The organism is Weizmannia sp. WK01 (assembly GCF_025905465.1).
In the GTDB taxonomy this organism is placed as follows: domain Bacteria; phylum Bacillota; class Bacilli; order Bacillales; family Bacillaceae_C; genus Weizmannia; species Weizmannia faecalis.
In genome coordinates, this window is record NZ_CP109616.1 from 2,646,808 (window position 1) to 2,704,478 (window position 57,671).

A 57,671-nucleotide genomic window follows, 5' to 3' on the forward strand; every position below is an offset into this window, starting at 1 on the left:
ATCATCCTTCCGGGCCGCGTGTAGAAGGACCGAATCCCAGAAAAAAACGGTTTTTTCGCGACTAAGCCGAACAAAACAGTGCACACAATCAACAGTAGGCTTGCGGAAAGCCGGAAAAACCAGAGGGCAAGAAGCATGACAGCGGCAAAAATCATACTGTCAAGCGTTTTATTGTTCATATTTATAGATAGGACATGTTCCGTTACACGGGCACCCGGCTGCTGTTTGATATTTCCACCGAGCACAAATACAGAGCCGCGGATATCCGCTGACTTACGAATATTCAAATTCCCATTGATCACAATGACGGCTGTTTTGACATATCCGCTGACGGTCGCGTTATTCCCGATCACAACGACATTTTCGACTTTTTCATTTTTCGGGATGACCGTATGCCGGTCGTGGATGATAATTCTCATTCTTTTTTCCTTTGCAAACGCAGGGTGGAAACCCGCCCCTGCGCTCAGAAAAAGCAGGAGCAAGGACAATAGGCAAATCAATATTTTTGCGGCTTTCATCTTTTTCTCCATCCCCTACTCCTTCACCGGCTTCATGGTGAGAAGGCCAAACAAAATCCAGATACAAACGGCCAAAATCACCGCCATCACCACCATAATCCCCGCAGACAAAGCCGGGAGCGCGGAAAGAATGGAAAGCGCAATATGAAAGCCGCTTGAAAGAATATTGCAGAGGGCCTGAAAAATATTCATGCCGACATAAAACGGTTTTCTCATCACCGGGTAGGCGCAAAGCACAGAAGCGGCACAGCAAACCGCAAAGAACCAGACAAAAACGCGGTAATGCATCGCCATTTTTTCCTGCGGCATAATTTTAGCCAGAACCGCCTTTTCAAACTGGATCCCCGGTACATCAACCGAATGGTAAAAACGGCTGATTTCCGTCTTCACCGTCTCCAGTTCTTCCAGTTCGCGGCGGCAATCCGGGCAAAGGGCAAGATGGGCTTCAACCATTTTTCGGTCCGTTTCACTTAACGCATCATCCATGAAGGCCGGCAATAAATCCCGGACGTGTGTTTCCATGTGATCACCCTCTTGAAAGTTCTTTTTTCAAAATATTTCTCGCTGTGTTGATGCGCGACTTGACGGTACCAAGCGGGATGTTCAAGATGTCTGCGATCTCTTCATAGGAATAGCCCTGGATATCGCGCAATACGATCGCTGCCCGGTGTTCCGGCGACAATTTTTCCATCGCGCTGCGGATGTCAAATCTCAAATTGGCGTTGTCGATATTGGAAGTTGGCCTCCTAAGTGGCTCCTCTTCTATTTCCGCCTGAAGATCCACTTTTTTTCGCATTTTTTTCAGCCGGTCATAGCATAAATGAGAGACGATCTTCGACATCCAGGAGGCAAAAGCATAGGCATGTTCCAGTTTATCCAGGGCGTACCAGGCTTTCACAAATGCTTCCTGGGCGATATCTTCCGCTTCCATCCTGTCGCCTGTCATGGCATATGCATGCCGGAACACCTCCCCTTTAAACCGGGCCACCAGCACGGCAAACGCATCTGTATCTCCTGCTTTTGCCTGCCGGATCAACTGTGTTAAATCCTGCTCCACCATTTTCAACTCCCTGCTTAAGCAACGCGATCTTTTGTCGTTGCCCGGGCATGTGCAAAAGCGGCCGGGAAATTGCAGGTGCACTTGCCCATTTCATTCCATGTTCATTATGGCATATTTTCCTTTCCGCCATCAGGAAGTTTTTTTCATCCGCTTAGCGCCTCATTTGGATAGGAGTACCCCATACCGGCCGGAAAACGGGCGGCAAAAAGCCGATGCAAGCGTTGGGCCGGCCTGAAACATGCGCCCGAATTCCACGGCAGGAAGATGGTAAAAGTACCCGGAAACAAAAACGACAAGTCCTTTCCAGCAATACGGCCCCATAAACGCCCCGCAAAAAAATCAATAAGAGGTTGAAACATAGTACTGGTCCTTCAGCACTTTATCCGGCGTTTGGTTTGCTTTGCGGCCGAGCAGACCGCGGATCAATACATCAAATTCTTTCCCCCTGAGTTCGATTTCGCTCCCGTATTGGCGCATCCGCCGGTAAAACCGGGCCAGTTGCTTCCCGTCTTCCAAGATTTCCATCACCTGTTCCTCCACCGGTTTGGTGAAGTCCAATTCAAAGACAAGACCGTGTTGTTTCAAAAAAGCAAGATTGATTTCTTCCTGACCGGGGAGGACGGAGTGGATAAAAATCGGCAGCTTTTTTTGAATCACTTCGCTGATCGTGACACCGCCCGGCTTTGTAATGATCGCATCCGCTTCATCGTACAGCCGGCTCATTTCCTTTCTGGACTGGATATAGGGAACCGGGATGATATGTTTCATCCCCCATCCATTCAGCTTGTTATACAATTTTTCGTTTTTTCCGCATAACACATAATAATCGGCCCTGCCCGGCTGTTCCCGTTTCAATGCTTTCAGAAGGCGGTACAGATCGCCGAGGCCGCTGCTGCCACCGGATATTAAGATTTTTTTTCGTGACGTATGGCGCAAAACCGTTCTTTCTTTAAACGCTTCATGAATCGGAATGCCGGTGACAAAAATGTTTTGTTCGGGAACGCCGTTACAGATGAGCGTCGTTTTGATCGTTTGGTTCGGCACAAAATGGATGTCAATTTCTTTCTTTCCCCACAAGCCGTTGACGAAAAAATCAGTGTATGCATTGATAACCGGGACATCAATTTTTCCTTTTGACTTCAGCCGGCTGAGCAGCATCGACGGAAAACTATGCGTGCAAATGACAAGATCCGGATTTTCCTCGGCAATCAGTTTTTCCATTTGCTTAATAAAAGAGAGTTCATAGAATTTCATTAATGCGGTCTGGTCGGCATCCGCATAAATAAAATGTTTGTACACCCATTGGTATGTCCGCGGTGCTTTCTGGATCCATTTCAAATACATTTTCGTGACGATTTTCTCCAGCGTCCCGCTCGTATAGGAAATCAAATCAACTTTTTTCATTTCAATGGTACTGTCCATACATTTCAATTTATGCATTAACGCCTCTGCGACCTGATGATGGCCGGACGGCATTTTTAAAAGCGGTAAAATGAGCACTTTAGCCAAGCTGTCTTCCTCCTTTTCCGGAAGCCTGTTCTTTTTACAATAAATAGACTTCCGCAATTGCCGGGAAGTTCATTCTGTTTTTTACCAAAAAAGCAGATTTTAAACAATTGAATTGTATACCGGATGGATGTCTTACAACAAGTATTTTGCCAATATTGGCCGTATTTTGAGCAGCAGCCGCCTGCACGGCTTTTAAGGGCGTTTTGGACCAACATTTCACCTCCTTAAAACGACCATGCAAAAGGATGGAAATCAACCGACAATTTTTTCTAAATATATCGCAGTTCTGTTGCCTGCTGTAAAAAACAGTCGTCGTGCAATTTGGTGCTCAGGCTTGATGTAAAAACTTATATAGAACCGTGCTGCGCGGTATTTCGCTCGGAAAACCTTTCACGTAAATCACCGGCAGGCTTGTCGCCAGTTTCCCGCGTGCCGCATTGGTTGCTGAAAAACTGCGGGTTTTTTCATTGAATTCTCACGGTTTATTCAGAATAAGCCGCTATACTGGTCCCTTGAGAAACCTGGAAAATTATGCAAGAATACGAAGTGCAGGCGGCGGGGCATGATAAAAAAGACTGTTTTCATGCACCACTAACCTATTACACGCCAGAGAATGGATTCTATGCGTAAAGAACATTACATGAGGTGAGTCCTCCATGTTCGTGAAGAAGATAACCATTAGTCTTTTCAGTATCATATTTACGGTGTCATGCGCTCTTATCACAATCGGCAGTTTCTTTATCGCACCGCTGTGGGCCAAAAAAGATGACCCGCATTTCGTGCTGCTTGATGGAAAATGGAATATTTCAACGGGGCAGATGGCAGCGCTGTTCCTCTTTTCCGTAGTGGCCATCCTGTTTTATCTTGGCTGTTTCCGCATTTTTGCAAGGCTTTCAGACAAAGGGCTGAAAATAATGGCAGCCTTTTTGTTTGCCATTATTTTGTCTATTGAAACGGCGATTCTTATCCTGTTTCACGGGGTGCAGCCGCCCAAGGTGGATGGTGGCCATATTTATCTGGAAGCTTTGTATTTATTAAAGCACGGGACATTGCTCGGAAATGAGTACTATTTACAGCTGTACCCGAACAATGTACCGATTACCATTGCCCGTTACCTGCTTTACCGCTACCTAGCGTTTGGAAATCCAGACTGGTTTTTGATTGTAGATAAGCTGGCAGCGGCTTTATTCCTGAATATCGGGATCTTTTTTCTCTGGCTGCTGGCGGTGAAAACATCCGGCCGCAAAACGGGAAATTTGCTGCTTGTTTTCACCATCACATGGCTGCCGCTCTTTCTTTATATCCCGTATTTTTATACAGAAAGCCTTGCGATCGCCTTTCCGTCCATGGCGGTGTATTTTTGGTATGGCCACAGTCGGACGGGGCGCCCGGTATACCTTTTTCTGCTTGGTGCAGTGCTTGCAGTTGGATGCCAATTAAGGGAAAATATGGTATTACTTTTGCCTGCCCTTTTGATCTACATGCTCTACACGCTCCGGCTGAAACAAACCGTGCTGCGAATAGCGTTCATTATGCTTGTTTTTTTGCCTGTCACTTTTGGGGCAGAGGCGTATTACCACCATCTCGGCTACCGGGAAAACGCGACCATCAAGGCGCCGGTAACCCACTGGCTGGCGCTTGGCCTTTCAAATGAAGGCCGATACAATGTCGCGGATACGAGATTGTCAGAAAGTCTTCCCACCCAACAGGCAAAAAAACAGGCGGATTATGCACTGATCAAACAGCGGATCGAAACGAGGGGTACATCCGGTCTGCTCAAGCTTTGGGCGGTAAAAGCCTTCCGCACATTTTCACAAGGCGATCAGGCCTACGCCAAGTACAATCAGCGGATGGACCATTACAACGCCGCATACCGTTATGTTTACGGAGACCAGAATCAAGTGCTGTTGTTTATCATCCAGGTATTTCATATCGCAACGCTCTTTTTGCTGGCCGTTTCGGGCTTAACGTTCTTCCGTAAAATAAGATTTGATGTTCAATTACTCATGCAAATTTGCTTATTTGGCAGCTACTTGTTTTTCATTTTTATTTGGGAAGCAGAACCGCGCTACTCCCTCCTGTTCACGCCATTGATGATTTTTTGCGCTGCACGGGGTCTTGAAAAGATGCATCAGTTCTTGGAAGCAAAAAAATGGCTGCCGGCACAAAAAAGATGGAAACTGCAAACAGCAGGAAACTGGCTGCTCGTTTTAAGCCTTATTGTCCTGCTCGCCGTTTGCGCCAAATGGAATGAAAAAGCATTCACAGGAACAACCGAAAAATACGAGGATTATATCGTCAACCAGCAGGCGGCCAGAGGAAAACCTGTTGCGCTTGTTGACCGGCATCATACCGTTACCCAAACGTTTATCGCAGACAAAGCTTTCGACCGGGTCGCTTTTATGCCTGCCCGATTCCACGGTAAAGCCGCATACCGCGTTTCTTTATGGCATAAAAGCGGCGGGCGGCAAAAAATGGTGTTTGAACGAAAATTTACAAACCATAAGCGAAAAACAAACGGCTATAAGGCATTTCTTTTGAAAAAAGCCTTGCCCGGTGAAAACAGGCATTATGCACTCCGGGTCGAACAACTCTACGGACCGGCGCATGCCCGGATGTTCCTTCATGCGAACGGCCCAAGCGGACATTTTGAGCAGATGGATTTGTACGGAGGGGGCCAATTTTACCAAAACGGCAAACCGATGGCAAAAACAGACCTTACGTTTACCGTATCAAAACAGATTACCGGTCCCCATATAAACCGGCACCTGTACAGATGGCTGTTTGGATGTGCTTTCTTTATGCTTTTACTCTATGGGCTTACTGTCCTGCCGGGAGGGGCAAGCAGAAAAGCAGCTAAAAAAATCCGCGAATTTGCGGATGCCTGATCAAAATCTCCCCGCCTGAGCCGTTTGGCAGCCCGGCGCTTGACCAATAGAAAAGTTGGCAGATGCGAAAGACCTGAGCCGGCAACAAACGGGAAGCTTGTGGAGGCCTGAACCAGCGGGCGGGGAAAATTTCTGCGATCATACCGCGCGCTGGCCCGGATGTTCCAATGCTGATGGAAGCCAAATCAAAACGGCGAGAGCAGTTTCTCGCCGTTTTTTTTTGAGAACATCTTTTAAAAATCAGGATCATAGCTGATATCAAGGTCAAAATGGCCGGTGATGCCATCGATCGTTCCGGTTTCGGTGTACTGCCAAACGTCTGCATTCGTACCGAGCGTGATGTTATATCGTGCCAGCCAGATTTTGGTATTGCTAGGCCAAGAATCTGTATGGCCCTCAAGATAGCTTTTCCAATTAAAGTAGCCGGCATAAATGCCCACTTTCGCCTGCCCGAGCGTCTGCATTTCATTTAAGAAATAGCCAGCACAAGCCGGGGCCGCATTTGCCCACCAAGTTGTTGTAATGCTATTCGTCCCGGTAGGTTCTATATCTTCGAAAGCGTAGCCCGTAAACGCATAGCCGGTTTTCGCCTTTGCTTGGGCCAGCACTTGATAAAAACGCTTGGCTTCTGCAATATGCTGTGCGGAAGTGGTGGTGGAATTGCCGATCATATGATAAGCATGGACCGACAAGCCGGCGTTTCTGGCATACTTATAATAGGTATAAAACTTCGAATCCGTATATCCGCTTCCTTCTGTTGCTTTCAGAATGATAAAATTGTAGCCCTGGCTCTTCATAAGGTTAAAACTGTCTTGTGTCAGAGTTTGATAATGGCTGACATCCAGTCCCTTTGTCGTCGTGGCGGATGCAGTGGCTGATCCGGTACTGCCCGCTGTGGTCGTTCCGGACGTAGAACCCGATCCGGTGTTGCCCGTTGTGGTCGTTCCGGATGCAGAACCCGATCCAGTGTTGCCCGTTGCGGTCGTTCCGGATGCAGAACCTGATCCGGTATTGCCGGTTGTAGTCGTTCCGGATGCAGAACCTGACCCAGTGTTGCCCGTTGTAGTCGTTCCGGATGCAGAATCTGATCCGGTACTGCCCGCTGTGGTCGTTCCGGACGTAAAACCCGATCCGGTGTTGCCCGCTGTGGTTGTGCCGCTCGTTGCTGTGACAGACCCTATTGTGCCGGACGCAGATCCGGACGTGCTGCCGGTTGCCGTTCCCGTCGTTTTCCCACCCGCTGCCGGTGCAGGTTTTGTGAAGTGGCTCGTATAAATCCAGCCACTTTGGGTTGTCCCAACGACGCAGATATGGGACATATTTTGGGTGCTTTCTTTCACATACACCTGCTGATTCGGTCTAATAACAGCCGTATATTTTGTATGGGATGCAGATGTATACAGTTTGGAAGAAGCATAGACCGTTTTTTTCGCGAGCAAGCCGGTTAAGTTGTTCGCATAAATATATCCGGAGCTATTGCCTGCTTTCACTTGGTAACGACCGTGCGACCCATTAAAAACCGACACCTTTTGCCCATCTTTAATCGTCTTGTTATACGAATTTCCGGTTGCGGATGTGTATAATTTAGACGGCATCCACGTATATTTTACAACCGGTTTAATAAAATGGGTTTTGTCAACATAGCCGCTGTACCCGGTTCCGATCACGTGGGCCAGATACATGCCGTTTTTCGTTGCTTCCATTTTGATATACATCATCTTCCCCGCCGGTACGGAAGCAACATACGGGCCGCCTGCCGCCTGCTTATAAATTTTCGAACCAAAATAGTCCTCTTTTTTCACTTTGCTCCTTGTCAGGTTATCAGCATAAATGTAACCTGTTTTCCCACCTGCTTTCACCTTATAGCGCTTGCCTGACTTGCTGTAGACGGTTACCGCTGTCCCGCTGTTCACATTTCTGGAGTAAGCCGCGCCGGACGCCGTTTTATAAAGCTTCGACGGTGTCCACGTATACATGGTAGACGAGGCGGCTGAAGCAGGCTTCACAAAACTTAGCGCAAACAGCAATAAAAAACCCGCACCCCCGAAAAAAATCAATCTTCGCAATCTGTCTCCTCCTTTTGTTCTATGTATCAAACACCATTATAATCAATAAATCTCGTAAATTTTATCCCGAATTTGAAAAAAATAGTGAACAATCATTCTAAATGAGTCTATATACCTATACAGGGTTACATTTTGCCTATTTGAAAGGGGATCGATCAAAAAAATTGCAAAAACCACTCCAAAACGGAGAATTGCCTGGATTGAGAGAAGAAATTTATCCGCAGCAACTGAGATTTAAACCATTTAGACTGAAATATTTCCGCGAGATCACGAGAGAATGATAAAAAGAATGGTTTGGGGGGCGCCACAGTTTTTACCATTCCATAGCTAAAAAGCATTCCTTTCCTTTGGCAAGTGGATCAGTACCAAAAAAAGAATGCTTTTCATTTGCTATGAAAAAAGGTCGCCAAGCGTGAATTAGGGGTGTTTAAGAGTGAAGCGTATCTACGAATGATACAAAGTGAACTGCTGGCCTTCTGTTTCGAACGGATTTTCTTCTATTTCAAATCCGAGATCTTCAATTAACTGGTAATCTTCTTTTGCGTCCTGGCCCTCTGTCGTTAAATAATCACCAATAAAAATGGAGTTGGCAATAAATAGCCCTAAATTCTGCAAAGAGCGCAAATGATATTCCCGCCCGCCAGCAATCCGAATTTCCTTTGTGGGATTGATAAACCGGAACAAGGACAAATTCTTTAAACAACGAATCGGTGTCAATTCGTCCATATTTTCAAGTTTTGTTCCCTTAACAGGATGCAGAAAGTTGACCGGAATGGAATCAGCGTCCAAATCCTTGAGCGCGAATGCCATATCAATTATGTCCTGATCCGTTTCCCCCATGCCACAAATCACACCGGAACACGGGGAGATTCCTGCTTTTTTTACGTTTTCAATGGTGTTGACCCTATCTTCATAACAATGTGTGGTTGTAATATTCGGATGGTGATTTGCACTCGTATTAATATTGTGATTAAATCGGTCCACACCCGCTGCCTTCAGCTTAAACGCCTGCTCTTCAGTAACGAGTCCCAAACAGGCACAAATTTTTAATGGTTCCACATCACGTTTAATTTCCTCAACTGCCGCAATCACTGCATCCACTTCACGGTTGGTTGGTCTGCGCCCACTCATCACAATGCAATATGTACCAATTTTATTCTTTTTCGCTTCCTTTGCCCCTTCCACAATCGTTTGTTTGTTGACCAAAGGATACCGGTCGATTTTTGTTGCTGCCTTAATCGATTGTGCACAGTAGCCGCAATCCTCAGGGCAAAGTCCGCTTTTGGCGTTAATAATCAAATTCAACTTTACCTTTTTTCCATAAAAATGCCGGCGAATCTGATAGGCTCCATGGACAAGTGCCAATACTTCATGATCACGAACCATTAAAATTTCCTTGGCCTCTTCTTCCCTTATCACATACCCTTCAATCACCTTTTCTGCCAATTTCGACCAATCCACTACCGTCACCCCTTTTTATATGTCAACCTAAAATAATTTATGGTTTACATTAAAAATTATAAGACACTTTCATTTTTGGTCAAGTACTTTTTTTATTTTTCACACAAAAGGTTAAAAAAGTCCGGCACTCTAGGAAAAAACAAGAATGCCGGACGATTTCTATTCTATGAGGCTTCGGAAACAGGAATGCCAGGCTTTTACCTCGCCGCTATCAAGGCGGCCGATTTCATAAACGCATCCAATGCTGCCCGCGTCGGCAGGCCGTCATTGTCCCCGAGTCTTTGCATCTGGATGGAGCAAATCGCATTGCCCTGCATTAAAAGCGCCTGATCGTCAAGATGCTCCAGCATGCCGGCCAGAATGCCGGATACAAAACCATCACCTGCCCCAATGCGGTCAACCAAATGTTTCACTTCATATTTTGGCACTGCCGCTTCAGCAAATGAACCATCTTCCAATTTTTTCTTTGAATACGAACCTTTTTCCACTAAATTGATGATCACTTGCCGCACACCTCTGGATAAGTAAAAATCCGCCATCTTTTCTTTTTCATGCTCGCCGGTTAAAATCTGTGCTTCTTTTGCATTTGGCATGACGACATCACAAAGGCAAGCGATTTCATTTGTCCGTTCCATCATCTTTTCTTCCGATTCCCAAATTACCGGACGCAAATTCGGATCAAACGTAATCGTAAGGCCGTATTTCCGGGCTTTTTCAATCAGTGCCAAAGTTGTCTCGTAACCACTTTCGCTTAATCCCGCCAAAATGCCGCCAAGATGGAGGATCTTTGCTTCTGAAAAATCAACCTGGCGAACGGCTTCTTTTGTTAGTTTAGAAGCAGCACTGTTCTTCCTGAAATAAACGGTTTCCGGATCGCCAATCTCCGACAGCCCTTTTAACATGAAACCCGTTGGATATGTTGGTGTTGAAAAAACATAGGTGGTATCAATGTTCTCATTGTTTAAGAAATTTTTCACATATACGCCGAAAGGGTCTTCCCCAATCTGCGTCAAAAACGAAACCGTGTGCCCGAGCCTGGAAACCCCGACAGATACATTCACATCCGCACCGGCCATATAACGGGTATAATGTCGGACAGCATGGAGCGGCCCCTTTTCATCCGCAATAAACAACACAAGCGGCTCACCGGCAGTGATGATCTCGCTCATTTGATTCGCCTCCATATAATTTCTAAATAAGAAATTAAGTTTACTATTTGTATTACAATTTCATTATAGAGGATTATGGCGATTGGTCAAGAAATTCCGGTATTGTTTTTGTAAAAAAAGAAAGCTCCTCTTTGGAGAAGAGAAGCTTATTGCTATACATTCTATTTCAACTCTTCCATTGGGACAAAATCCATATCATCATAGGTGATATTTTCCCCGCACATTGCCCAGATGAACGTGTAATTGCTCGTCGCTACCCCGCAATGGATCGACCAACTCGGGGAAATCACCGCCTGTTCTGAAGATAGGATAAGGTGCTTGGTTTCATCCGGTTTGCCCATAAAATGGAATACCCGTGTATCCGGTTCCATGTCAAAGTACAAATACGTTTCCATACGCCGATCATGCGTATGGCTTGGCATGGTGTTCCAGGCATTGCCCGGTTCAAGCACAGTGTAACCCATTTGCAGCTGGCAGGACTCGCAAATATTCGGATGAATATATTGATAGATTTTCCGCTTGTTCATAGACAGATCTTCGCCTGTTTCACGCGGCGTAATCTGGTCAATGCTGATCTTCACATTTGGATATTTGTGATGCGCGGGCACTGAAACAACATAAAACTTCGCCGGGTTAGTGGGGTCGTCCGATTCAAACACGACGTCTTTTGTCCCTTTTCCTATGTAATAGCCGTCCTGTTTTTTCATCGGGTCTTTTTTGTCTTCTATCGTGATACTGCCGGGCCCTCCGATATTGATGACGCCCAGTTCCCTTCTTTCCAGAAAGTAGTCTACACCAAGTTCTTTTGAAAGCCGGATCTCTAGCGGCTCATTTGTCGGTGTAACCCCACCGAAAATCTGCCGATCATTATGGGTATAAGTCAGCATGATTTCGCCGGGAACAAAAATCTTTTCCACTAAAAACTCTTTCCGTAACTGTTCTGTAGTGTAGTGCCGGATGTCTTCCGGGCTGTGGGTATATCTTGTTTCCATGGTTTGGGACATTTCAATCACTCCTTGTGAATTTTTTATAAATCAAAGTTGATTTACCACACGAGCCAGCCACCGTCTACTGCAAGAATATGGCCGGTCACATAGTCAGATGCAGGGCTTGCTAAAAAAATGATGGCGCCCATTAAATCGAAAGGTTGTCCCCATCTGCCCGCCGGTATTCTGCTTAAAATTTCTTCATTCCGGTTTTCGTCCGCACGAATCGGGGCAGTATTAGCAGTCTCAATATATCCTGGGGCAATCGCATTGACCTGGATATTGAACGTGCTTAATTCATTGGCAAACGCTTTCGTAAGGCCTGCAACACCATGCTTGCTGGCCGTGTAGGACGGAACGAACTTCCCGCCCTGAAAAGAAAGCATAGAAGCAACATTGATGATTTTCCCGCTTTTTTGTTTCGCCATTTCTTTTGCGGCTGCCTGGCTTAAGTAGTAGACGCCATTTAAATTCACATCAAGAACGTTCTCCCAGTCTTCATCTTTATACTCCAACAGCGGCGCCCGTTTAATAATGCCAGCGTTGTTCACAAGAATATCAATCTTGCCGTACGTTTCAATGCAGCCATCAATCACTTTCTTTGCTGCTTCTTTCCCGCTCAAATCTGCCTTTACGAGCACGGCTTTCCTGCCCTGTTTTTCAATGAGAGACTTCGTCTCCTCGCCGCTCGACCGGTGCACCGGCAAATACAAATCGGCCCCCGCTTTCGCCAGCGCAACGGCATATGCCTGCCCAAGCCCTGTCGCCGACCCGGTTACCACCGCCACTTTGCCTTTTAAACTGAAAAAGTCAAGGGTGAAATCGTCTAGATCCATGTGAAAGCCTCCTAATAATTGAAATTATAAAAAAAACTGAATGCCGACAGTACAATCTGCCCCGCGAATTCACGATCATCTGTCATTTCCCGCGCTATGCTGGACGCAACAATAACTTAGAGCAATATAGAAAGATAAATCATGACAGCCGTTCCTTATCCCGATCTCCCGTTCCTAAAAGGAAGCCCTGTAAAACGACATGCGGCAGAGTATGACAGAATAGTACACTTGCATTCACAGCTTATTCGTCGAAACACAGCGAAAGATGATCTAAATGGAACCAATAAATACACCTATAAAACCTCATTACTAAATGAACAGAGCTGCCTTCTTGAATTTTAAGAAAGCAGCCGCTTATCAAAATTTTATGATTATACCAAGTAAACTGCTGTGTTTTCTATCCCCTGTTTCTTTTTATCCTTGAATAAATGTACCCTTTTCCCAACGACCGTTTTCCAAATCATTTGCAATTTGTTTAAATTTATCATCAGGCAAATTATATAAAAGGGTGATAATAATTGCAGCAAGTAGTAAAGCGACAGCCGGATAAATCGTCATTGCCCCTTTAATTCCAAGCAATGTTGTTGATGATTGATGGGCATTCGCAATATATCCCGTTGCAGCAAGAATACCTGCTGAAACCAATGCTGCAATAGATTGGGCAATTTTTCTCGAGAAGTTAAAGGCAGCATAGGTAATCCCTTCTTTACGTACACCTGTATGCCAGTGGCCGTAGTCAATCGTATCAGATACAAAAGCCCAGGTAACACCGTTCGGAATGGCTAAAGCCACATACCCGATCGTAACTAAAATAATGAATGTTACAATGTTTGTTGGAATGACAAAATTCAATGCGTCCGCAACGACTCCAATGATAAGCCCGCCAATTGCTGTTTTTTTCTTGCCAAACTTTTTTACCAAAAATGGGATGAGTGTAATCCCTGCAACAGAGCAGCCCATCATGATAAAATTAATAATTGGTTGCAAACCGATGTTATTCAGATTGTATTTACAGAAATAAATCATCATTTGGTTGTTTGTATTCATAGCAGAAATTGTAAATAATGTCATTAAAATCAGGCTCCACAGCGGCCTGTTCGTAAATACGACCCGAAGATAATCTTTCATCGTTTCGCGTTCTTTGCTTCGTGAATTTTCAGCATGAATATGTTCTTTTGTATTGATATAGCATATAAAGAAACCGCATATACCAATGAAAGCCATAATAGCTGCAGTAACGGCATAACCTACTTTTGTATTTGAGAACAACAGCATAATTGGAACAAAAGCAACACCAGTTACCAATTGGGCGCCAATTGAGCCGGCCTGCCGTGTAGAAGCCATGAAGGATCGGTCATCTACATTTCTTGTCATGACAGAAGCCAAAGACCCGTATGGCACATTTGTAAACGAATACAAAACACCCCAAGCCATATATGTTGCATATGCGTAAACGATCTTCATCGTTGGTGATAAACCGGACGGCATTATAAAGATAATGACTGTCATAATCGCTAGCAATACAGAAGAAACCATCATAACTGGACGAAACTTACCGCGCTTTCCGGGGGTTCTCGAATCAATGATGGATCCGGCTAATGGGTCCATAAATGCATCAAAGATTTTTGTAATCGAAAAAACACCGGCGGCTGCCGCAGCGCTAATGCCTGCGACATCCGTATAGAAATTGGTCAAATAAGATTGCCCCAAATCAAACATAAAACCATTCCCAAAATCACCAAAACCGTAACTCACTTTTTCTTTTAACGAAATACGCTTGGATGCATGCTGCGGATCAATTATCTTTTCCGCGGTCGTTTTTACAACGCTTTCAGCCATGTTTCTGCACCACCTATTTTTATTAAAAAGTGCGAAATTTTCCAACTCTGGAACAACATAAGCCTTTATTACTCAAAAAAACCAAAATATCGATAAGCATTATGGTAAGCAATATCTTCAATGATTTTCCCGATCTGTTCTTCATCCTCGGGGATTTGTCCCCGTTCTGCCCATTCGCCAAATAGCTCGCATAGTACCCTGCGGAAATATTCGTGGCGCGGGTATGACAGGAAACTGCGTGAATCGGTTAACATGCCGACAAAATTTGGCAGGAGGCTTTCTTCTGCAAACATTTCCAATTGCCTGCGCATCCCGCTTCTTGTATCGTTAAACCACCAGGCGCATCCCAGCTGCAATTTCTGAACCGTATCTTTTTGGAAACAGCCCATCATTGTGACAAGCGGGAGCCAGTCGTTCGGGTTTAAAGAATAAAGAATCGTTTTTGGAATGATATCTTCATTTTCTGCACGGGCAAATAATTTCCCGTAAGATTCTGCAATACATCGATCATTCAATGCATCATACCCCGTATCAGGCCCCAGTTTTTCAAACATGGGCCCATTTAAGTTCCTGTAAGCATGAATGTGATATTGCATGACCCAGCCTTTTTCGTGATAAATGTGCATAAGTTCTATTAACAGCGCTGTGTGATATTGATTGATTTCATTTAAACTCAACGCTTCTTGTGATAACGCTTTCTCAACGATCGCATCCAATTGTTGCGGCGCCGCCTCTGCATACGTAAAAGTATCCAGGGCATGGTCGGATAACCGTCCGCCTCTTTCATGGAAATATTCAATTCGGTTTCGAACAGCCGAAACGAGATCCGAGAAATTTTGGATTGAAACGCCTGAAACAGTTGCTAATTTGTGGACATAATCAGCGTATTCTTTATTCTGGATGTTCAGCACCTTATCGGGCCGGAAAGCCGGCAGCACCTTAAAACCATTTTCCGTCTCGGATTCCTGTAACAATTTATGGTATTGAAGGTCATCCACCGGGTCATCTGTTGTGCAAACCACTTTCACATTGCTGTTTTTAATTAAATTCCGTGGTTTAAAATCATCTGTCGCCAGCAATTGATTTGCCTGTTCCCAAATGGCCGGTGCCGTTTTGCGGTTTAAAATCGTATCAATTTCAAAGAAACGCCGCAACTCCAAATGCGTCCATTCATAAAGTGGATTGCCCACTGATTTTTCAATCGTTTCCGCCCATTTTAAAAACTTTTCGTAAGGGTCAGCATCACCCGTAATATATTTTTCCGGGACACCGTTTGCGCGCATTAAACGCCATTTATAATGGTCACCGTAATGCCCTTCATTGATCCACACTTGTGCCAAATCTCTGAAATTTTTATTTTCGTAGATTTCCTTCGGGTTCAGGTGGCAATGGTAATCAATAATCGGCATTTTTTCGGCATGGTTGTGAAATAATTTCTTGGCAAAATCTGTTGTTAAAAGAAAATCTTGATTTAAGAACATGTTCTATACCTTCTTTTTGGAATGGAATAATGGTTTATTCAGTAACGCCGTTCTTAAATATCGCAATCTCATGCAGATGGCGGATCTCATTTTTCGTCTTCTTCCCGCTCGCGACTTCAAGAATAAAAGAAATAAATTGTTCTACTACTTCGTCCATTTCTTCATCAAGCAGCCGTCCCGCGTTGAAATCAATCCACTGCTTTTTCTTTTCATAAAGTTCGGTGTTCGTCGATACTTTCACAGTTGGCACAAAGGTTCCAAACGGTGTGCCCCTGCCGGTTGTGAACAGGACCATCTGGCAATCCGCCGCTGCAAGCGCTGTTGAGGAAACAAGATCATTTCCGGGTGCCTGAAGTAGGGATAACCCTTTTTCCTTTAGTTTTTCTCCGTATTCCAGCACATCGACCACTGCCGATGTCCCCGCTTTTTGCGTGCAGCCGAGCGATTTGTCTTCCAAAGTGGTGATCCCGCCGGCCTTATTGCCCGGAGAAGGATTTTCATAGATTGGCTGCCCGTAAGAAGCAAAATAATCTTTAAATTGATTAATGAGCTTCACAATTTTATTGAATACGATTTCATCTTTTGCTCGTGCCATTAACATTTTTTCGGCACCGAACATTTCCGGGACTTCCGTTAAAACAGTGGAGCCGCCTTGAGAAATGACAAAATCTGAAAATCTTCCAAGCAGTGGATTGCCGGTAATGCCCGAAAATCCGTCTGAGCCGCCGCATTTTAATCCAATTTTCAATTCTGATAGAGGCAGATCGATCCGCTTGTCCTCTTTTGCAGCTTCATTCAATTCTTCCAGTAGTTGGAAGCCTGTTTCCACTTCATCTTCAACATCCTGGCAAATCATAAACTTTACGCGCTTTTCATCAAACTCTCCCATTTGTGCCTTCATTTCATCTAGCTGGTTGTTTTCACAGCCAAGCCCGAAGATGAGCACACCGCCGGCATTTGGATGGGCGGCCGCATCCATTAAAATCTTGCGGGTGTTCTGCAAATCATCCCCCAGCTGGGAACAGCCGTATGGATGTTTAAACAATATAATTTCATCAAATGCGCCGTTATCAGGGTGATTCGCCTTAAATTGGTCAACGAGGAGATCACCGATCATATTGATGCACCCAACAGTCGGAATGATGTATAAATCATTGCGTATCCCGGCTTTTCCGTTTTTCCGCAAATAACCTTTAAAAGTGCGGCTGTCTTTCGGAAAGATGCGGGGATGCAGTTCCGGCTTGTACTCGTATTCCACTTTTCCGGAAAGATTGGTGCTCACGTTATGGGTATGGACCCAGCTGCCTTGTTCAATCTTTTTTGTCGCATGTCCAATGGGTGACCCGTATTTTATAATGTCCGCGTTCTCCTCGATATCTTCTAAAGCAATTTTGTGTCCTCTTTTTATTGCCTCATTTACGGTGATCGCCCTAGCCCCTGATGTAAGGACATCACCCGGCTCTAAATCCTGAAGAGCAACGAGTACATTATCCCGGGGGTTTAGCTGAATGGTTTTATTTTTCAATCGGTAATGCCTCCTCGTTGGCCTGCTGCACTGCCCTGCGAACGCCCTCTTTTTCTATCAACTGTAAGCCTTTTTCAACTTGAGCGGGCAGGCCGTCAATTTTTGTCAAATCCATTCCCCATAAGGTTTCGTTGCTTAAAATGTCCCAAACATAGCGATCGGAGTGATACGCCATTGAAAACTCTTTCAAAACATCCGGCAAATCAATTGCTTTAGCAGAGGCAGGATCCTGCTCTCCATAAATTTTCAACAGCCCGGATAAAGCTAACGCAATTCTTGACGGGATTTTGTGGAACCTTTTTACATGCTCCGCCAATATGGGAAGGAGGCGTGCCTTAAATTTTGAAACGCTGTTTAAAGCAATCGCGTCCAGCTGGTGTTCCATATACGGGTTTCTGAAACGTTCCTGAATTTCCGCCGCGTAACTTGTCAACTCTTCTTTTGGCAAATCCAATGACGGGATGATTTCCGCAAACATTTCGCGGTCAATCAACCGGTAAAAATCGGGATCTTCCATTACCCCGCCGACAGTTTTAATGCCGGCAAGTCGCGCCAAGCAGGCCATTGTTGTATGGGGGGCGTTTAGTAAGTATACTTTCCGGTCGCGGTACGGTTTTAAATGCTCGGTAACCACGACATTCAGCCCCGCTTTTTTGAGCGGCAGTTCTTCTTCAATCTCCTTGGGCCCTTCAATCACCCAAATGAGAAATGGTTCTGCTTTTGCAATTAACGTATCTTCATAGCCCCATTCTTCCCAAAATTTTTCTGCGCGGTCTTTCGGGTAGCCCGGGACAATCCGGTCGACCAAGCTGGAACAGAAAGTATTTTCTGTTTCAAGCCAGCTGCTGAAATCTTCGCCAAGCTGCCACTTATCCGCATAGCGGTGCACAATTTCTTTCAGTGCCTTGCCGTTATTTTCAATGAGCTCGCAAGGAATGATGTAAAACCCCTTTTTTCCGGCCTTATATCTTTCATAGAGCAGTGCCGTCAGTTTTGCCGGGAAACTTACGGGGGGCCGGTCGGATAATGCATCTCCTTCATGATAGACGATGCCGGCTTCCGTCGTATTGGAAAAAATAAACCGGATGTTGTCATCATGAGCCAATTGTAAATAGGCGTCATAATCTTCATAAGGATTGATCCCGTTATTTACCGATGAAATAATCTCATGGGACTGGACTGCTTTTCCATTTTGCATTCCTTCCAGCATGACTGTAAATAAATAGTCCTGTCCAGCAAGTTGCCCTACTCTTCCGCGTGGCATTGATTGTACAATTGTCACCCCACCTTGAAAAAGTCCACGTTTGTTCATTTGCTGAATCTGCCAGTCGACAAAAGCCCGAAGAAAATTTCCTTCTCCAAACTGAATGGCTTTTGTTGGATAGCGTTGCAGGTCTTTCACGTATGAATAAGATAATTTTTTCAAATTCTTCCCTCCTTTATTTCCTATTTGGAAATAAAGTTTCTTATTTGTTCTTACATTCCTTATTATAATCCGCTTTCAAATTTATTCAATAGTTTTTTTGCTTTTTTTGAACATTTGTTTATCGAACGACTTCCCGGCCGGAAGCGCCTTCCCATGATCGGACTTCGTCTGCTGAAAGCGGCAGGGCATCCCCGTTCACGGAATGTTTCAAAACAGATGTAGCAGCCGCAAATTGTACGGTTTCTTCCGGATCCATCCCGGTTAAGAAGCCGTGAAGCATCCCGGCTGCATAGGCATCCCCGCCGCCGATCCGGTCTACGATCTGCTCCATACGGTAACGCTTGGATTGTATAAAAACGCCGCCAGTCCAGAGCATGCCCTGCAATTCATGGCAGGTCGGGGAGATGACGTTCCGGTCTGTCGCATAGAGTGCGCGGAGATTCGGGTACTTGCGGCTGATTTCCCGGTAACATGCTTCCATATTGCCGGGCACAGCCACCGATGCATCAATGCCAAAAAAGTTTCGGGCATCAAGATAGTTGGCACAGCAGTAAGTGAGCATCGGCAAGATCGGGATAATGGCTGCCCTCGCCTCTTCCATCGTCCACATTGCCGGCCGGTAATTGATGTCGTAGCTGACCGGAATGCCGCGATCAAAAGCCGCTTTAACGAGAATTTGCCCATAATATTTCCATGATTCGGACACAGCAAAGGTAATGCCAGTCAGGTGGAAAAGGGCCACATCCGCAAAAAGCCGGTCAAAATCCCACTCGCCAATATCCATCTGTGAAAAGCTGGAACTTTCCCTGTCATAGATCACTTTGGAATTGCGCAATGTGCCCCCCTGTTCCAAAAAATAGATGCCGAGCCGGTTGCCGCCCATTAGAAGACGGGAAGTATCAATACCGCTTGCCCGGAGGCTTCTCACTGCAGCCGCTCCCAAAGGGGAATCCGGCACTTTGCTCGCAAACGCAACGTCATGCCCGAAACTGGCAAGCGTTGTGGCAACATTCGCCTCCGCCCCGCCGTAGTTTACATTGAAAGAATGGCTGCAGGATAAAAGATCTCCCGGGGAGGTGGAAAGGCGCAGCAAAATCTCTCCAAGTGTTAAAATTTTAGGCATATTGACCCCTCGATTGCTGATGCACGGCTTCTGTTAGTTGCTGATATTTGTCCACAAACGCTCTTGCTGTCTCGGTCACTTTCGCAAAATCATTGGTTTCGGCAGGTTTCAATAAGCTTCCGCCTACGCCAAGGATTTTACAGCCTGCTTTGATCCAATTTCCCATATTGTCCAGACTGATTCCGCCTGAAGGCATGATTTCAAGTTGCGGCAGCGGAGCTTTTACGTCTTTTACAAATGCCGGCCCGACAATATTGCTCGGGAACAGTTTAATCACTTCTGCCCCTGCCTGCATGGCCGCTTTCATTTCATTTACCGTCATACAGCCCGGGATATAAGGGATTTGATAAAGGTTACAAAAAGCAGCCGTTTCCGGATCAAATGTCGGCGCGACGATGAATTTTGCCCCGGCCATTTGCGCGGTCTGGGCGGTCTGGGCATCCAGGACAGTGCCAGCTCCAACGAGGACATCATCACGGTCTTGGTACAGTTCCGTCAATTTTTTGATGGCAACATCCGCATTCGGAACGGTAAAAGTTAGTTCGATGCTTTTGATCCCGCCGGCAATCAGTGCATCCGTAATACGCAAAGCTTTTTCAACGGAGTCTGCACGCAGCACGGCCACAATTCCATTTTTTTCTAACGCCTGCAAAGTCTGCATTTTTTTCATGGTGCACGCTCCTTTTAATTTCTATATAATAAACTTTATTTATGAATAATAAATTCAATTTCATTTTACAACACACTCTCTCCTATGTAAACCATTTCATGAAAGAGAAAATAAAAAACTTGCCCCGTGTCGGAACAAGTTTTTTCCATTAGCCATTCAATTTGCTTTCAATTTTTTGTCGTGCCTCTAAGATGCTTGTAATCATTTTTTGCTTCTTTTCTTCTGTGATCCGGAACCGCGGGGCACTAACGCTCATCATCCCTTCGATCTTTCCGTTCCGCTTGATGACCACCGCAATACAGTAAATGTCTTTTTCATTCTCTTGGTTGTCAATTGCATACCCACGCTGTTTGACTTCCTGGAGATCTTGAATCAGTTTTTCCGGGTCCGTAATCGTGTTTTCAGTCCTTTTTTCAATCGTAATCCGGGACAAATAATCACGCACATCTTTCTCGCTCTGTTCAGCCAAGTACGCTTTTCCCATCGCAGAACAATACAGCGGCAGCGTATGCCCGACCTGCGAGCTTAAAATGATTTGCCCTTTTCCGTTCAGCTTTTTCACGTACACCACATGATCCTGTTCATAAATACCAAGGTGGACGGTTTCGCCAATGGTGTCATTCAGTTCTTCGAGCACCGCTTCCGCCACGTTTACAATATTAAAAGATTTGCGGGCGGTTTCCCCGTAACGGATAAGCGCGGTACCGAGCGTATATTTCTTTGTCTCTTCATCCCGTTTTACAAAATCAATCGAGCAAAGGGTATTTAAAATTTTTAAGACCGTGGATTTGCTCGTATTTAAAGCCGTGCAAATTTCCTGCAGACTCACCGGGTCCACCCGGTATTCCAGATAGTCCAGTATATCTTTCGCACGGATCAACACCGTGCCGTACGGTTTTTTTTCCGTTGTCGTCTCCATCTTTTTATGCTCCCGTCTTTTTGAAGTAGCCAAATAAGAAACTTTGAATACCCTCTTTATAACATAATTTAAAAAGGTTGTAAAACGGGACGTGATGGATTTCCAGAAGAGGAAATGATGGATAAGAATCGTGAAGTTGTCCGAAGTATTGGACAAACGTATGATGCGCATCATATCATTGAGAATAACTTTGATGGCCCTCATGCGTGGTGGAATATGGAATATTCATCTTGCAAAATATCCGAATGAAACCAAGCTGGCATACATGGAAAGGGAGTGCCGTCAGAAAAACTGTTTTCAAGGAGGTAAAAGGTCAAATTGGCTAATTTTGAATTTATGAATAGGTACAAGCATAAAATTTATAATGTAACGGAAAATGATATTTTAATCGCTGAGCAGAGAATGAACCTAAGTTTTCCAAGCGATTTAAAACAATTTTATTTAGGGTTTGCTGAACGAATGAGATTCTGTCAGATACAAGCCAAATTACGGTTAAAAAAATATAAAATAGTGTTGTGTAAAAATTTCAAAAAAAGAACCCTGAGCTTCCGCTCCAGATTCATTATAAGGAATTGAAGGGCTACTACTGTTTCACTGGTCTCCTGAAGGCGTGCTCGAATAAGGCCTAGCCCATACTTGCGCTTGCCTTCGCCAAATTTGCTTTCAACGGCATTACGTTCAGAGGCATCCTGCCTTGCCACGCGTTCTAAGGTTTTGTCTTCCGTTTTGGATGGGCGTCCCAACCTTGGCCCACTCAGACGAATGCCAAGAGATTTGCAGTATGCCAGGTTGTGACGGTTTCGGTAGATTTTATCTGCTAAAATCGCTTCTGGATAAAATCCGAACCGGTTGTAGTAGTTCTCAATAGATTCTCTAAGGGTGATCCCTTCATTGTAATTTTCCCAGTCGAGTTGCTCAATCAAGGCATAGCCATCTACAACGCTAATGGCGACTTTTGAGCCGAATTCCACGTTCGCTTTTGCCTTGCCACGCACAATTGGACGGACATGCGGCTGGGAAATACTCACAATCCGGTGGTCAATCCGATGTGTTTTCTTTTTGTACATTTCTGCCTGTTGGCGGTAAAGTTCATGAATCACGAGGAGTTGTCGGTATTCATCTTTGCTCAAAAGAGACAGGGAGCTTTGGGAAATGAGATTTCCAATGATCTCCAGATTCCGTTTCACATATCCAAGTTGTTTGCCGACAGCTTTCCGGATTTTCCGGGCTCCAGCTTTGCGTTGCTTAGCGACAGAAAGATAGTCCCTGCGGGCTCTTTTTCTGTAGGTCCTTGGCTTTCGTAATTTTCCTTTGTGCGGTTCATGCAGTACATCAATGATATGCTCCAGTTTCTCACGGGCTTCGTTCAAAAGCCCCAGGTCAGTAGGGTAAGCAATATCAGCCGGTGCACAGGTTGCGTCCAGAATGAGCTTTCCTTTGTTCTTCGTTTTAGGAGAAGCCGATCCAGTTGAATTCTCTTCCGAAGCAGGACCGGAAGGTTGATGATCACCACTACTATGATCGTCATCATCATGGTGATCATCATCGTTGTCATTTTCCTTAGATGCTTCTTCCGATTGGCGTTCTTGTTCTTCCAGAACAATCCATTCATTCAGTTCATTGATGATGTTTGCACCCAAACGTTTTCTAAAACGAGTCATCAGAGAATGATCGAATGGGGCTTTTTCCTGGAATTCAGGCAACCCAATAAAATACTGAAGATACGGGTTTTCCGTGATCTGTTCGACTGTTTCCCGGTCAGATAGCCCAAGCCGTTCTTTGATATAGAGAGCCCCAAGAGCAACTCTGACAGAATAAGCCTTTTCACCTTTGAATTTTTTCTTGAAGGACTTGGCATACTTTTCTTCAGCCTTCCACCAAGGGATTAATTCAGCAAGACGGACCCAGCGATTTTCTTTATTTAATTTTCCACCGAATGGTAGAAAAAAATCTTCTACAAAAGTTAATTGATGTTCGGTCTTTTTGTACATCGTAACGGCCTCCAAGTGCAAGGTTTTTTACGTGTTCCCTATGAAATCCTTGCACTTTATATTCGACAAAAGTGGCCAAAATCCTTGTCAAATCTGGAATTTTTGTTTATTCAGCAAACCCTATTTAGAGGTGGGTTATGGTTTTATTAAAGGTCAAAGTGCTAATGCGATAAATAGGATATTAGGGCCGGGGGCTGTAGCAGATTTCAGATTAAGAGAAGGGATTTTTGAATTCGCCGCGAATTTAGATGTACTTTATGATGAAAACCATCTGTGAAAATTTGCTCAGTTACTCCTGAATACCTGATTCTTGTCGGACAAAGTGAATTATGGGACCGCCTGCGCCTGGCCCGTATTTACCGATTGGCCCAAATTCCGGCATCCAATCCATCCGCCAATAATGGAGAAATGAGTTAAAACCTTTGGGCTGCCATTTCATCTGCTTTCTTGTGATCCATTCATGATAGACTCCTTTCCTATTTATCTACCATGAGTGTAAATCAACCCCCGCCGGACAAGAATGCAGAACGGGTATGTACCCATAAATAAAAATTTACAACGGGTCGGACAACACGCGCCAGCCATCCGGAGGCATTGCCCACCAATCGCCCTAATCTTTGGAGTGCGGTCCCCGAAGTTTCGGGCAAAACTTTCAGGTCGTCCCCATCTTGTTTGGTCTGATGTTTAATGGAAACAAGGCAATGGATCCAGTATTCTACATAAAAATAAAACCAGTCTATCCAACGATAAAGTGTTGATTCATCTGCCGGAATATCATGATTGGAACGATTAGTCAAAACCGTTTCAATACATTCCGATTTATATCTTTTATAAGGCACCAGAAATTCTGGAAGTTCGTGATGAATCTTTCCGCATTGTTCACATTGTAAACGTCTGATATTATAAATATGCTTCTTTCCAGATCTATCAATGGCTTTTCGATCTCTTGTCCCAATAACCTTCATATGTTTACCACAACAAGGGGAAGGTACTTTTTCCGCACCCCTAACCAAAAACACCAAGTTGAGTATTTTCAATTAGCTTATAATCTGATACAATAACCATAATCGTTATTTTTGGTGGGACATTCCCCGTATAGCTGATGGTACAGTTATACATCATGGGGGATGTCCTTTTCCTTTCTCAAGAATAAATACGAGGACATTATACTCGTCAAATTCCGGACAGGCAATACCGTCAACTTTCGGTTATTTTTGGATGTCAGAAACATCTTCTTCCGTTCTTGCCTATTACAACTGCAATTTCAACTTCATAATCGAGCTTATTAGACTCACATGGGATAGTCATTGGATGCAAATGGCCTGTTTGAGACTTTGCTAATCTATGAATGACAGCCGTGGTTTGCTAAAAAAGTAATCGAGTAGGTCGGCTAATCATTATTTGATTAGCCGGCCTCTCACACCACTTATCCAGACTTCTGGATAACCCCGCCGTGCGTACGGTTCGGTACACGGAGTCTAAAGTTTACGATGGTACAGACAGATAATAATCCAGAAATTCTCTGCTTTTTCATCAACGCAGTGTCCTTTAGATCTTTCTATAAGACACTTCTCTGTTTTTTTCTTCACCCATTTGTTCTTTAAGTAAGCATGGTGTTAACCATAATATATTGATAAAATACGCTTCAATTCCTTGCCGGCAGATTTTAAAAGTTCAATAGCTGTAAGCATTAGGATTCGGTATAGATTTTTACAGATTCGTTGAATGGGAAAAAAGCGCTATCATCAGGCTAATAGACTAGTTACATTTTACTATTTTTTATTTTTTATGTAAATTCACCATATTTCGTCAATAATTTTATATTTCGCATGCTAAGATTGATTTTACTATTGATGTTGAAACAAGAAAAAAACCGCCGCAACAGGATACGTGGTATTCCCCGCAATCTATGATTCTTCCATCCTTCAACAAAAATAGCAGGTTCAAGCAAGGAGGTGAGGATTTTTTTCTTTTTTGCTGCCATTCTTACAAAATCAGGAGGGATCAAGTTGAAAAAACTGGTAAAAAAACTGGAAATTTGCTTTATTGCCGCATCGATTACGCTATTTGCGGGAACAGCTGCCACAGCCACGACTGCCAGTGCAAAAACAATAGCAGCAGCCGATAGGGTAAAAGGCTGGGTTGCACATCATCCGCTTCATTACAAACACAACTCAAACGGGATTCATCCAAATGCTGTCTCAACTGTTTACTCACCAGCACAAATCAAAAAGGCTTACGGCATTGATCAATTAAGCAAGACAGGTGCCGGCCAGACCATCGCGCTGATCGAAGCGTATGGCAGCCCGACCATTACCAGCGACCTCAACACGTTCGACCAGCAGTTCGGACTTCCAAGCGCCAACATTGAAGTCGCTTATCCAGGCGGCAAACCTAAAAAAGACGAGGGTTGGGCGCTCGAAATAGCCCTTGATGTTGAATGGGCACACGCGCTTGCCCCGAGTGCAAAAATTATGGTAGTTGCTGCTAAATCCGCTTCAATCACTAATTTACTGGCAGCAGAAGATTACGCAACAAGTCATGGAGCAACCGTTGTCTCTAACAGCTGGGGAGGGTCAGAATTTTCAACCGAATCTTCCTATAACAGTCATTTTAATCATACCGGCATTACTTACCTCGCTTCTTCCGGAGATAACGGGAGTGGCAGTTCGTGGCCTGCATCCTCACCGAATGTTGTTGCGGTGGGCGGCACAACTTTAAATTTGACCAGCGCTGGCCAGTACGGTAGTGAATCTGCATGGTCAGGTTCTGGAGGGGCTACCAGCACTTACGAAAGCCGGCCTTCCTATCAATCCGGTTGGACAAGTATCGTCGGCGCAAAACGCGGTATCCCGGATGTATCTTTTGATGCGGATCCGAACACAGGTGTCTATGTCTACTCCAGCACAAAAGACAATGGCCAATCCGGCTGGTTCCAAGTTGGCGGAACAAGCTTTAGTGCACCTGCCTGGGGAGCGCTCATCGCACTGGCAAATGAAGGACGCACGCAATCCTTATCAAGTGCACAAGTCCTTAGCACTGTTTATAATACCGCCGGCACAACCGGAAGCAGCGGCTATACTGCGAATTACCATGATATTCAAACCGGAAGCAACGGTTATGCCGCAGCAGCCGGTTATGATCTCGTCACCGGCATCGGTAGCCCGATTGCAGATAAAATTGTGCCAGCACTTTCATTAACAAAATAAAAATCCTGAGGCTGTCCCGAAAGCAGGATCGGGACAGCCGTACTGAAAAGAAGCCGCCCAAATGACGTTTCAGACTTTTAAGAGCATCCTTTATAATTCCATCTGATTCAGTAAGTCCTTCAGCGCCTTCAGTTCATCCGTATTCAGCGTAATCCCTTTCCCCATTTTCTCATGTTCCGGCGCCCAGTCACGCAGATCAAATTTCGGCGCCTTTCCGTTCCAGCTGACTAAGTTTAGTTCTTTTGTCCATCCTTTTGGAGATTCAGAAATTGTTCCGATTGTTTCTTTGATTTCATATTTAAAATCTGCCATGTCAATGACCACCTTTTCCCATCATAAAAATTTGGAACCTTACTTTAATAGTGCAGGATTCCGGTCTGGAAATCAATACGGTTCTCATCACATTTTTATGTTCAAAAGTATTAATATTGACTTTCAATCCTGCTGACTTGGCTGCCTGGCTGTTTTAACTGCATTGCCGAGCGTTGGGTTCCACCGTATGATTTGCCTGCGTCATTTGCAGGAATTACTGCAATCTTAAGATTAACGTAATTGGCGCCGGAATTTTTTAATAGATTCATAAAACTGGAGAAAGTTTGCTTGTGCAAAACATTGTTGACAACATCTTGCACAAGCGTACCGCCCATTCCCGTACATAAAATGAATGCAAAAAGTTTTCCAAAACGCCTGTTTTCTTCCCTATTCTCCACAAAAAAAAGCCCGCAAACCCAGTCATATCAAGGGTTCACGGACTTTTTATCCCGTTCTTTATTTTTCTTAAAATGGAGACGGTGGGAGTCGAACCCACGTCCAGAAATATCGCCACTCAAGCGTCTACGAGCGTAGCCGATATATTCGCATTTCGCGCAGCCATCTGCCTATCGGCGGGCGTCCGGTGCGCTAGCCTGATTGGTCTCTTCCTTCGTCCCCAGGCGGAGGACAGCCGGCGTATCCCACTGAAGTTGAGACCCTTACCCTACCACGTGGGCGATGGAGGGAGGATCCGCTTAGCGCTTATTAGGCAGCTAAAGCGAGTTTAGTGTTAGATTTGCCAGTTATTTTTAGGCGTTGCGTTGTTACGGGGACGACCCCCCGGCTCGCAACTTGAGCTCGATCTATCCCTGTCGAATCCGTAACGTCCCCGATATAAAAGGGCGCTTCAGATTTTACTTATTACTGGTCTTGCATATCCTATTATAACATGAATTCCGCAAGATGCAATTGATCAATTTTCCCGTACGTGTAAAGTTTTTCTAGTTTTCAAATGAGCTGAATAAGAGATGAAGATTTGTTACGTCATGATCCATTGCAATCTTATATCCCACACCTTTTCTTTCGTTGTCGGTAATCCGCTAGTTAAAAATTCATTCTCGGAGGCTTTTTCAGAAGGTCTTTCTCAATCATTAAAAATCTCGATCGTACGGAAAGAATGGTAGCGGGTCAACAGGCGCACATAAAAACATCCGGCAAATGCGGAGTGCATGTCCTTTAATCTCTCAGCATATTCAAAATATGATTAATTTTAGTATCATGCCTGCCGGTTTTTCCACTTAGAAATTCGATATCGCCTTTTACGCCTTTCAGTTCATTTGAAACAACAGTAAAAACTTTTTTGTGCTCTTCCAGTTTATCATTTGTAAATTTAAAATTGCTTCGTAATTCTAACGTAAGATTGTCAACTTTGGTTTCGATGCGTTCCTGGCCTGCTTTTAAGCCGGAGACATCACTTTCCAATCGATCCTGGCCTGCTTTTAAGCTGGAGACGTCGTTCTTTAAACCGGAGACATCACTTTTTAAATCCTTTAGTTCACTAAGAATTTGCTTCAAAATTTCATCCATCGTCTTTCCCCCTTTGTTGCGGATAGGATAAGTATAACATAGAGGCTATTTTCTTTACTATACCCTATATTTACACTTCACTGATCTATCTTTCGTGTCTTTGGCAAGCGGGATGATTATTTTTTTAAAAAGGAAGAAGCCAAGTGGCAACCAACCTGGCCCTTATGGTCCTGTAGCTTAATTCCGCCGTTTGACGAGGATTAAACCGCTGATGCCACCAATGAAGGGAAATATCATTATAGGAAAAAACTGTGTTGGTAACCCCTTTATCTTTTTGATCGGTTTCATTTCCAATTCTGTTGCCCCTTCAGCATATCGTTCACAGCATTTTTACCGTCCTAGTAGTTGGTCCACTGTACCAATTAGAATACTATGAAAGCATTCTCATATAATGACAATTTAGAAAAAAGACTGTGCCGCGTTTTCCTGACAGTATGATACAGCAGAAAATACATACAATACCTATAGGTGAAAATAATGAATGAAAGAAAACTGTATAAGTCCCCCCTTTCTGCCCTGCTGTGGTCGGCTGCCTTTCCGGGCTTCGGGCAGCTTTACAACGGTGATTATTTTATCGGATTTCTGCTCATGCTTTGTACGGCAGCCATCAATTTCGGTTCGAACCTGAATATGTCGGTTTACGTTGCGTTTAAAGGAAATTTTGGCCTGGCCAGCGAACGATTCCATCCCGAGTGGGGGATTTTTTTCCCTGCCGTTTACTGCTTCTCCCTGTGGCAAGCCTTTAACCAGTCGGTATCCATTAACCGGAGATTGGCATCATTAGGGGTAAAAAAGCCAAAAAAAGCAACACATTTAACCGGTTTCTTTTTCGGCATGTTGGCGGGTTTCAACTTTGGCCTCTTCTGGCATTTCTCTTTTTTCAGGTTGCTCGGATGTTTGCGTGTTCTCGATTTGCCAGTGATTAACGGGCTAGTGATCGGTTCTATTTGTGCCGCCTTGGGCCACTGGATTGAGTCTCTTTGTGATAAACACGATAAAAAGTAGATCCTTTAGCGTTTCGTACATACTCAACAAGAAATAAAAAAGAAATTGAAATAAAGGAAGTATGCTTTTTGGAAAAGCCAACAAATTATAAGTCCCCGGTTGCGGCACTCTTGTGGTCTTTTGCATTGCCTGGATTTGGTCAATTTTATAACGGTGACTATTTGCTCGGTTTTCTTTTTATGGCTTTGGAATTGACCATTAACCATCAGTCCCGTTTGAATTTGGCCATTATTTATGCATTCCAAGAGAACTTTGAAAATGGGCATCATGTGATTAATTATGAATGGGGCATGTTTTATCCATCCGTACTCTGTTTTTGTCTTTGGCAAGCTTTTAACCGGGCAAAAGAAATCAATTGGCATTTGGAACAGAAAGGGATTTCACCTCCAAAGAAAAAGGCCAGCCTCACAGGGATTCTATTTGGACTGGTTGTAGGAATGAATTTCGGCTTTTATTGGCATCATTTTTTCTTTTACGAAAAATTCCGCATGCTGCGCTTTCTTGATATTCCGGTTATGAACGCATTCGTTTTTGGGCTTATTTTTGCTTTATGGGTTATGGAATCGAAAAAATTTTTCGTTCGTCGAAAAAAGTAAAGTTCAATTAAAAGACTTGCAAGCAGTGGTACTTTCTTGATTCTGGTAACGGTAAAAAAAGCTCATTCTGCAGGGTAGTCTGAAGTTTTGAAAGCAGGGAGGCAAACAATGTGAAAGTCGGTTTTGTTTATAACTCAACTTTCGCAGACTGAAACAGGTAGGTATACCTTGATATAATTCGGCAGACCCGCAATCCATTGTTGTAGTTGACTTTTGATCAGTTGTTGAATTTTCTTATTACTTTTATCCAGAGTATCTTCAAGAATCTCGACTAACTGCTGCAATGCAACAGCCCAATCAAGGTCATCTATTTCATCACATAATTCATAAAACATGCCACCTAATGTTCTGTCATCTACACTGCAACGGTTTTGCCATGACAAGACAATATACCTTGCAAACACAATGGTCGTGTGGCTGATAAGCGCGTCATATGAACGACTCTGGAATTCCTTTTGTAGTTTTAATAGGGACTTTGTTGTTTTGAAGAAAACCTCAATATCCCAACGCATCCCGTAAATACGGATGATTTCCTGGTCACTCAGTGTACAGTCTGTACTCAAAATCGCCAACCAGTCGCTTTTCTTGTTGCGGTTGCGAACAAAGACAACTTTAATTGGCACGCCATTGGCCTGCGTTGTATGGATGGAACGCAAGATTCCTTTCTTTCCACTAGTCGGTTTAGCTAGACGATACAATTCATCTAGGCTAACACGCTTACCATCGACAAAATAGCGTTGTTTTAATTTTTTGACCATACCAATTACGTCAAGACCTTGTTCTGTAATCTCCTTGATGAGAGGTTGTTGGGTGAACCACGAATCCATTAGAACATAGGAAGCATCGATACCAGAATTCATCGCCCGGGCAATCATGCCAGGAATCTGTTCTGGTGCCGTTTGTAATGCTTCTTTTCGGCGCTTATAACCGGAGCTGCGTTTATCGATATTTTCGGATATGCCGTTGATCTGGCTCTTTTTCGAACTCAATAATGAGAAGTCAACGGGTAGGAATGTTGCGCCATCAGACCATCCTAATGTCAACATGCGGAATCCTTTGTAAAAACGCATTTTTTGAGATGCATGATCAAAGCAGCGAGCCAGAAGCTCAACGTGTTTGCTTCGGTTCCGGTCATAAGATGAATCATCTAAAATCAATACTTTCGGACGGTCATGACGTGTCAATTTCGAAACTTTTCCAATCACTGAGGCAACCAGTGAAAGGAGGAAACGACGCCAGTTGAACGTTGATTGGTTGAGAAACCGATAAACGGTATCTTTGGCTGGAATGTCTGTAGCTTTCTTACTTTCCAACATCCTGAACCAGTTTTTGTTTTCAAAGATCATACAAAAAATCAATTGAAAAATGTAGGCACAAGAAAAACCAAAGGACTTCGTAATACCGGCGATTCGCAAGTGTTTCAACATATTCAACTCTTTAAATGTTGATTTTATTTCATTTGGTAGTTGATTATTCAGGCTGTTTTTCGCTATCATAGTAGGAGACACCTCTTCTATTTGGTAGTGATTTTCGATAAATCAACTATACCAAAAGTAGAGGTGTTTTTTCATATATTAATTTTACTGTCAAGTGCTGTATCTGAGACGTAATAGACATTAGCCAGCACTGAATTTATTATGATTTTCTAGGTGCGAAAGTTGAGTTTATAAAAAAAGATAAGCCGGTATTGAAAAACGAACGTTTGTCCTTTATAATAAAACTGAAAAATAAGAAAAGGAGTGCTGCCATTGGAACTGGTAATGGAAAAACATGCCGGTTATCACGTGCATGATCGTTTTTTTAAGGAGCTGATCCAAAACTTTTTTCAGGAGTTTATGGAGGCGTTTTTCCCGGATGTGTCAGCTGATCTCGACTACCGCCGGGTGCGGTTTTTGTCGCAGGAACAGTTTACGGACTTTCCGGGCGGTGAGCAAAAACGGGTTGATATTCTTGCCGAAACAAAGGTAAAAGGGAAAGACACGGTGATTCTCATCCATGTAGAGCCGCAGTCGTATTACGAGAAATCTTTTCCTGAACGCATGTTTCGTTATTACATGATGATCAATCTCCGGCACCGGAAACCGGTATTGCCGATTGCTGTTTTTAGTTATGAGGAGAAAACAGAAACCCCTGATACATACATCTTTGCGTTCCACAACATTGAAATTCTTCGTTTTCACTATTTATCCATTCATCTGATGAAACAAAATTGGAGAAATTATATCCGGAGCAACAACCCAGTTGCCGCAGCATTATTAAGCAAAATGGGGTATACAGAAAAAGAACGGGTGCAGGTCAAACTGGAGTTTCTGCGGATGCTGGCCCGGATGGAGCTTGACCCTGCAAAAATGAGGCTGCTATATGGTTTCTTTGATTATTATTTAAAATTGAACGAAAAAGAGGAGGCGGAAGTAATGGAAAACATTAAAATGCTGGATCCGAACGAAGCAGAGCAAGTATTAAAGCTGCCGAATTCTTACTTTGACCGCGGGTATAAGAAGGGGAAAGAGGAAGGAAGAGAAGAAGAGAGAAAAGAATTGCTGCAAACGATTCCAATTGCCATCAAAATGTTGCTTTCGGGTATGGATCTTCAATTAATTGTAGAAAAAACCGGTCTGAGCCAGACGGAAGTGGAAAAAATAAAACAGCAACTGGAGAATTTATAAGATGGAAGTCAGGCTCCCTGGTGAGGATGGAAAAGAAGTTGTCTTAGACTTGCCAAATGCAACAGTTGGAACAATGGCAAGGCAAAAGCCGTTAGACCCCTCTTTCCCTCAATTGAAAAAGCCATTTCTTAAGGGAAGCGCGCAATCTTCATTCCGGCGCTTTCCCTTTTTTTTCGCTCAAAGAGCCGTCATCCTGTGTTTCTAGTGCTGGCGTGCTTTAAAGGCACGTTCAATCTCGCGGGCGGCTTCTTTCTTCTTCATGGATTCACGCTTGTCATAATTCTTTTTCCCGCGGGCCAGGCCGACGAGCACTTTTGCATACCCATTTTTAATATAGATTTTGAGCGGGATTAAAGCATAACCTTTCTCTTTTGTCACACCGGCCAGCCGGTCAATTTCTTTCTTGTGCAGCAAAATTTTCCGCGGGCGGAGCGGGTCATGATTGTACCGGTTTCCCTGCTCGTACGGGCTGATGTGCATCCCGTAGACAAAGACTTCCCCATTTTCCACACGGGCAAACGAATCACGCAAATTTACGCGGCCAGCCCGGATCGATTTGATTTCTGTCCCCTGCAGGACAATGCCTGCTTCATATGTTTCTTCGATAAAATAATCGTGGCTTGCTTTCTTATTTTGCGCCAGCACTTTCCCTTCGCCTTTTGGCATTTCATTTCCCCTCCGGTGAAGGCAGCCGAAAAAATCCGGTTACCTTCGATTTGCTTTTTTCTTTTTCGGCGGCCTCGTCGCCCAGTCTTCGTCGGCATGGTGCGATTTTTGCGGCCTAGTAGAATGGGTGCCGCGCACTTTGACGATCTTTTTCGGGCGTTCTTCTGTTTTTTCTCGGCGGTTGTTTTGCATGCCGACAATTTCAAAATCAATATTGTGTTCGTCTTTGTTCACATTGAGCACGCGGACGCGGATCTCATCACCAATGCGGAATACATTTCCTGTCCGTTCGCCGATCATGGCATATTGCCGCTCATTGTAATGGTAATAGTCATCTGTCATATAGCTGACATGGACAAGCCCTTCAATCGTGTTCGGCAGTTCGACAAACATGCCGAAATTCGTAACTGAGCTGATAATCCCGTCGAATTCTTCCCCGATTTTGTCTTCCATAAATTCGGCTTTTTTCAGCTCATCCGTATCCCGTTCAGCTTCTACTGCTCGGCGTTCCATTTTCGAGGCATGGTCCGCAATTTCCGGCAGTAATGCTTTCCATTTTTCTTTCGTCTTTTCATCCAATTTTCCGCTGATCAAATACGTGCGGATCAGCCGGTGGACAATCAGGTCCGGATAACGGCGGATCGGTGAGGTGAAATGTGTGTAAAATTTCGTTGATAAGCCGAAGTGGCCAATGCATTCCGGATCGTACTTCGCCTGCTGCATCGACCGCAGCATGACCGTCGACACGACCATTTCCTCAGGCCGTCCGGAAACCGTATCAATGATTTCCTGCAACGCACGCGGATGCACTGAATTGGCTGTACCGCGTACGATCAGACCAAAATTGGTAATAAATTCAAAGAACCGCTGCAGTTTCTCCGCTTTCGGCTCTTCGTGGATCCGGTAAATAAACGGCACGTCCAGCCAGTAAAAATGTTCGGCAACCGTTTCGTTGGCAGCAAGCATAAATTCCTCGATCAGCTTTTCTGCAACCGACCGCTCACGCAACACAACATCCGTTGGTTTGCCCTTTTCATCGACAATGACTTTTGCTTCTTTAAAATCAAAATCAATAGCGCCGCGCTCCATCCTTTTTTTGCGCAAAATCTCCGCGAGTTCGGCCATTTGTTCAAACATTGGAACGAGCGGCTCATAGTGTTTTCTAAGCGCTTCGTCGCGGTCGACAAGGATTTTATTAACGTCCGCATACGTCATACGAGCGGTCGTTTTGATGATGCTTTCAAAAATTTCATGATTAACAACGCGGCCTGTTTCATCAATTTCCATTTCGCACGACAGCGTAAACCGGTTGACTTGTGGATTCAGGGAACAGATGCCGTTTGACAAACGGTGCGGGATCATCGGAATGACGCGGTCAACAAGGTACACGCTCGTCCCGCGTTCAAATGCTTCACGGTCAATCGGCGATCCTTCCGTTACATAATGGCTGACATCTGCAATATGGACGCCGAGCTTATAATGACCGTTTGCCAGTTTTTTCACGGTAACAGCATCGTCGAGATCTTTTGCATCAGCCCCATCAATCGTTACAATCATTTCCCCGCGCAAATCGCGACGGCTGCCAATTTCACTCTCATCAATTTCTTCCGGCACCCGGTTTGCCTGTTCGAGCACTTCTTCCGGAAAGGCTTGGGGCAGCCCATACTGATGGATAATCGACAAAATATCAACACCGGGATCATTTTTATGGCCAAGAATTTTGATGATTTCGCCTTCCGCATTTTTCGTGCCTTCCGGGTAGGCGGTAATATGGACAATCACTTTATGGCCTTCGACAGCACCGCCGTTTGCTGTTTTCGGTATAAAAATATCGCTGCCGAACCGTTTGTCATCGGGTACGACAAATCCGAAATGTTTGCTTTCGACGTATGTGCCGACAAGTTCTGTCTGGCCCCGCTCAAGAATACGCACAACGGTTCCTTCCTGGCGCTGGCCTGAGCTTTTGGTGGACACACGGACAATAACGGTGTCTCCATTTAACGCATGGTTAGTTTCATGCGGCGGGATAAAAATATCGTCCATCCCAGGCTCATCGGGGGCGACAAAAGCAAAACCTTTTGGATGGCCAATCAGTTTTCCCCGTACGAGATTCATTTTTTCCGGCAGGCCGTAACGGTTGCTTCGCGTGCGGACAATGAGGCCTTTTTCCTCCATATAAACGAGCACTTTCACAAATGCTTTAAACTCGGAAGAATCGTCAATACCGAACGCTTTTTCCAGTTCCTGAACCGTCAGCGGCTTGTACGTCTCTTCTTTCATATAAGATAAAATTTTTTCAACATCTTGCCGTAGTTGGTCTTGTTCCATTTATTTCCCTCCTTTTTCGGGAAAATTTTAAACCGACCAGTCAAGTGACTCCAGAAACGTGTACACATCTTCGTGAAGTTGATCTTTTTCGTCGTCGAGTGTAATAACATGGCCGGAGTTCTCATACCATTTGAGTTGCTTATGGTCTGTTTCCACTTCTGAATAAATAATATTGGCGCTTTCCGGGCGGATCATTTCGTCATGGCGCGCTTGTACGACAAAAACGGGCGCATAAATGTGATCGACATGGTTGCGCACATCCTGAATAAGCTCTTGCAGCGATTGCAGCGTATGCATCGGCGTCTTTTTGAATTCCCGCATTTCCTGTTCGATTTGCGCTTCGCTTTTCCCTTCGAACTGTTTGTATTTGCGGGCATACGCAACCACGCCTTCATACATCGTTTGCTCGCTTTTTATGTTCATGGGCGCGCACATGGTGATAATTCCCTTTACAGGTACAGTGTAACCCAATTTTAAGGAAAATACCCCGCCCAATGACAATCCGGCTACTGCAATTTCATGATACCCTTTTTCTTTTAATAACTGGTAGCCATTCATAACATCTTGCCACCAGTCGCTTGGACCCGTATGCAAAAGGTTTTCAGGCGGTACCCCGTGCCCTTTGTATTGCGGCGCATGGCAAGTGTATCCTTTTTTTTCAAGGAAGCGCCCGAGCATCCTGACGTCGGCGCTGCTTCCGGTAAATCCGTGCAAAAGCAGTACAGCCCTTTTGCCGGCTTCAAATAAAAACGGTTTTGGTGGTACAATTCTCATCATCCGTAAAAAACGCCTCTTTCCTGCTGTTTTTCTTTGGGGCCTTTGTTCATTTTATTTGTAACAAAGTCGTTTCGGAAATGCCAGCAATCCGCATAAAAATACCCGGCCTGGATTTTGGGACCGGGATGGAAGTCATAAAGTTTACAGGCATGTGCGGATAAGGCTTCTTTATAAGTTGCCTGATTTGCATACCCTTATAGGTTTATATATGCAAGTCCGATGGCCAGCAGGAAAAATAAAACAGCGAGCACAATCGTAATCCTGTGTAAAATTAGGTCAATTCCGCGCACTTTTTGTTTCCCGAAAAGCTGTTCAGCGCCGCCGGAAATAGCGCCGGACAATCCCGTGCTTTTCCCGGGCTGGAGCAGTATGACTGCAATCAACAGAATTGAATCGATGATTAGTAATGTTAATAACAATGTATGCACAACTGCACACCTCCTGAGACGGGCAATACCTAATCTTGAGTGTACCATATTGGGGGGCAGGGTTCAACTACATTGGAATAATTGTATGTGTCAAGTTTTTCTCGACAAGGTTTAAATATCGGGTATTCCAAGACACTCTTTTTGTACACTTTCGGCTACCGTGCTTTACTTGCTCGGTGTAATTTTCGGAAAAGATGTAATATTTCCGTATAAAGATGGATAACGGGGATGTTGAGGCGCGCGAAATTCACTCGCTTTCCGCGGGCGGCCGGCGAGCCTCCTCGCTCGTACCTCGCTGCGGGGTCTCTCCTGGCTCGCTTTTCCCGCAGGAGTCTCGTAAATTTCGCGCGCCTCAACGATCAGTCCCCACTGAGCCAGGCTTAAAACGAAAGCTCTAATATTTTGCTTAAATGTCCCATTGCCGATGAACTGCTTGAATGCAGGGCAACTGATCCGTGCTTTACGCCCACTGACGGGCGTACAGGCTGCTTGAGTAGTTGAGACATCCTGATGGATTGTTTCAAGTTCCGTTGCTTTCTCTCGCTTCTTGAACGGTGTTTCAGATAGGCTTCTCTCAATGTCCCATTGAGCATGCCTTGTTTGATTTTCACCATGGCTTCTGCGCCAAGTTCACTCCAATGCATGCCCCTTTTTTTCATCCTGAAGGAGATATGCCTTTGGTTCGATTCCATCGCTCCTAGGCCTCTCGCACCTTCCGGCACGTTTTTCACCCTGTCCCTCCAGTCAAAAATGCGGTCCCAGTTTTTCAAGATATACGAACGGAATTCCTTGATTTTCTTGAGAGCCTTTTTATCCGTCAAGGTGCTTTCGTGCGTATCCAAATATAACGTGAATTGGTCCAGGTTATGCGTTCTAATCGCTTTTCTAATTTGCTCCTTGATCTCGCTCTTTCCGCCCCCAAATGTCCTTATGATGGCTTGTGCAACGTGGTAGGTATCCAGCTGGTTGAGCACCGGAAATTCCGACTGTGAGAATGCTGTTTGAAACCGTTCAGCTGTGTACCCAGCACCTCCATCACTGTTTGTAATGACTTGCGCTTTTTCGAGGGAATAGGTGTTGGCAGCTGTGGCTTGGACTTCATCCCAAAATGTCTGAATGTCTTCCGTCGTCATGATGACTGTGGGCTGACGCAGGGAGACCCTTTTTCCATTGGTTTCCCAACCTTCATAGAGAATGGCATGGCGGACTTCCATACCCTGTTTCTTTTCCAGTCCCCGGATGAATACGCCATCTGCTTCGGAAAACAGGTAGTCTACCTTCTTCCCATCAGGCAGTGAAGCAGCTATTTCCATCTCTTCTACAAGGGCCTTGTCGGCTTCCACCTGCGTTTTTCCTACGCGTTTCACCATTTCCCCTACAGTTGTATGACTAAGACTCACGGCTGTCCATTCTTTTAAAATATTCGCCACCTCCCGATAGGTGTTCTCACTTGCCAACTCTGCCACCTTTCATTCCACTAACGGGCTATATCTCCGGTGGGGTACCAGCCCCAAGCATTCATCCAAGGGATAATGTGAGTTCCCTCTCTTATCACGCATTAATGAACGTTTAAAAGTCACACTTCCAAATAGAAACTGAACGCTTCTGTTATCACTACGGCAGTACTCCCAGCCTTCCTCCAACTTCTTTTGTTTAATTGTTTTATCTAACTCCTCAAATACATCCCCAACCCATTGTGTAAAAGCCTTCTGCATCAGAAGTTTAAGCTGTTCTTCAAATTCGATAAGACTCTTTGTATCCTTTAATAATCCAGCAATTATTGATATAATATCCATGGGAAGACCTCTCTCTCTAGATGTTCATCTTGAAGTGTACAATTAGATGATAGAGTGTCTTCCCATTTTTTTCCACTCATTTGCCCCTTCGAGTAAAATTTTACACATACGGAATAATTGTCCGAAAATGAACAGCATCTTATTGGTCCGGCCCCCGTTTTGTCTTTTATGGGCTCGATGAGGAAGGATGTTTTTTGGTTTCCGGGTACCTGTTTTGTCTTACACGGGGCTAATGAAGAATATCTCTTTCATCCCGGCGCCTCGTTTTGTCTTTCATAAGCTTGATGAAGGACACTTCTCTGGTTATCGGTCCCTGTTTTGTCTTTCATAACCTTATTGAAGGACATTTCCTTGTTTCTCAGCCCGTGTTTTGTCTTTCATGAACCCTATGAAGGACATTTCTTTCAACCCGGCGCCTCTTTTTGTCTTTCATGAACCTTATGAAGGACATTTCCTTCGTCCCGGCGCCTCGTTTTGTCTTTCATGGAACCGATGAAGGACATTTCTTTCGCCCTGGTGCCTCATTTTGTCTTTCATAAGCTCGATGAAGGACACTTCTCTGGTTATCGATCCCTGTTTTGTCCTTCATGACCTTGTTGAAGGACATTTCCTTGTTTCTCAGCCCGCATTTTGCCTTTCATGGAACCGATGAAGGACATTTCCTTGTTTCTCAGCCCGTGTTTTGTCTTTCATGAACCCTATGAAGGACATTTCTTTCAACCCGGCGCCTCTTTTTGTCTTTCATGAACCTTATGAAGGACATTTCCTTCGTCCCGGCGCCTCTTTTTGTCTTTCATAAGCTCGATGAAGGACATTTCTTTCGTCCCAACTCCCCGTTTTGTCTTTCATGAACCCTATGAAGGACATTTCTTTCACCTCGGCTCCTCGTTTTGTCTTTCATAAGCCCGTGAAGAACATTTCTCTGGTTACCGATCCCTGTTTTGTCCTTCATGTCCCTCACCCCGTTCCGCGTTTTTGTCAGCCAGACGCAAAACGGATAGCCTCATTTTTCCCGTACAACCAAAAAACTGCCCGGTGAAAACCGGGCAGTCTGCAGCAGAATGGCATTATTTTTTCAAGTTGTAGAAAGTTTTCTTGCCAAGGAACTCGGCTGTTTCAGCCAATTCGTCTTCGATGCGGAGCAATTGGTTGTATTTTGCTACGCGGTCGGTACGGGATGGCGCACCTGTTTTGATTTGGCCGGCGTTTGTTGCAACGGCAATATCTGCAATGGTGCTGTCTTCTGTTTCGCCAGAACGGTGGGAAACAATTGCAGTATAGCCTGCACGTTTTGCCATTTCAATTGCATTGAAAGTTTCCGTCAAAGTACCGATTTGGTTTACTTTGATCAGAATGGAGTTGCTGATGCCTTCTTCAATACCGCGGGCAAGTTTTTCAGTATTGGTTACGAACAGGTCGTCGCCCACCAATTGGACTTTCTTGCCAAGGCGTTCTGTTAACATTTTGAAGCCTTCCCAGTCATTTTCATCCAAACCGTCTTCAATCGAAATGATTGGGTACTTCGAAATTAATTCTTCATACCAATTCACCATTTCTTCCGCACTCAGGACTTTGCCTTCGCCGGCTAAATGGTATTTATGGTCTTCGTCACTGTAAAGTTCGGAAGATGCAACGTCCATTGCAAGCAAAACTTGTTCGCCTGGTTTGTAGCCGGCTTTTTCGATGGCTTCAATAATGGTAGAAAGGGCTTCTTCATTCGATTTCAAGTTTGGTGCAAAACCGCCTTCGTCACCGACAGCAGTATTATAACCTTTCGCTTTTAAAACAGAACGCAGGTTGTGGAAAATTTCAGCACCCATGCGCAACGCTTCTTTGAAAGTCGGAGCGCCGGCAGGCATGATCATGAATTCCTGAATGTCCACGTTGTTGTCAGCATGCGCACCGCCGTTTAAGATGTTCATCATCGGAACCGGCAGTTGTTTTGCGTTGAATCCGCCAAGGTATTTGTACAAAGGCAAATCCAATTCGTTTGCTGCAGCACGGGCAACAGCAAGGGAAACGCCAAGGATGGCATTTGCGCCAAGTTTGCCTTTGTTCGGTGTGCCGTCAAGTTCGATCATTGCTTTATCAACGCCGACTTGGTCAAATACATCGTAACGGCCGATAATCGCTTCAGCGATCGTGTCGTTCACATTTTTAACAGCTGTTTCGACACCTTTACCGAGGAAACGGCTTTTGTCGTTGTCACGGAGTTCAACGGCTTCGTATTCACCTGTAGAGGCACCGCTTGGCACCAATGCGCGGCCAAAACCGCCGTCTTCTGTGTAAACTTCTACTTCAACAGTTGGGTTGCCGCGCGAGTCCAATACTTCGCGTGCATAAACATCAGATATTAAAGACATCTTCTTATCTCTCCTTTTTCAATGCATAAATGGGGTTTTCATCACTTTGCCCGGCACTTTCCAGGCATGGCGCTAAGGGCACGTCTGCGGGAAATTTTCCCGGCATGCCCCCGGGTGTCATCCCTTTCCATGCCGCAGCACCTTCCAGGCATGGCGCTCCCGTTTTTAGGGCGTCACTTTCAACGCATTTGGCCCGATTTTCCTTTTATCAGGCTTCCCCACACAGGGTCATTTTTTAATCAGGCTTGTGCCTGTCATTTCTTTCGGTTTTTCAATGTTCAGCAGATCAAGCATGGTCGGTGCCAAGTCGGCAAGAATACCGCCGTCACGCACTTCAACGCCTTTTTTCGTGATGATGACCGGAACCGGGTTTGTCGTATGGGCTGTCATCGGTTTGCCTTCCGGTGTCAGCACTTCATCCGAGTTACCGTGGTCCGCCGTGATAATGGCATAGCCGCCTTTTTCAAGGATCAGGTCCACGACTTTGCCGAGGCATTCATCGACTGCTTCGATCGCTTTAATGGTTGGTTCCAGCATGCCGGAGTGGCCGACCATATCCGGGTTTGCAAAGTTCAAAATGATGGCATCTTGTTTGTCATTCCGAATTTGCTCCAGCAAAGCATCCGTTACTTCATAGGCGCTCATTTCCGGTTGCAAGTCATATGTTGCTACTTTAGGGGAGTGAATTAAAATTCTTTCTTCCCCTGGAAAAGGTTCTTCACGCCCGCCGTTCATAAAGAACGTTACATGCGGATATTTTTCAGTTTCTGCAATCCGCAGCTGTTTTAACCCGTGCTGTGACAATACTTCGCCGATTGTATTGTCAAGGCCGACCGGTTTGAAGGCAACATAGCCTTTGACCGTTTCCGAAAAATGTGTCATGCAGACGAAGTACAAATCTTTCGGGTGATTCGGGCCGCGGTCAAATGCGCGGTAATCTTCGTTCGTAAAAGCATTTGAAATTTGGATGGCACGGTCAGGACGGAAGTTATAGAAAATGACCGAGTCATGATCCTGAACCGTTGCAACCGGTGATCCGTCTTCTTTTGTAATCACAGAAGGAATAACGAATTCATCAAAGATGCCATTTTTATAGGAATCTTCAATGACCGCCATTGGGTCCGGATATTTCGGACCTTCGCCGTATGCCATGGCGCGGTACGCTTTTTCCACACGGTCCCAGCGTTTGTCACGGTCCATGGAATAGTAACGGCCGGTAATCGTTGCAAATTCGCCGACACCGTATTCTTTAAATTTTTCTTCTGTTGCTTTGATGTATTTTTCCGCTGTTTTCGGGCCTACATCACGTCCGTCAAGGAAAGCATGGACGTACACTTTTTTCACACCTTGATCGGCTGCGAATTTCAGCAGCGCGAACATATGGCGGATATGGCTGTGCACGCCGCCGTCCGACAACAAGCCGAATAAGTGGAGGCTTGTCCCGTGTTTTTTCACGTTTTCAACCGCGCCGAGGAAGGTTTCGTTCTTTTCAAACTCGCCTTCGCGGATCGACATGTCTACGCGCGTCAAATTTTGGTAAACGATACGCCCTGCACCGATGTTTGTATGGCCGACTTCCGAGTTCCCCATCTGGCCGTCAGGAAGGCCGACGGATTCGCCGCTTGCGCCGAGTTGATTGTGCGGGAATTCCTTCCAGTAGCGGTCAAAATTTGGTTTTTTTGCTTGGGCTACAGCATTGCCGTATGTTTCTTTCCGGCAGCCGAAGCCGTCTAAAATGATTAATGCCACAGGTGCTTTACTCATGGCTTACCGCCTCCAATAATTGCAAATAAGATTGTGGGTCAAGGCTTGCACCGCCCACTAATGCGCCGTCAATATCCGGTTGTTCCATAAATTCTTTAATGTTGCCGGGTTTTACACTGCCGCCGTATTGAATTCGAACGCTGTCAGCAACATTCCGGCTGAATTGGTCCGCGATCACACTGCGGATATAGGCACAAACTTCGTTGGCATCTTCGGCAGTCGAAGATTTGCCTGTTCCGATTGCCCAGATGGGTTCATAGGCAACGACAACCTGTTTTGCCTCGTCGTCAGAAAGCCCGGCAAAAGCAGCTTTTACTTGCGATCCGACGATTTGTTTTGTTTCATTGTTTTCCCGTTGTGCCAGTGTTTCTCCCACGCAAACGATTGGTGTTAAATGATGGGCAAAAGCAGCTTTTACTTTCTTATTGACTGCTTCATCCGTTTCATTAAACATTTCACGGCGTTCAGAGTGTCCCAGGATGACATATTCAACATGCAAATCAGCGAGTGCAACCGGGCTGATCTCGCCTGTAAAAGCACCACTTTCTTCATAGTGCATGTTTTGGGCGCCAATTTTTACGCGGGTGCCTTTCGTTGCTTCCACCAGGCGTTCCAAAAAGAGCGCAGGCGCACATATGACGCTGTCGACAACAGATTCGCCAGGTACCGAATGTTTTACCTCTTCGGTAAAAGCCAGCGCTTCCGGCAAGGTTTTATTCATTTTCCAGTTCCCCGCAATGATCGGTTTACGCAATAAGGACACTCCCTTTCCTGATAAAATTATTTGTCATTTAAAGCTGCGACGCCAGGAAGTGTTTTTCCTTCCATGAATTCAAGCGATGCGCCGCCGCCTGTTGAAATATGGTCCATTTTCTCTGCCAGATGGAATTTTTCAACAGCTGCCGCAGAGTCGCCGCCGCCGATGATGCTGTAAGTGCCGGTTGCATCCGCGAGCGCTTCTGCAACGCCTTTTGTCCCGTTTGCATAGGCGTCCATTTCGAATACGCCCATCGGTCCGTTCCAAATGACAAGTTTCGATTCTTTGATGACTTTGGCATACAGTTCAACCGTTTTCGGGCCAATATCAAGTGCCTGCCAGTCAGCCGGGATTTCTTCAATCGCTACCTCTTTTTTGTTGGCAGTTTCGGAGAATTCGTCTGCTACGATCGCATCAACCGGCATATAGAAGTTGACGCCTTTTTCTTTCGCCTTTGCCATAAAAGATTTTGCAAGGTCAATTTTGTCTTCTTCAAGCAGCGATTTGCCGATTTCATGGCCTTGTGCTTTGACGAACGTATAAGCAAGGCCGCCGCCGATGATCAGGTTGTCGACTTTATCCAGCAAATTGTCGATGACGCCGATTTTGTCTTTTACTTTTGCGCCGCCGATAATGGCAGTAAAAGGGCGTTCCGGATTGGACAATGCTTTGCCGAGCACATCCAGTTCTTTTTGCATTAAAAAGCCGGATACTGCAGGCAGGTGATGGGCAATCCCTTCTGTTGATGCATGGGCACGGTGGGCAGCGCCGAATGCGTCGTTTACATACAGTTCAGCTAAAGATGCAAATTCCTTTGCCAATTCCGGGTCATTTTTTTCTTCACCCGGATAGAAACGGACGTTTTCAAGTAACAATACGTCACCATTATTCATTTTGCTGATTTCCGCCTTAACCGATTCGCCATAAGCTTCATTTGCTTTTTTGACGTCTTTTCCAAGCAGTTCGCTCAGGCGTTTTGCAACCGGTGTGAGGCGCAACTCTTCCACAACCTGGCCCTTAGGACGGCCGAGGTGGCTGGCAAGAATGACTTTCGCACCGTTTTCCACCAAATATTTGATCGTTGGAAGGGCAGCACGGATTCTTGTATCATCCGTTACATTGCCGTCTTTTAACGGAACATTGAAGTCGACACGGCAGAAAACGCGTTTGCCTTGCAATTCAACATCTTTAATCGATTTTTTGTTCATGGCAAAACGAACCTCCTTTTGTTTTACAGGCATTGAAAAAAGGGAGAGGGGATTCTTCCCCACCCCCCTGCAACGTTTTATCGTTCAAATTAAAGGCCTTTAGAAGCGATGTATTCAACAAGGTCAACAACGCGGTTGGAATAACCGAATTCGTTGTCATACCAAGAAATGACTTTTACCATGTTGCCTTCGATAACCATTGTGGATAATGCATCAATGGTCGAAGAAACAGTTGTATGGTTGTAGTCACGGGATACAAGCGGTTCTTCGCTGTATGCGAGAATGCCTTTCAATTCGCCTTCAGCCGCTTCTTTAAATGCTGCGTTTACTTCTTCAACCGTTACGTTTTTGCCAAGTTCAGCAACAAGGTCAACAACAGAAACGTTTGGAGTCGGAACGCGCATGGCCATACCGTTCAATTTGCCTTTCAGTTCAGGCAATACAAGTGCAACTGCTTTAGCAGCACCGGTTGTAGTCGGGATGATGCTTTGTGCAGCTGCACGTGCACGGCGGTAGTCTTTGTGCGGCAAGTCAAGAATTTGCTGGTCGTTTGTGTAAGAGTGAACAGTTGTCATCATACCACGTTTGATTTCGAATTTTTCTTGCAGCACTTTTGCAAACGGCGCCAGGCAGTTTGTTGTGCAGGATGCGTTCGAAATGACGTTATGGTTTTTAGGATCGTATTTGTCTTCGTTAACACCCATTACGATCGTAATATCTTCGTTTTTCGCAGGAGCGGAAATGACGACTTTCTTTGCGCCTGCTTCAAGGTGTTTTGCAGCCCCTTCACGGTTTGTAAAACGACCTGTTGATTCAACAACAACGTCAACACCGAGGTCGCCCCATCCGAGATTTGCAGGTTCGCGTTCAGCCAAAACTTTTACTTTATGGCCGTCTACAACGATGGAATCACCGTCTACAGTGACTTCTTCTTCCAGGTTGCCATGAACAGAGTCATATTTTAACAAGTGTGCAAGCATTTTTGCGTCTGTCAGGTCATTGATTGCAACGATTTCAACATTAGGATTGCCTAAAGCAGCACGGAATACGTTACGTCCGATACGTCCAAATCCGTTAATACCAACTTTAACTGCCATTTGTGTTTCCTCCTTGAGTCGTAAAGATTTTATATTTCAAAAGGGTTATCCCTTTTAAAAACAGGTTAGCGCCAAGCGAGAATTTGTTTTGCTGCCCCTTCGTCCGTAATCAGAACAGTGGATTCCGGTTTCGTGTTCATGTAGGCTTTAATGGCCTTTGCCTTGGATGCCCCGCCGGCAACCGCAAAAACATGGCGGATCCGGTGCAAATCCTCGAGTTGCAGGCCGATCGTCCGGACCTTGTGAACAATTTCACCCTGTTCGTTAAAATAGTACCCGAACGCTTCGCCGACTGCATGCCCACGGATGATTTTCTCCATCTCTTCTTTTCCGGTCTTGCGGCGTTCTGCCATTGTCATGGCTTCGCCAATGCCGTGCAGCACAATATCCGCTTGTTTAATAAGGGTAAGGACTTCTTTAATGGACGGCTCGTTTACGACCGATTTGTACACTTCCGGGCTGACCTGGTCAGGCACGTATAATACCCTGTGTTTTCCGCCGGTCCTTTCCGCCATTTTTGCGCAGATCGTGTTGGCCTGATTTGCGACATCTTCACCAATTCCGCCTCTGGCCGGCACGAACAGCAGCTGCCTCTTGGCACTGATGTCGGGAGTTAACACATCTGCGACTGCGGCCATCGTCGATCCTCCGGTTACAGCGATTATATTGTTTCCCGTTAAGGCGGCTTTCATTCTTACAGCACAAGCCCTTCCAAGCTCGTTTTTCACCCACGGTTCTTTGTCGCTGTCCCCTTGAACCACGACCACGTCTTCGAGGCCCAAAGCTTGTTTCAGCTTTTCTTCCGTTTCATTTATACCCGATATTTCTCTCATCATGCTTTCCATATTTTGTAACAAGGCAGCACCATCATTTGTCACCGACATGCCCGAGGGTTTTACGTCAATGAGCTTTTGGTTTTTCAAAAAATCCGTTTCGCTCCGAAGAATGCGTTCTGACATGCCAAGCATTTGTGCCAATGTTCTTCTTCCCACCGGTTCCGCAAAAGAAATGGAACGGAGAATCCGGTATCGTTTTTGCATGACAGCGAGGATATCGGGGTATAATTTTTTTTGAACCTCTATCAACGATCGCATAGATAATGTACTCCCTTAAATAATTATGTAGGTCGTGTTGAGTCCCACAGAGACATTTTTTGTCCCACCTGCTTCAAAAAAAATTACCCTCGCTACATGTTTCATTCTAGCAGGATAAATTTTGCATTTCAACTATTATTGCTCATGAATTTCATGTAAGCGCTCCTTTATGGCAAAAAGGTGAATCCGCCCATATCCGAGCAGTTCCCCTTTGTACTCGATAACCGGGATCATAAGGCCGTATTTTTCCGTCCATGCATCGCACGCTTCGATGTCTTTTTCAATCAGCCGGAACGGGATTTCCTTTTGCAGGAGTTGCAGCTGTTCTTTTGCTTCCGCACAAAGCGGGCATTGTTTTCTTGTATATAGCACCAGTTCCATTTTAAAATCCTCCCCCTTTCCGGCCATTCGTGGCAGGCACATGGGCTGTGCTCCCGACCCGATATACCCAAATGCCTGATCCGTTATTTATTTATTTCAAAGTGTGTGCGAAATTTGCCCGTTCCCGTCCGATTCGTCCTTTTTTGCCGGCGGATGAAACGCGAAACTTCCGTTTTGAAAAAATATTCCCGGCTTATTCGTACCTTTTTCTTTTGGAAGATGACGGAATGCCGAGCTGTTCGCGGTATTTCGCCACTGTCCGGCGCGAGATTTCAAACCCTTTTTCATTTAATACGGTCACAATCGCCTGGTCGGAAAGCGGCTTCCGCTTGTCTTCCCCGCTTATAAGTGCTGAAATTTCATTTTTGACCTCGGCGCTTGATGCTGCTTCTTCCCCGCCGGCAGAACGAACCGGCAAGGCGGTCGTGAAAAATGTTTTTAATGGGAAAGTCCCGAATGGCGTTTCCATATACTTTTCTCTCACTGCACGGCTCACCGTCGACTCGTGCATCCCGATGTCATCCGAAATTTCTTTCATCGTAAGCGGCTTCAAATGCCCTTTTCCATATAAAAAGAAATCCCGCTGTTTTTCAAGCAGTGCTGCGCCGACTTTTAGCAGCGTTTCTTTCCGGCTTTCGATGCTTTTTCGGATCCAGTAATATTCCTGCGTTTTTTCTTTTAAATAACGGGTGACGCCGGCATCTCCGGCCGGGTTCATGCTTGCATAACTTTCATTCAAACGGAGTTTTGGAACCTGGTTTTCTACAAGATACAATTCGAGCTTTCCCGCATGATTTTTGACCAAAAGATCGGGAACGATGTATTGCGGCCGATCTGCCATAAAACCGGATCCAGGACGCGGGTTTAACGTCTGCACATAATCAGATACCCGCTGGATTTCCTGCAGGGATATATCAAGTTTTTTCGCAATGCCTCTCCATTTTTTTTCGGCAAAATCGAGAAAATGGCGGCTGATCAATTCTTCCGCATGCCCGGGCGCATCCGGATCCCTTTTTATCTGGATCAGTAGACATTCCTGAAGCGATCTTGCGCCGATTCCGGCCGGATCCAGCGACTGGAGAATGCCAAGTGCTTTTTCGGCGTCTTCTTCGGAAATGGCAGCCATTTTTGCCGCTTCCTGAACCGAGATGGCAAGGTAGCCGTTTGCATCCAGATGGCGCGCATAAAGTTGGACCGCTTTCAAAATCTTGTTTGATAACGCTTTCATATCCAATTGGCTGATCAAAAAGTCTGGAAGTGTTTCCGTCTGTGCAGGAATTTGTTCAATCCAGTTTTTGTCCTGGCTTTTTTTCTGCCCCTTTACACGGCTCAGCCCGGAAAAACGGGAATCGACCAGTTTAATATTGGCGCTGGACAGTTCGATGAGAGGATTTTCCGCAGCTTTTTCTTCCAAAAAAGATGCGAGCTCCTGGGATGAGAACTGAAGAACCTCGATTGCTTGTTTTAATTCCTGGGTCATTGCCAGTTTCATTGACTGCTTTTGCCACAATCCGACTTGAAGATCCATAACATTCCCCCCTTGGCAATGATAAAAGGCTTCTCTTGCTATTGTCTTTTATTTTACAACATTTTTGTGTTTTAGTATATGCAATGGCAAGAAGTCCCATGCTTCCGGGGATATGGGCAGCCGGCAAACGCAGACGCCATTTTTTTTTGCCGGAAAATTTGCGCACATAAATGGCGTTGCGGTGCCGCAACGCCATTTGCTTAATTTTCTTCTTCAAAATCGAATTTCCGGTCGGTCCGGCAGTTTTCACAGACATAAAGCACTCTTCTTGATTCCGCTTCGTTTTCTTCCGGTGTTTGGGAACCGCAGATTTCGCATACTTTCAAGTGCCTTCCTCCTTTTATGGTTCCATCATTTCAGCACGGTAACCCTGCTCCGTCACGGCTTGCATCATATCGTGGCAGGATGCCGATTGGTCATTATAGGTAAAAGTCGCTTCTTTTCTTGCCAAACTGATTTCAATATCGCGGACGCCCCAGACTTCATTCAGGGCGCGGCGGACTTTGGCGGCATCTTCTTCATTCACCATATCACTTACTTTCAACATCCCTTTAGCCAATGTCCGTTCCTCCTTCAGGAAGCGAATGGTTTTGCTCCATGGCTTCCCCCATCCCCGCCAAAATGCCTGTCATCATGGCAAGCGACCGTTTCACTTCCGGGGAGCGCATGCTTTTTCCGAGCTTCCACAGACTCTCCTGGCCCCCGGATTGGGCTGCTTTTTCAAACCCGCTCGTGATGCCTGACAAGATCGTTTGCAGTTGTTCCGGATCGATGGCGCCTAAAAATTTAAATACGTTCATCCCGTTTTTGACGACATGGTACATGGTGGGCTGGTTTAGTTGCCCTAAGGCAATTTCGGCAACGTCAACGCGGTTTTGGAGCAAACCTTCCATCGCATTAAGCACGCCCATGCCATCCAGCTGTTTGATGATCTCTAACAGTTTAATCAGTGATTCCCCGTTTTCGGCGGCTGCCTTTACAACCGCCGACAGAGAGGCTGCCTGCCATTCTTCCGGGGCCGGATCCACTTGTTTAATTTGCCTGATCGCCTTCGCCATATGCTTTCCCTCCCGGCTTTATTAATTTCACGGCCGGAACAGAGCCTTCCCGTCCGCGGATTTCTTTCTCATTACCGGCCCGTCCCGTTTGCCTGATCACCTTCGCCATATGCTTTTCCTCCCGGTGAAAATAATGCCGTGATCGGGATAAAGTCATCCCGCTTCCATTTTTCTTCCACTCTTACACTGATTTGCGGAATCCGATTGCCATAACGGTGGTTCACCTTTGGCAGCGGCGGTTTTCCTTTTTCCTCTAAAATCTCCATTTTTACGCCCATTTCTTTATAGTTCGGGGTATGGGTCACCCTGTCATGATAGCTGCTCGTCAGCCGGTTCACCATTTCATCCTCTTTCCGGGCGTTCATCGTTAAGTACAATTCTTTTCCTTGTACCCGCCCGGTCACAACGGCCCGTACTTTCACCTTTCCGTAAGGCGATGTCAGCCGTACAAGCGCCCCGTCTTTTATCCCCCGTTCACTTGCTGCCTCCGGTGAAATCTCAAGCCACGGCTCCGGCACTTTGTGATGGATGCCCGGAGAACGGTCCGTCAAATTCCCTTCATGGAACTGTTCCAGCAAGCGGCCGTTGTTAAGATGGTAATCAAATCCCTCCCCGGCTGAAAAAGGCGGTTCCCAGTCAACCGGTACCAGTCGGGCTTTACCGTCCGGAAAGGCAAAACGGTCTTGATATAGAAGCGGTGTGCTCGTACCGTCTTTTTTAACCGGCCATATTTGGCTGTTAAACCCTTCCAGTCTCTCGTAGCTGATGCCTGCAAAGTACTTTGCTAGGCTTGCCGCTTCTGCCATGATTTCGCCGGGGTGCTGGTAATGCCACTGGGCTCCCATTTTGTTCGCGAGCTCCTGAAAGATGACCCAATCCGGCTTCGATTCACCCATCGGTTCAAATACCTGGTAAAAGCGCTGGATGCGCCGTTCCGTATTTGTAAACGTCCCTTCTTTCTCAAGGCTCGGCGCAGCCGGCAGGATCACATCGGCAAATTGGGCCGTTTTGCTGAAAAACACATCCTGTACAACAAAAAAGTCGAGCTTTTCCAGATGTTCTTCCACAAAATTAATATTGGAATCAACGATCGCCATTTCTTCACCGAACAGGTAGAGGCCCCGGAGCTTGCCGCTTTTTATCCCGCCGATCATTTGATGATTGTCAAGCCCCGGGTTTTCCGGAAGTTTGACCCCCCAAGCCTTTTCGTACCGTTCCCTCACTTCATTATCTTCTACTGGTTCGTAGCCCGGGAACCAAGCGGGCATCGTTCCAAAATCACAGGCGCCTTGCACATTGTTGTGCCCTCTGAGCGGATATGCCCCCGTCCCAGGGCGGCCGTAATTACCGGTAACCAATAACAAGTTGGAAATGGCCGTGCTTGCATCCGTCCCGCATGTGTGCTGGGTGATGCCCATCGCCCAAAGAATGCATACGGATTTGGCTTCATGGATCATCGTTGCCATTTTGATTAAGTTCTCTTTCGAAATGCCGGTTTTCTCCTCGGCAAACGCCAGCGTGTATTTTTCCAGTGAAGCTCTGAACTTGTCTAGCCCTTTGACCCTGGCTTCAAGAAATGCTTTGTCTTCCCAGCCCTGATCGAGAATGTATTTTGTCACGGCGTTAAGCCAAATCAAATCTGTGCTTGGCTTCGAATGAATAAATAAATTGGCGCGGCTGGCCAGTTCGTTTTCCCTTAAATCGACGACCATAAGCTTTTGTCCATGCAATTTGTGCGCCCGTTTAATGCGTGTCGCAAGGACAGGATGGGATTCGGCCGGGTTCGCCCCCACCGTAACCACCAAATCCGCCTGCTGGATATCCCGGATGGTGCCGGAGTCCCCGCCAATACCAACGGTCCGCAAAAGCCCTGACGTTGCCGGCGACTGGCAGTAACGCGAGCAATTATCCAGATTATTTGTACCGATGATCGCGCGGGCGAATTTTTGAAAGAGATAGTTTTCTTCATTCGAACATTTAGATGAAGCAATAAAGCCAAGCGCGTCCGGCCCGTGCTGTTCTTTTATTTCCTGCAATTTGCTTGCGATCAGATTCAGGGCTTCATCCCAGCTTGCTTCAACAAATTCTTCCCCTTTGCGGATCAACGGCTTTGTTAAACGTTCTTCGCTGTTGACGAAGTCCCACCCGAACTTTCCTTTGACACATGTCGAGATGCCGTTTACTGGCGCATGTTCCTGCGGCTCGACTTTTAAAATGTGGCGCCCTTTTGTCCAAATTTCAAAACTGCAGCCGACACCGCAATAGGTGCAAACGGTTTTCGTTCTTTTGATTCTCGATTTTCGCATTGCCGCTTCCATTTCGGATATTGCAAAAATCTCTTTATATCCCGGTTCGACTTCTTTAGTGAGATCGATCATCGGCTCCAGCACTTTTTGCGGAATGCCGGTTAAATACCCTGCTTCCCCGAGCATGGACTTTTCCATAAGCGCATTGCACGGGCAGACCGTGACGCAATGGCCGCAAGATACACAAGAGGACTCATCGATGGGAACATCATTGTCCCAGATCACTCTTGGCACTTCCCGGTCCCAGTCAATCGTCAATGTTTCATTGACTTGCAAATCCTGGCAGGCCTCAACACATCTTCCGCAAAGAATGCACTGGTCCGGTTCATAGCGGTAAAAAGGATGGGATTGGTCCGGCGGGTAGGGTTTAGCTTCAAACTGGTATTTTTGATGCTCGATTTCAAGATGCTCGGCCGTGTTATGGACAACACAATTGCCATTATTGTTGTCACACACGGTGCAATAAAGCTCGTGGTTTTTCAGAATCCGTGACATTGCTTCATATTGGGCATCTTTTACAGGTTTGGAACCGGACTCCACTTCCATTCCCGGCTCTACCTTGGTTGCACATGCCCGCACCAGATTCCCGTTTACGTTCACAAAACAGGTATCACAAGTTTGAATCGATCCGAGATTCGGATGGTAACAGATCGCGGGGATGTACATATCGTGGGCGTTGGCCACTTCCAAAATCGTTTGCCCTTTACGCGCCGCCAGTTCTTGCCCGTTTATTCGAATCGAAAAGGTTGCTTCTTCCATCATCGGTCCCCCAATCATGCCTTTTTTATTAGGATTGCCAATTGACTTTCTTCTATAACTGATTTGGGATTGTTTCTTTACCATTTTGCGTATAATAAAAGTAGATTTTTTTAAAAAGGGGATCAAACCATGGAACAAGCGGAATTGTTTGAACGAATCAAAAACATGATTATCTCATCCACAAAAGAACCGAAATATACTGCACTGTCTACTGTCAAGCTTGCCGATCTATTTGACACGGACCCTCGTGAAATAGAGAGGGTCATCGGGGAATTGGTTGAAAAAGGAAAACTGAAGAAATCCAAACTTGAGGAACCGCCGCACGCGGAAATCTATTCCTTGCCTTGACTTGTCCCGCTCCCTGCATCCGGCAAAGCGGTTTCGAAAAAATGAAAAAACATGGGTGTAAGCTTGCATAAGCCGGCTTTGGATGCTACCTTTAAGAAAGGGAAAGCTGCAAACGGTTTAAATGGCCGGAGCATTTTGTGTGGGGGAGGGGAATCTATGAACGGGTTTATGAAAAAACAATATTTACCTATGATAATCGTTGCCATCGCCTTGGGCATTATGATGGCCCCATTTGTTTTAAACTTGATTGCCTATCTTGCTTTGCGATAAATTTTATTGGTAGTTTCTGTTAAAAAAGCGGGAATTTTTCAGATTCCCGCTGCATTGTGGAGTTTTTCAGCCGCGGCCGCGACCCCGGCGCTGGCTGTTTCAATTTCTTTTACAGTATTGACGAGTTCTGCTATATGGCCTTGGACGGTTAAAGCAGTTTGTTTGCTTTGTTTGACCGTGGCGGTAATTTGCTGGAACGATTGCCCTGCCTCTTCCGCGCTGCCCAATCCGGAGTGAATGGCGCTGTCAACTTGGATTAAAGAATTTTTAACATCCAAATTGTATTGCCCTGAGGCGGATAACATCGATTGGATCTGCCCTGCCAGCTTTTTCGTCTCCTCTGATAACTTCCGGATTTCTTGAGAGACAATCGAAAATCCTCTACCATACTCTCCGGCCCGTGCTGCCTCGATGGCTGAGTTTAACGCGAGCAGGTTGGTCTGGTCAGCGATCTCTTTCACAGACAGCACCACATCTTCAATCTGGCGGGAAGAGTCGCTCAGATTCTCGATCGTTTCCATCATTTCTTTTGTACGGGTGGCAATCATTTTGACATCGCGGATCAGGATGCCCAGCTTTTTTTGCCCCTCTGCTGCCGATGACTCGGCATAGCTTGCTTCCCGGCTGCTCTCAATAGCCATTTCATCCGTTTTTTGCAGATTGAAACCTAAAGATTCTACCGAAGCTTGGATTTCCTCTGCCAGCGCAACCAAACCTTCACTGATTTGTACCATTTGTTCTTTCAAATCGTGCTGCCCGTTTTGATACTGCTCATTCAGTCTCCTGATCGTCTCATTTTCGTAAGCTTCAAGAACGATTTGTTGTTCAAAACTCAATATTTTGCTGATGGCAGCCGAGATGATCCGGACTTCTTCTTTCCTGCCGATTTCTTGAAAAAGGATATCGTTCAAGACATTTTGAATATTTTGGAAAGAACCGATATACCAGCCGTGTTCAAGGCCGATCCGGTAATGCGTGCTTGCAATCTGCAAGCGTTTTTCGACAAAATTTTTGTTGATGTTGCCTTGAAACATTTCAATAAGATGGACCCTTAACGTTTTTTGGAGCCGCTCAACCGTACTGTGTTTTTCAATGATATCCCTCAGCTCCTGCACTTGCAAAATCGCATCATAAAAGGCCTTGACAATTTTGTCAATATATTTTTGTACAAGGGGTTGTGCACTTTTTATGATTTTTAAATCTTCTTCTGTCAGGTGAATCAATTTCAATCGTTCCGGAATGCCAGGTTGATCGAGATCGATGGAAACCTCCATTTTTTCTGCATTTTCCAATACGCTGCTGTGTTTATCTGATTTCAACTTATAATACAGACCCATTCTGCCTTCCCTCCTATCGATGCCAGTCAAAAATGAACATCAGATACGCCCCACCTATGTCTTTAGACCTATTATACAATAATTTTTCCTTATTTCTATCTTTTCAATAAAAGAATCGTTCCCCTTTTTCTGTTGAAGCATTGTATGAGTGAGCGGGGTGAGGAGGAATGGCACAAGTTCTGAAAGGGAGGGGCTTATGTATAAGCCCCTCCCTGTTTTTTCGGTGATGGTGAAAAGCATTTACGGCTCCTGCCCTTCTACCTGCCTTTTGATTTTCATGATCTCATCTTCACTCAAGCCGGATGCTTGGGCAATGAGTTTCACATCCACTTGATTTTTTAACAAATTGACAATAAATCTTCTTAACCTTTCTTCACCTTCTTCTTTCCCCTTCTTATACCCGCGGTCAAAGTAAGAATTCGGCAAGTCTAAGAAAACTTCTTTTCCATCCACACCGGGAAATTTGACTTCCATCTTATGAATACTCCAGTCGCTGTTTTATTTTTTCCACTTCTGTCTGGCTTAGGCCGGTCATCTCAACTATCAATTGTGGGTCCAGGCCATTCTTAAGCATCCTAACCACAATTGTTTGTAATAATTCCTTTCTCCCCTTTTCTACTCCTTCTTCTAATCCTTTTTATACCCGCGTTCAAAATAGGAGTTCGGCAATTTTAATACTTGCTCTGCTTCGTCATAGCTCAGGTTCAAGGCTTTTCCCCTTCTATCTGCCTTTTGATTTTCATGATCTCGTCTTCACTCAAGCCGGTTACTTCTGCAATGAGCTTCAAATCTAATTGCTTTTTTAACAAATTAGAAATAAATCTTTTTCTTAATCTTTCTTCACCTTCTTCCAATCCTTTCTTATACCCGCGGTCAAAATAGGAATTCGGCAATTTCAATACTTGCTCTGCTTCGTCATAACTCGGGTTCAAGGCTTTTCCCCTTCTATCTGCCTTTTGATTTTCATGATCTCGTCTTCACTCAAGCCAGATGCCTGGGCAATGACCTTCACATCCACTTGATTTTTTAACAAGTTGACAATAAATCTTCTTAATCTTTCTTCACCTTCTTCTCTTCCTTCCTCTTTCCCCTTCTTATACCCGCGATCAAAGTAAGAATTCGGCAATTTCAATACTTGCTCCGCCTCGTCCGGGTCCAGCATTTTAATGTTTTCCATTACTTCCGCCTCCTCTTTTTCGTTCAATTTTAAATAATAATCAAAGAAACCGTATAGCAGCCTCATTTTTGCAGGGTCGAGTTCCATCCGGGCCAGCATCCGCAGAAACTCCAGTTTGACCTGCACCCGTTCTTTTTCTGTATACCCCATTTTGCTTAATAATGCCGCGGCAACAGGGTTGTTGCTCCGGATATAATTTCTCCAATTTTGCTTCATCAGATGAATGGATAAATAGTGAAAACGAAGAATTTCAATGTTGTGGAACGCAAAGGTGTATGTATCAGGGGTTTCTGTTTTCTCCTCATAACTGAAGACGGCAATCGGCAATACCGGTTTCCGGTGCCGGAGACTGATCATCATGTAGTAACGAAACATGCGTTCAGGAAAAGGTTTCTCGTAATACGACTGCGGCTCTACATGGATGAGAATCACGGTGTCTTTCCCTTTTACCTTCGTTTCAGCAAGGATGTCAACCCGTTTTTGCTCACCGCCCGGAAAATCCGTAAACTGTTCCTGCGACAAAAACCGCACCCGACGGTAGTCGAGATCCGCTGAAAGATCCGGGAAAAACGCCTCCATAAACTCCTGAAAAAAGTTTTGGATCAGCTCCTTAAACAAACGATCATGCACGTGATAACCGGCATGTTTTTCCATTACCAATTCCAATGGCAGCACTCCTTTTCTTATTTTTCAGTTTTATTTTATAGGACAAAAGTCCGTTTTTCAAGTACTTTTCACTCTCGCAAGCTGCCGAGTTTAACGGCAAACAGGGGAAAAACATGCAGTCCCCGCAATCCTTTTTAAAAGCAATCAATCATTAAAGCCGAAATGTCTCACCTTGATGGAAGACATTTCGGCTTTATAAGTGTGTACTGTTTATTGACCAAGAATCCCTTTCAGCTGCTTTTTAATCTTATCTGTCGCACCTTTCCAAAATCCTTGGTTATCCTCAATTTTTTTCTGCAATTTATCGGCTTGTTCTTTTATCGCTTCATCGATGTTTTGCAGTTTTTCTTTTAACGGGTTACCGTTTTCCTTCTGGTCATTGATGGATTCCACCCCGAAGTCACCCGGTTTTGTATATTTCAGTGTGGCATTCATCACACCATTGAAAACCGGCACAATGCCCTGTTCACTCAGACCGTATAAATAATGGTTCCGGTCTGTCTGGTCATATCCCATCCAGACCACCCCGACAAGATTTGGCGTATAGCCCGCAAACCATTGATCCATTGTACCGTCGACCCCGCTGAACGGCAATTGGGTGGAGCCTGTTTTTCCGGCAATTTTATAGCCGGGGACCGCTACCCCTTTGCCGGTTCCGGATTCCACAACGTTCAGCAGCATAGATGTCATTTCCTGGGAAACTTTTTTCGATATGACCCTTTCCTGCTTGTCTTTATGCTCTGCCAAAACTTTTCCGGTCGGGCTCACGATTTTTGTAATG

General features: G+C 45.2%; 50 protein-coding genes, 1 other RNA gene and 3 pseudogenes (2 of these 54 only partly in view). 7 read left to right on the forward strand and 47 right to left on the reverse strand.

Features of this window, described 5'->3' with window-relative positions; translation table 11 throughout:
- From OF158_RS12740 to OF158_RS12755, 4 genes are all read right to left on the reverse strand, one after another.
- Nucleotides 1-530, reverse strand: the 5' portion of a protein-coding gene (locus tag OF158_RS12740) for a hypothetical protein (protein ID WP_013860166.1). It extends 349 nt beyond the left edge of the window; the window shows 530 of its 879 coding nt (coding positions 1-530); its start codon is at nucleotides 528-530; the stop codon falls past the left edge of the window.
- A 3-nt stretch (nucleotides 531-533) separates the two neighbouring features.
- A complete protein-coding gene (locus tag OF158_RS12745; protein WP_014097505.1) occupies nucleotides 534-1,040 on the reverse strand; it encodes an anti-sigma factor family protein in 507 nt (168 codons plus the stop codon).
- Between the two features lie 4 nt (nucleotides 1,041-1,044).
- Nucleotides 1,045-1,578 (reverse strand): RNA polymerase sigma factor, encoded by a 534-nt coding sequence (locus OF158_RS12750; protein WP_014097504.1) that lies wholly within the window; start codon nucleotides 1,576-1,578, stop codon nucleotides 1,045-1,047.
- A 339-nt stretch (nucleotides 1,579-1,917) separates the two neighbouring features.
- Nucleotides 1,918-3,087 (reverse strand): MGDG synthase family glycosyltransferase, encoded by a 1,170-nt coding sequence (locus OF158_RS12755; protein WP_035184113.1) that lies wholly within the window; start codon nucleotides 3,085-3,087, stop codon nucleotides 1,918-1,920.
- Between the two features lie 656 nt (nucleotides 3,088-3,743).
- On the opposite strand from OF158_RS12755, the gene OF158_RS12760 reads away from it, so the two are divergent.
- Nucleotides 3,744-5,975 carry a glycosyltransferase family 39 protein gene (locus OF158_RS12760; RefSeq protein WP_035184112.1) on the forward strand — a complete coding sequence of 744 codons (2,232 nt, stop codon included), beginning with the start codon at nucleotides 3,744-3,746 and terminating at the stop codon, nucleotides 5,973-5,975.
- Between the two features lie 233 nt (nucleotides 5,976-6,208).
- Here the strand turns inward: OF158_RS12760 and OF158_RS12765 are convergent, their stop codons facing one another.
- The 13 genes from OF158_RS12765 to OF158_RS12825 form a co-directional block, all read right to left on the reverse strand.
- On the reverse strand, nucleotides 6,209-8,041 hold the full coding sequence (locus OF158_RS12765) for a glycoside hydrolase family 25 protein (protein WP_035184108.1): 1,833 nt from the start codon (nucleotides 8,039-8,041) through the stop codon (nucleotides 6,209-6,211).
- A gap of 444 nt (nucleotides 8,042-8,485) precedes the next feature.
- Nucleotides 8,486-9,502, reverse strand: a complete 1,017-nt coding sequence (bioB, locus tag OF158_RS12770; RefSeq protein ID WP_035184106.1) for a biotin synthase BioB — start codon at nucleotides 9,500-9,502, stop codon at nucleotides 8,486-8,488.
- Between the two features lie 197 nt (nucleotides 9,503-9,699).
- Entirely contained in the window at nucleotides 9,700-10,671 is a 972-nt protein-coding gene (locus OF158_RS12775; RefSeq protein WP_017552002.1) for a sugar kinase, read from the reverse strand.
- 161 nt (nucleotides 10,672-10,832) lie between these two features.
- On the reverse strand, nucleotides 10,833-11,663 hold the full coding sequence (gene kduI, locus OF158_RS12780) for a 5-dehydro-4-deoxy-D-glucuronate isomerase (protein WP_026104668.1): 831 nt from the start codon (nucleotides 11,661-11,663) through the stop codon (nucleotides 10,833-10,835).
- A gap of 53 nt (nucleotides 11,664-11,716) precedes the next feature.
- Entirely contained in the window at nucleotides 11,717-12,493 is a 777-nt protein-coding gene (gene kduD, locus OF158_RS12785; protein WP_035184104.1) for a 2-dehydro-3-deoxy-D-gluconate 5-dehydrogenase KduD, read from the reverse strand.
- A gap of 414 nt (nucleotides 12,494-12,907) precedes the next feature.
- Nucleotides 12,908-14,332 carry a glycoside-pentoside-hexuronide (GPH):cation symporter gene (locus tag OF158_RS12790; protein WP_014097496.1) on the reverse strand — a complete coding sequence of 475 codons (1,425 nt, stop codon included), beginning with the start codon at nucleotides 14,330-14,332 and terminating at the stop codon, nucleotides 12,908-12,910.
- A 68-nt stretch (nucleotides 14,333-14,400) separates the two neighbouring features.
- On the reverse strand, nucleotides 14,401-15,813 hold the full coding sequence (uxaC, locus tag OF158_RS12795; RefSeq protein ID WP_014097495.1) for a glucuronate isomerase: 1,413 nt from the start codon (nucleotides 15,811-15,813) through the stop codon (nucleotides 14,401-14,403).
- Nucleotides 15,814-15,847: 34 nt separating this feature from the next.
- Entirely contained in the window at nucleotides 15,848-17,338 is a 1,491-nt protein-coding gene (locus OF158_RS12800) for a UxaA family hydrolase (RefSeq protein WP_017552000.1), read from the reverse strand.
- Nucleotides 17,328-18,764, reverse strand: a complete 1,437-nt coding sequence (locus tag OF158_RS12805) for a tagaturonate reductase (RefSeq protein ID WP_035184102.1) — start codon at nucleotides 18,762-18,764, stop codon at nucleotides 17,328-17,330. Before OF158_RS12805 ends, OF158_RS12800 begins: the two co-directional genes overlap by 11 nt.
- 118 nt (nucleotides 18,765-18,882) lie before the next feature.
- A complete protein-coding gene (locus tag OF158_RS12810; protein WP_035184100.1) occupies nucleotides 18,883-19,887 on the reverse strand; it encodes a sugar kinase in 1,005 nt (334 codons plus the stop codon).
- Nucleotides 19,880-20,557, reverse strand: a complete 678-nt coding sequence (locus OF158_RS12815; RefSeq protein ID WP_014097491.1) for a bifunctional 2-keto-4-hydroxyglutarate aldolase/2-keto-3-deoxy-6-phosphogluconate aldolase — start codon at nucleotides 20,555-20,557, stop codon at nucleotides 19,880-19,882. Before OF158_RS12815 ends, OF158_RS12810 begins: the two co-directional genes overlap by 8 nt.
- A gap of 148 nt (nucleotides 20,558-20,705) precedes the next feature.
- A complete protein-coding gene (locus tag OF158_RS12820) occupies nucleotides 20,706-21,476 on the reverse strand; it encodes an IclR family transcriptional regulator (protein WP_014097490.1) in 771 nt (256 codons plus the stop codon).
- 470 nt (nucleotides 21,477-21,946) lie between these two features.
- Nucleotides 21,947-23,467: an IS5-like element ISBco3 family transposase gene (locus OF158_RS12825; protein ID WP_048339774.1), complete on the reverse strand. Its 1,521-nt coding sequence runs from the start codon at nucleotides 23,465-23,467 to the stop codon at nucleotides 21,947-21,949.
- 91 nt (nucleotides 23,468-23,558) lie between these two features.
- Here OF158_RS12825 and OF158_RS17565 point away from each other — a divergent pair.
- A pseudogene (locus tag OF158_RS17565) lies at nucleotides 23,559-23,741 on the forward strand (hypothetical protein); the annotation flags it as partial.
- A 226-nt stretch (nucleotides 23,742-23,967) separates the two neighbouring features.
- Here the strand turns inward: OF158_RS17565 and OF158_RS12830 are convergent.
- Nucleotides 23,968-24,486, reverse strand: coding sequence for a DUF6431 domain-containing protein (locus tag OF158_RS12830; protein ID WP_225620988.1), 519 nt, complete (start codon nucleotides 24,484-24,486; stop codon nucleotides 23,968-23,970).
- Nucleotides 24,487-24,688: 202 nt separating this feature from the next.
- Nucleotides 24,689-24,817 (reverse strand): fumarylacetoacetate hydrolase family protein, encoded by a 129-nt coding sequence (locus OF158_RS17635; protein WP_225620997.1) that lies wholly within the window; start codon nucleotides 24,815-24,817, stop codon nucleotides 24,689-24,691.
- 659 nt (nucleotides 24,818-25,476) lie between these two features.
- On the opposite strand from OF158_RS17635, the gene OF158_RS12835 reads away from it, so the two are divergent.
- Nucleotides 25,477-26,676, forward strand: a complete 1,200-nt coding sequence (locus OF158_RS12835; protein WP_014097488.1) for a S53 family peptidase — start codon at nucleotides 25,477-25,479, stop codon at nucleotides 26,674-26,676.
- Between the two features lie 90 nt (nucleotides 26,677-26,766).
- Here the strand turns inward: OF158_RS12835 and OF158_RS12840 are convergent, their stop codons facing one another.
- The 4 genes from OF158_RS12840 to OF158_RS12855 form a co-directional block, all read right to left on the reverse strand.
- A complete protein-coding gene (locus OF158_RS12840; protein ID WP_014097487.1) occupies nucleotides 26,767-26,988 on the reverse strand; it encodes a YdbC family protein in 222 nt (73 codons plus the stop codon).
- A gap of 110 nt (nucleotides 26,989-27,098) precedes the next feature.
- Complete coding sequence (locus tag OF158_RS12845; RefSeq protein ID WP_035184093.1) at nucleotides 27,099-27,386, reverse strand: hypothetical protein; 288 nt, start codon at nucleotides 27,384-27,386, stop codon at nucleotides 27,099-27,101.
- 70 nt (nucleotides 27,387-27,456) lie between these two features.
- Nucleotides 27,457-27,819, reverse strand: a transfer-messenger RNA (tmRNA) gene (gene ssrA, locus OF158_RS12850).
- A 345-nt stretch (nucleotides 27,820-28,164) separates the two neighbouring features.
- The gene (locus OF158_RS12855) at nucleotides 28,165-28,515 is read right to left on the reverse strand and encodes a hypothetical protein (RefSeq protein WP_014097486.1); all 351 of its coding nucleotides are present in this window, start codon (nucleotides 28,513-28,515) and stop codon (nucleotides 28,165-28,167) included.
- Nucleotides 28,516-28,992: 477 nt separating this feature from the next.
- Here OF158_RS12855 and OF158_RS12860 point away from each other — a divergent pair, with 477 nt between their 5' ends.
- Together OF158_RS12860 and OF158_RS12865 are read left to right on the forward strand one after the other, a co-directional pair.
- Nucleotides 28,993-29,520, forward strand: coding sequence for a hypothetical protein (locus OF158_RS12860; protein WP_014097485.1), 528 nt, complete (start codon nucleotides 28,993-28,995; stop codon nucleotides 29,518-29,520).
- Nucleotides 29,521-29,699: 179 nt separating this feature from the next.
- Complete coding sequence (locus OF158_RS12865) at nucleotides 29,700-30,116, forward strand: hypothetical protein (RefSeq protein ID WP_225620909.1); 417 nt, start codon at nucleotides 29,700-29,702, stop codon at nucleotides 30,114-30,116.
- Between the two features lie 134 nt (nucleotides 30,117-30,250).
- Here the strand turns inward: OF158_RS12865 and OF158_RS12870 are convergent, their stop codons facing one another.
- Entirely contained in the window at nucleotides 30,251-31,612 is a 1,362-nt protein-coding gene (locus tag OF158_RS12870) for an IS4 family transposase (protein ID WP_043052472.1), read from the reverse strand.
- Nucleotides 31,613-31,864: 252 nt separating this feature from the next.
- On the opposite strand from OF158_RS12870, the gene OF158_RS12875 reads away from it, so the two are divergent.
- Nucleotides 31,865-32,782: an Rpn family recombination-promoting nuclease/putative transposase gene (locus tag OF158_RS12875; RefSeq protein WP_014097483.1), complete on the forward strand. Its 918-nt coding sequence runs from the start codon at nucleotides 31,865-31,867 to the stop codon at nucleotides 32,780-32,782.
- A 201-nt stretch (nucleotides 32,783-32,983) separates the two neighbouring features.
- On the opposite strand, the gene smpB is transcribed toward OF158_RS12875, so the two are convergent.
- From smpB to fdhF, 17 genes and pseudogenes are all read right to left on the reverse strand, one after another.
- Entirely contained in the window at nucleotides 32,984-33,448 is a 465-nt protein-coding gene (gene smpB / locus OF158_RS12880) for an SsrA-binding protein SmpB (RefSeq protein ID WP_035184086.1), read from the reverse strand.
- Between the two features lie 39 nt (nucleotides 33,449-33,487).
- Complete coding sequence (gene rnr, locus OF158_RS12885; protein ID WP_014097480.1) at nucleotides 33,488-35,776, reverse strand: ribonuclease R; 2,289 nt, start codon at nucleotides 35,774-35,776, stop codon at nucleotides 33,488-33,490.
- Between the two features lie 27 nt (nucleotides 35,777-35,803).
- Entirely contained in the window at nucleotides 35,804-36,553 is a 750-nt protein-coding gene (locus tag OF158_RS12890; protein WP_014097479.1) for an alpha/beta hydrolase, read from the reverse strand.
- Nucleotides 36,554-36,747: 194 nt separating this feature from the next.
- The gene (gene secG, locus OF158_RS12895; RefSeq protein ID WP_014097478.1) at nucleotides 36,748-36,981 is read right to left on the reverse strand and encodes a preprotein translocase subunit SecG; all 234 of its coding nucleotides are present in this window, start codon (nucleotides 36,979-36,981) and stop codon (nucleotides 36,748-36,750) included.
- Between the two features lie 380 nt (nucleotides 36,982-37,361).
- A pseudogene (locus tag OF158_RS12900) lies at nucleotides 37,362-38,777 on the reverse strand (ISLre2 family transposase).
- 1,067 nt (nucleotides 38,778-39,844) lie between these two features.
- Nucleotides 39,845-41,140, reverse strand: coding sequence for a phosphopyruvate hydratase (gene eno, locus OF158_RS12905; protein WP_014097476.1), 1,296 nt, complete (start codon nucleotides 41,138-41,140; stop codon nucleotides 39,845-39,847).
- A gap of 228 nt (nucleotides 41,141-41,368) precedes the next feature.
- On the reverse strand, nucleotides 41,369-42,904 hold the full coding sequence (gpmI, locus tag OF158_RS12910; RefSeq protein ID WP_014097475.1) for a 2,3-bisphosphoglycerate-independent phosphoglycerate mutase: 1,536 nt from the start codon (nucleotides 42,902-42,904) through the stop codon (nucleotides 41,369-41,371).
- Complete coding sequence (gene tpiA, locus OF158_RS12915) at nucleotides 42,897-43,658, reverse strand: triose-phosphate isomerase (protein ID WP_014097474.1); 762 nt, start codon at nucleotides 43,656-43,658, stop codon at nucleotides 42,897-42,899. Before tpiA ends, gpmI begins: the two co-directional genes overlap by 8 nt.
- Nucleotides 43,659-43,684: 26 nt before the next feature.
- Nucleotides 43,685-44,869: a phosphoglycerate kinase gene (gene pgk / locus OF158_RS12920; protein WP_014097473.1), complete on the reverse strand. Its 1,185-nt coding sequence runs from the start codon at nucleotides 44,867-44,869 to the stop codon at nucleotides 43,685-43,687.
- An 89-nt stretch (nucleotides 44,870-44,958) separates the two neighbouring features.
- Entirely contained in the window at nucleotides 44,959-45,966 is a 1,008-nt protein-coding gene (gap, locus tag OF158_RS12925) for a type I glyceraldehyde-3-phosphate dehydrogenase (RefSeq protein ID WP_014097472.1), read from the reverse strand.
- Between the two features lie 65 nt (nucleotides 45,967-46,031).
- Nucleotides 46,032-47,060 carry a sugar-binding transcriptional regulator gene (locus tag OF158_RS12930; RefSeq protein WP_026684781.1) on the reverse strand — a complete coding sequence of 343 codons (1,029 nt, stop codon included), beginning with the start codon at nucleotides 47,058-47,060 and terminating at the stop codon, nucleotides 46,032-46,034.
- Nucleotides 47,061-47,195: 135 nt separating this feature from the next.
- Nucleotides 47,196-47,441: a glutaredoxin family protein gene (locus OF158_RS12935; RefSeq protein WP_014097470.1), complete on the reverse strand. Its 246-nt coding sequence runs from the start codon at nucleotides 47,439-47,441 to the stop codon at nucleotides 47,196-47,198.
- Nucleotides 47,442-47,634: 193 nt separating this feature from the next.
- Nucleotides 47,635-48,969, reverse strand: coding sequence for an RNA polymerase factor sigma-54 (gene rpoN / locus OF158_RS12940; RefSeq protein WP_017551322.1), 1,335 nt, complete (start codon nucleotides 48,967-48,969; stop codon nucleotides 47,635-47,637).
- A gap of 200 nt (nucleotides 48,970-49,169) precedes the next feature.
- The gene (locus tag OF158_RS12945; protein WP_014097468.1) at nucleotides 49,170-49,295 is read right to left on the reverse strand and encodes a hypothetical protein; all 126 of its coding nucleotides are present in this window, start codon (nucleotides 49,293-49,295) and stop codon (nucleotides 49,170-49,172) included.
- A 14-nt stretch (nucleotides 49,296-49,309) separates the two neighbouring features.
- Nucleotides 49,310-49,528 (reverse strand): heavy-metal-associated domain-containing protein, encoded by a 219-nt coding sequence (locus tag OF158_RS12950; RefSeq protein WP_014097467.1) that lies wholly within the window; start codon nucleotides 49,526-49,528, stop codon nucleotides 49,310-49,312.
- Complete coding sequence (locus OF158_RS12955; RefSeq protein WP_035184079.1) at nucleotides 49,521-50,027, reverse strand: helical membrane plugin domain-containing protein; 507 nt, start codon at nucleotides 50,025-50,027, stop codon at nucleotides 49,521-49,523. The genes OF158_RS12950 and OF158_RS12955 overlap by 8 nt, the downstream gene beginning before the upstream one ends.
- A gap of 71 nt (nucleotides 50,028-50,098) precedes the next feature.
- Entirely contained in the window at nucleotides 50,099-53,092 is a 2,994-nt protein-coding gene (fdhF, locus tag OF158_RS12960; RefSeq protein WP_017551324.1) for a formate dehydrogenase subunit alpha, read from the reverse strand.
- Between the two features lie 129 nt (nucleotides 53,093-53,221).
- Here fdhF and OF158_RS12965 point away from each other — a divergent pair, with 129 nt between their 5' ends.
- Complete coding sequence (locus OF158_RS12965) at nucleotides 53,222-53,440, forward strand: PCI domain-containing protein (protein ID WP_014097463.1); 219 nt, start codon at nucleotides 53,222-53,224, stop codon at nucleotides 53,438-53,440.
- Between the two features lie 308 nt (nucleotides 53,441-53,748).
- On the opposite strand, the gene OF158_RS12970 is transcribed toward OF158_RS12965, so the two are convergent.
- The 6 genes and pseudogenes from OF158_RS12970 to OF158_RS12995 all read right to left on the reverse strand — a co-directional run.
- Nucleotides 53,749-55,047 (reverse strand): globin-coupled sensor protein, encoded by a 1,299-nt coding sequence (locus OF158_RS12970; RefSeq protein ID WP_014097461.1) that lies wholly within the window; start codon nucleotides 55,045-55,047, stop codon nucleotides 53,749-53,751.
- Nucleotides 55,048-55,287: 240 nt separating this feature from the next.
- Nucleotides 55,288-55,521 carry a hypothetical protein gene (locus OF158_RS12975; RefSeq protein WP_014097459.1) on the reverse strand — a complete coding sequence of 78 codons (234 nt, stop codon included), beginning with the start codon at nucleotides 55,519-55,521 and terminating at the stop codon, nucleotides 55,288-55,290.
- Nucleotide 55,522: 1 nt separating this feature from the next.
- A pseudogene (locus tag OF158_RS12980) lies at nucleotides 55,523-55,755 on the reverse strand (hypothetical protein).
- The gene (locus OF158_RS12985; RefSeq protein ID WP_014097458.1) at nucleotides 55,752-55,979 is read right to left on the reverse strand and encodes a hypothetical protein; all 228 of its coding nucleotides are present in this window, start codon (nucleotides 55,977-55,979) and stop codon (nucleotides 55,752-55,754) included. Before OF158_RS12985 ends, OF158_RS12980 begins: the two are co-directional and overlap by 4 nt.
- The gene (locus tag OF158_RS12990; RefSeq protein ID WP_014097457.1) at nucleotides 55,976-56,890 is read right to left on the reverse strand and encodes an RpnC/YadD family protein; all 915 of its coding nucleotides are present in this window, start codon (nucleotides 56,888-56,890) and stop codon (nucleotides 55,976-55,978) included. The genes OF158_RS12985 and OF158_RS12990 overlap by 4 nt, the downstream gene beginning before the upstream one ends.
- A 210-nt stretch (nucleotides 56,891-57,100) precedes the next feature.
- Nucleotides 57,101-57,671, reverse strand: partial view of a transglycosylase domain-containing protein gene (locus tag OF158_RS12995; RefSeq protein WP_014097456.1) — the 3' portion only. 1,526 nt of this gene lie beyond the right edge of the window; 571 of the gene's 2,097 nt are visible here — the last part of the coding sequence; its start codon lies beyond the right edge, outside the window; its stop codon occupies nucleotides 57,101-57,103.

Coding starts and splice junctions, on each gene's coding strand:
- OF158_RS12935 (WP_014097470.1), bottom strand. CDS start 47,441: ATGGAACTGGTGCTATATACAAGAAAACAATGCCCGCTTTGTGCGGAA.
- OF158_RS12890 (WP_014097479.1), bottom strand. CDS start 36,553: ATGATGAGAATTGTACCACCAAAACCGTTTTTATTTGAAGCCGGCAAA.
- fdhF (WP_017551324.1), bottom strand. CDS start 53,092: ATGGAAGAAGCAACCTTTTCGATTCGAATAAACGGGCAAGAACTGGCG.
- OF158_RS12970 (WP_014097461.1), bottom strand. CDS start 55,047: ATGGGTCTGTATTATAAGTTGAAATCAGATAAACACAGCAGCGTATTG.
- gap (WP_014097472.1), bottom strand. CDS start 45,966: ATGGCAGTTAAAGTTGGTATTAACGGATTTGGACGTATCGGACGTAAC.
- OF158_RS12810 (WP_035184100.1), bottom strand. CDS start 19,887: ATGCCTAAAATTTTAACACTTGGAGAGATTTTGCTGCGCCTTTCCACC.
- OF158_RS12865 (WP_225620909.1), top strand. CDS start 29,700: ATGGCTTTGGAATTGACCATTAACCATCAGTCCCGTTTGAATTTGGCC.
- OF158_RS12790 (WP_014097496.1), bottom strand. CDS start 14,332: ATGGCTGAAAGCGTTGTAAAAACGACCGCGGAAAAGATAATTGATCCG.
- kduD (WP_035184104.1), bottom strand. CDS start 12,493: ATGGATCTAGACGATTTCACCCTTGACTTTTTCAGTTTAAAAGGCAAA.
- OF158_RS12955 (WP_035184079.1), bottom strand. CDS start 50,027: ATGGCGAAGGCGATCAGGCAAATTAAACAAGTGGATCCGGCCCCGGAA.
- pgk (WP_014097473.1), bottom strand. CDS start 44,869: ATGAACAAAAAATCGATTAAAGATGTTGAATTGCAAGGCAAACGCGTT.
- smpB (WP_035184086.1), bottom strand. CDS start 33,448: ATGCCAAAAGGCGAAGGGAAAGTGCTGGCGCAAAATAAGAAAGCAAGC.
- OF158_RS12825 (WP_048339774.1), bottom strand. CDS start 23,467: ATGTACAAAAAGACCGAACATCAATTAACTTTTGTAGAAGATTTTTTT.
- OF158_RS12975 (WP_014097459.1), bottom strand. CDS start 55,521: ATGGAAGTCAAATTTCCCGGTGTGGATGGAAAAGAAGTTTTCTTAGAC.
- OF158_RS12775 (WP_017552002.1), bottom strand. CDS start 10,671: ATGAGCGAGATCATCACTGCCGGTGAGCCGCTTGTGTTGTTTATTGCG.
- OF158_RS12820 (WP_014097490.1), bottom strand. CDS start 21,476: ATGGAGACGACAACGGAAAAAAAACCGTACGGCACGGTGTTGATCCGT.
- rpoN (WP_017551322.1), bottom strand. CDS start 48,969: ATGGATCTTCAAGTCGGATTGTGGCAAAAGCAGTCAATGAAACTGGCA.
- eno (WP_014097476.1), bottom strand. CDS start 41,140: ATGTCTTTAATATCTGATGTTTATGCACGCGAAGTATTGGACTCGCGC.
- OF158_RS12930 (WP_026684781.1), bottom strand. CDS start 47,060: ATGCGATCGTTGATAGAGGTTCAAAAAAAATTATACCCCGATATCCTC.
- OF158_RS12965 (WP_014097463.1), top strand. CDS start 53,222: ATGGAACAAGCGGAATTGTTTGAACGAATCAAAAACATGATTATCTCA.
- OF158_RS12870 (WP_043052472.1), bottom strand. CDS start 31,612: ATGATAGCGAAAAACAGCCTGAATAATCAACTACCAAATGAAATAAAA.
- OF158_RS12760 (WP_035184112.1), top strand. CDS start 3,744: ATGTTCGTGAAGAAGATAACCATTAGTCTTTTCAGTATCATATTTACG.
- uxaC (WP_014097495.1), bottom strand. CDS start 15,813: ATGTTCTTAAATCAAGATTTTCTTTTAACAACAGATTTTGCCAAGAAA.
- gpmI (WP_014097475.1), bottom strand. CDS start 42,904: ATGAGTAAAGCACCTGTGGCATTAATCATTTTAGACGGCTTCGGCTGC.
- OF158_RS12860 (WP_014097485.1), top strand. CDS start 28,993: ATGAATGAAAGAAAACTGTATAAGTCCCCCCTTTCTGCCCTGCTGTGG.
- OF158_RS12750 (WP_014097504.1), bottom strand. CDS start 1,578: ATGGTGGAGCAGGATTTAACACAGTTGATCCGGCAGGCAAAAGCAGGA.
- OF158_RS12855 (WP_014097486.1), bottom strand. CDS start 28,515: ATGGATGAAATTTTGAAGCAAATTCTTAGTGAACTAAAGGATTTAAAA.
- OF158_RS12840 (WP_014097487.1), bottom strand. CDS start 26,988: ATGGCAGATTTTAAATATGAAATCAAAGAAACAATCGGAACAATTTCT.
- rnr (WP_014097480.1), bottom strand. CDS start 35,776: ATGGAACAAGACCAACTACGGCAAGATGTTGAAAAAATTTTATCTTAT.
- kduI (WP_026104668.1), bottom strand. CDS start 11,663: ATGGAAACAAGATATACCCACAGCCCGGAAGACATCCGGCACTACACT.
- OF158_RS12745 (WP_014097505.1), bottom strand. CDS start 1,040: ATGGAAACACACGTCCGGGATTTATTGCCGGCCTTCATGGATGATGCG.
- OF158_RS12815 (WP_014097491.1), bottom strand. CDS start 20,557: ATGAAAAAAATGCAGACTTTGCAGGCGTTAGAAAAAAATGGAATTGTG.